Annotated in this window: 53 protein-coding genes, 4 tRNA genes and 1 pseudogene (2 of these 58 running past the window's edge); 35 read left to right on the top strand and 23 right to left on the bottom strand. The window is 66.5% G+C overall.

Annotated features, from left to right (window positions below; all coding sequences use genetic code 11):
• From ACW4E8_RS07130 to ACW4E8_RS07115, 4 genes are all read left to right on the top strand, one after another.
• Positions 1-687, top strand: partial view of an MFS transporter gene (locus ACW4E8_RS07130; protein WP_456803866.1) — the 3' portion only. It extends 1,212 nt beyond the left edge of the window; the window shows 687 of its 1,899 coding nt (coding positions 1,213-1,899); the start codon falls outside the window, past its left edge; the stop codon is at positions 685-687.
• Between the two features lie 27 nt (positions 688-714).
• Complete coding sequence (locus tag ACW4E8_RS07125) at positions 715-1,437, top strand: glutathione S-transferase C-terminal domain-containing protein (protein ID WP_456803865.1); 723 nt, start codon at positions 715-717, stop codon at positions 1,435-1,437.
• A gap of 85 nt (positions 1,438-1,522) precedes the next feature.
• The gene (gene aroC / locus ACW4E8_RS07120; RefSeq protein WP_456803864.1) at positions 1,523-2,632 is read left to right on the top strand and encodes a chorismate synthase; all 1,110 of its coding nucleotides are present in this window, start codon (positions 1,523-1,525) and stop codon (positions 2,630-2,632) included.
• Positions 2,633-2,644: 12 nt separating this feature from the next.
• Positions 2,645-3,919 (top strand): MFS transporter, encoded by a 1,275-nt coding sequence (locus ACW4E8_RS07115; protein ID WP_456803863.1) that lies wholly within the window; start codon positions 2,645-2,647, stop codon positions 3,917-3,919.
• Here the strand turns inward: ACW4E8_RS07115 and ACW4E8_RS07110 are convergent.
• Positions 3,841-4,947, bottom strand: a complete 1,107-nt coding sequence (locus tag ACW4E8_RS07110) for an NAD(P)/FAD-dependent oxidoreductase (protein ID WP_456803862.1) — start codon at positions 4,945-4,947, stop codon at positions 3,841-3,843. The two genes, ACW4E8_RS07115 and ACW4E8_RS07110, sit on opposite strands and share 79 nt — an antisense overlap.
• A 29-nt stretch (positions 4,948-4,976) precedes the next feature.
• On the bottom strand, positions 4,977-5,684 hold the full coding sequence (locus ACW4E8_RS07105; RefSeq protein ID WP_456803861.1) for a FadR/GntR family transcriptional regulator: 708 nt from the start codon (positions 5,682-5,684) through the stop codon (positions 4,977-4,979).
• A 242-nt stretch (positions 5,685-5,926) separates the two neighbouring features.
• Here ACW4E8_RS07105 and ACW4E8_RS07100 point away from each other — a divergent pair, with 242 nt between their 5' ends.
• Entirely contained in the window at positions 5,927-6,811 is an 885-nt protein-coding gene (locus tag ACW4E8_RS07100) for a flagellar brake protein (protein WP_456804103.1), read from the top strand.
• 252 nt (positions 6,812-7,063) lie between these two features.
• On the opposite strand, the gene ACW4E8_RS07095 is transcribed toward ACW4E8_RS07100, so the two are convergent.
• Positions 7,064-8,752 carry an electron transfer flavoprotein-ubiquinone oxidoreductase gene (locus tag ACW4E8_RS07095; RefSeq protein WP_456803860.1) on the bottom strand — a complete coding sequence of 563 codons (1,689 nt, stop codon included), beginning with the start codon at positions 8,750-8,752 and terminating at the stop codon, positions 7,064-7,066.
• Between the two features lie 311 nt (positions 8,753-9,063).
• Here ACW4E8_RS07095 and ACW4E8_RS07090 point away from each other — a divergent pair, with 311 nt between their 5' ends.
• The 5 genes from ACW4E8_RS07090 to ACW4E8_RS07070 all read left to right on the top strand — a co-directional run bounded on the left by ACW4E8_RS07090 (position 9,064) and on the right by ACW4E8_RS07070 (position 13,554).
• Positions 9,064-9,849, top strand: coding sequence for an SDR family oxidoreductase (locus ACW4E8_RS07090; protein WP_018310306.1), 786 nt, complete (start codon positions 9,064-9,066; stop codon positions 9,847-9,849).
• Positions 9,850-10,116: 267 nt separating this feature from the next.
• The gene (locus ACW4E8_RS07085) at positions 10,117-10,719 is read left to right on the top strand and encodes a TRAP transporter small permease (protein WP_456803859.1); all 603 of its coding nucleotides are present in this window, start codon (positions 10,117-10,119) and stop codon (positions 10,717-10,719) included.
• Positions 10,716-12,020, top strand: coding sequence for a TRAP transporter large permease (locus tag ACW4E8_RS07080; protein WP_456803858.1), 1,305 nt, complete (start codon positions 10,716-10,718; stop codon positions 12,018-12,020). Before ACW4E8_RS07085 ends, ACW4E8_RS07080 begins: the two co-directional genes overlap by 4 nt.
• Before the next feature lie 51 nt (positions 12,021-12,071).
• Entirely contained in the window at positions 12,072-13,100 is a 1,029-nt protein-coding gene (locus tag ACW4E8_RS07075) for a DctP family TRAP transporter solute-binding subunit (RefSeq protein WP_456803857.1), read from the top strand.
• 52 nt (positions 13,101-13,152) lie between these two features.
• Positions 13,153-13,554: an acyl-CoA thioesterase gene (locus tag ACW4E8_RS07070; RefSeq protein WP_340529975.1), complete on the top strand. Its 402-nt coding sequence runs from the start codon at positions 13,153-13,155 to the stop codon at positions 13,552-13,554.
• Between the two features lie 15 nt (positions 13,555-13,569).
• Here the strand turns inward: ACW4E8_RS07070 and ACW4E8_RS07065 are convergent, their stop codons facing one another.
• Entirely contained in the window at positions 13,570-14,115 is a 546-nt protein-coding gene (locus tag ACW4E8_RS07065) for a PAS and helix-turn-helix domain-containing protein (protein ID WP_010813111.1), read from the bottom strand.
• Positions 14,116-14,297: 182 nt separating this feature from the next.
• Between ACW4E8_RS07065 and ACW4E8_RS07060 the strand changes: the two genes are divergently transcribed.
• The 3 genes from ACW4E8_RS07060 to ACW4E8_RS07050 all read left to right on the top strand — a co-directional run bounded on the left by ACW4E8_RS07060 (position 14,298) and on the right by ACW4E8_RS07050 (position 16,258).
• The gene (locus tag ACW4E8_RS07060) at positions 14,298-14,999 is read left to right on the top strand and encodes a CoA transferase subunit A (protein WP_456803856.1); all 702 of its coding nucleotides are present in this window, start codon (positions 14,298-14,300) and stop codon (positions 14,997-14,999) included.
• 11 nt (positions 15,000-15,010) lie between these two features.
• Complete coding sequence (locus ACW4E8_RS07055) at positions 15,011-15,649, top strand: CoA transferase subunit B (RefSeq protein WP_456803855.1); 639 nt, start codon at positions 15,011-15,013, stop codon at positions 15,647-15,649.
• Between the two features lie 225 nt (positions 15,650-15,874).
• Positions 15,875-16,258, top strand: coding sequence for a putative zinc-binding protein (locus ACW4E8_RS07050; protein ID WP_456803854.1), 384 nt, complete (start codon positions 15,875-15,877; stop codon positions 16,256-16,258).
• 37 nt (positions 16,259-16,295) lie between these two features.
• On the opposite strand, the gene ACW4E8_RS07045 is transcribed toward ACW4E8_RS07050, so the two are convergent.
• Positions 16,296-16,778: a DUF411 domain-containing protein gene (locus tag ACW4E8_RS07045; RefSeq protein WP_010813108.1), complete on the bottom strand. Its 483-nt coding sequence runs from the start codon at positions 16,776-16,778 to the stop codon at positions 16,296-16,298.
• A gap of 10 nt (positions 16,779-16,788) precedes the next feature.
• The gene (locus tag ACW4E8_RS07040; RefSeq protein ID WP_456803853.1) at positions 16,789-17,565 is read right to left on the bottom strand and encodes a 3-hydroxybutyrate dehydrogenase; all 777 of its coding nucleotides are present in this window, start codon (positions 17,563-17,565) and stop codon (positions 16,789-16,791) included.
• A gap of 205 nt (positions 17,566-17,770) precedes the next feature.
• Here ACW4E8_RS07040 and ACW4E8_RS07035 point away from each other — a divergent pair, with 205 nt between their 5' ends.
• The 13 genes from ACW4E8_RS07035 (at position 17,771) to ACW4E8_RS06975 (ending at position 29,956) form a co-directional block, all read left to right on the top strand.
• Complete coding sequence (locus ACW4E8_RS07035; protein ID WP_456803852.1) at positions 17,771-18,652, top strand: alpha/beta fold hydrolase; 882 nt, start codon at positions 17,771-17,773, stop codon at positions 18,650-18,652.
• Positions 18,653-18,701: 49 nt separating this feature from the next.
• On the top strand, positions 18,702-19,064 hold the full coding sequence (locus tag ACW4E8_RS07030) for a RidA family protein (protein ID WP_010813105.1): 363 nt from the start codon (positions 18,702-18,704) through the stop codon (positions 19,062-19,064).
• Positions 19,065-19,079: 15 nt separating this feature from the next.
• Positions 19,080-21,308, top strand: a complete 2,229-nt coding sequence (locus tag ACW4E8_RS07025; protein WP_456803851.1) for a RelA/SpoT family protein — start codon at positions 19,080-19,082, stop codon at positions 21,306-21,308.
• Positions 21,309-21,329: 21 nt separating this feature from the next.
• Positions 21,330-21,406, top strand: a tRNA-Val gene (locus ACW4E8_RS07020).
• Between the two features lie 360 nt (positions 21,407-21,766).
• Positions 21,767-23,674: a threonine--tRNA ligase gene (thrS, locus tag ACW4E8_RS07015; protein ID WP_456803850.1), complete on the top strand. Its 1,908-nt coding sequence runs from the start codon at positions 21,767-21,769 to the stop codon at positions 23,672-23,674.
• A gap of 48 nt (positions 23,675-23,722) precedes the next feature.
• On the top strand, positions 23,723-24,244 hold the full coding sequence (gene infC / locus ACW4E8_RS07010) for a translation initiation factor IF-3 (RefSeq protein WP_078195944.1): 522 nt from the start codon (positions 23,723-23,725) through the stop codon (positions 24,242-24,244).
• A 167-nt stretch (positions 24,245-24,411) separates the two neighbouring features.
• Positions 24,412-24,609 (top strand): 50S ribosomal protein L35, encoded by a 198-nt coding sequence (rpmI, locus tag ACW4E8_RS07005; protein WP_006575466.1) that lies wholly within the window; start codon positions 24,412-24,414, stop codon positions 24,607-24,609.
• Between the two features lie 28 nt (positions 24,610-24,637).
• Complete coding sequence (rplT, locus tag ACW4E8_RS07000) at positions 24,638-24,994, top strand: 50S ribosomal protein L20 (protein ID WP_008650487.1); 357 nt, start codon at positions 24,638-24,640, stop codon at positions 24,992-24,994.
• A gap of 238 nt (positions 24,995-25,232) precedes the next feature.
• On the top strand, positions 25,233-26,264 hold the full coding sequence (gene pheS / locus ACW4E8_RS06995; protein ID WP_013956328.1) for a phenylalanine--tRNA ligase subunit alpha: 1,032 nt from the start codon (positions 25,233-25,235) through the stop codon (positions 26,262-26,264).
• Positions 26,265-26,322: 58 nt separating this feature from the next.
• Positions 26,323-28,770, top strand: coding sequence for a phenylalanine--tRNA ligase subunit beta (gene pheT / locus ACW4E8_RS06990; RefSeq protein ID WP_456803849.1), 2,448 nt, complete (start codon positions 26,323-26,325; stop codon positions 28,768-28,770).
• 101 nt (positions 28,771-28,871) lie between these two features.
• Positions 28,872-29,282, top strand: a complete 411-nt coding sequence (locus ACW4E8_RS06985) for an integration host factor subunit alpha (protein WP_456803848.1) — start codon at positions 28,872-28,874, stop codon at positions 29,280-29,282.
• A 116-nt stretch (positions 29,283-29,398) separates the two neighbouring features.
• Entirely contained in the window at positions 29,399-29,824 is a 426-nt protein-coding gene (locus ACW4E8_RS06980; protein WP_456803847.1) for a MerR family transcriptional regulator, read from the top strand.
• A gap of 55 nt (positions 29,825-29,879) precedes the next feature.
• Positions 29,880-29,956: transfer RNA gene (locus ACW4E8_RS06975), tRNA-Pro, on the top strand.
• Between the two features lie 389 nt (positions 29,957-30,345).
• Here ACW4E8_RS06975 and ACW4E8_RS06970 read toward each other — a convergent pair.
• The 4 genes and pseudogenes from ACW4E8_RS06970 to ACW4E8_RS06955 all read right to left on the bottom strand — a co-directional run.
• Positions 30,346-30,603, bottom strand: a pseudogene (locus ACW4E8_RS06970) (BrnA antitoxin family protein); the annotation flags it as partial.
• Positions 30,587-30,856 (bottom strand): BrnT family toxin, encoded by a 270-nt coding sequence (locus ACW4E8_RS06965; protein ID WP_456803846.1) that lies wholly within the window; start codon positions 30,854-30,856, stop codon positions 30,587-30,589. The gene ACW4E8_RS06965 and the pseudogene ACW4E8_RS06970, both read right to left, overlap by 17 nt.
• A gap of 241 nt (positions 30,857-31,097) precedes the next feature.
• On the bottom strand, positions 31,098-31,604 hold the full coding sequence (locus ACW4E8_RS06960) for a cupin domain-containing protein (protein WP_456803845.1): 507 nt from the start codon (positions 31,602-31,604) through the stop codon (positions 31,098-31,100).
• A gap of 43 nt (positions 31,605-31,647) precedes the next feature.
• A complete protein-coding gene (locus ACW4E8_RS06955) occupies positions 31,648-31,908 on the bottom strand; it encodes a hypothetical protein (RefSeq protein ID WP_035817461.1) in 261 nt (86 codons plus the stop codon).
• Positions 31,909-32,177: 269 nt separating this feature from the next.
• Here ACW4E8_RS06955 and ACW4E8_RS06950 point away from each other — a divergent pair, with 269 nt between their 5' ends.
• The 4 genes from ACW4E8_RS06950 to ACW4E8_RS06935 all read left to right on the top strand — a co-directional run bounded on the left by ACW4E8_RS06950 (position 32,178) and on the right by ACW4E8_RS06935 (position 33,537).
• Positions 32,178-32,522, top strand: coding sequence for a hypothetical protein (locus ACW4E8_RS06950; RefSeq protein ID WP_456804102.1), 345 nt, complete (start codon positions 32,178-32,180; stop codon positions 32,520-32,522).
• 40 nt (positions 32,523-32,562) lie between these two features.
• Positions 32,563-32,796, top strand: coding sequence for a hypothetical protein (locus ACW4E8_RS06945; RefSeq protein ID WP_456803844.1), 234 nt, complete (start codon positions 32,563-32,565; stop codon positions 32,794-32,796).
• A gap of 91 nt (positions 32,797-32,887) precedes the next feature.
• Positions 32,888-33,076: a hypothetical protein gene (locus tag ACW4E8_RS06940; protein ID WP_018310329.1), complete on the top strand. Its 189-nt coding sequence runs from the start codon at positions 32,888-32,890 to the stop codon at positions 33,074-33,076.
• 101 nt (positions 33,077-33,177) lie between these two features.
• On the top strand, positions 33,178-33,537 hold the full coding sequence (locus ACW4E8_RS06935; RefSeq protein WP_456803843.1) for a hypothetical protein: 360 nt from the start codon (positions 33,178-33,180) through the stop codon (positions 33,535-33,537).
• A gap of 22 nt (positions 33,538-33,559) precedes the next feature.
• On the opposite strand, the gene ACW4E8_RS06930 is transcribed toward ACW4E8_RS06935, so the two are convergent.
• Together ACW4E8_RS06930 and ACW4E8_RS06925 are read right to left on the bottom strand one after the other, a co-directional pair.
• Positions 33,560-38,416, bottom strand: a complete 4,857-nt coding sequence (locus ACW4E8_RS06930) for an NAD-glutamate dehydrogenase (RefSeq protein WP_456803842.1) — start codon at positions 38,414-38,416, stop codon at positions 33,560-33,562.
• Positions 38,417-38,585: 169 nt separating this feature from the next.
• Positions 38,586-39,140: a MarR family transcriptional regulator gene (locus ACW4E8_RS06925; protein WP_456803841.1), complete on the bottom strand. Its 555-nt coding sequence runs from the start codon at positions 39,138-39,140 to the stop codon at positions 38,586-38,588.
• A gap of 394 nt (positions 39,141-39,534) precedes the next feature.
• Here ACW4E8_RS06925 and ACW4E8_RS06920 point away from each other — a divergent pair, with 394 nt between their 5' ends.
• On the top strand, positions 39,535-41,052 hold the full coding sequence (locus ACW4E8_RS06920) for an acetyl-CoA hydrolase/transferase family protein (protein ID WP_456803840.1): 1,518 nt from the start codon (positions 39,535-39,537) through the stop codon (positions 41,050-41,052).
• Positions 41,053-41,133: 81 nt separating this feature from the next.
• On the opposite strand, the gene ACW4E8_RS06915 is transcribed toward ACW4E8_RS06920, so the two are convergent.
• The 3 genes from ACW4E8_RS06915 to ACW4E8_RS06905 all read right to left on the bottom strand — a co-directional run bounded on the left by ACW4E8_RS06915 (position 41,134) and on the right by ACW4E8_RS06905 (position 43,208).
• Positions 41,134-41,493, bottom strand: coding sequence for a hypothetical protein (locus ACW4E8_RS06915; protein WP_456803839.1), 360 nt, complete (start codon positions 41,491-41,493; stop codon positions 41,134-41,136).
• A 319-nt stretch (positions 41,494-41,812) separates the two neighbouring features.
• Positions 41,813-42,793: a tripartite tricarboxylate transporter substrate binding protein BugE gene (locus ACW4E8_RS06910; RefSeq protein ID WP_456803838.1), complete on the bottom strand. Its 981-nt coding sequence runs from the start codon at positions 42,791-42,793 to the stop codon at positions 41,813-41,815.
• Positions 42,794-43,132: 339 nt separating this feature from the next.
• Positions 43,133-43,208 (bottom strand) — tRNA-Lys (locus tag ACW4E8_RS06905).
• 147 nt (positions 43,209-43,355) lie between these two features.
• Between ACW4E8_RS06905 and ACW4E8_RS06900 the strand changes: the two genes are divergently transcribed.
• Positions 43,356-44,264, top strand: coding sequence for a LysR substrate-binding domain-containing protein (locus tag ACW4E8_RS06900; protein WP_456803837.1), 909 nt, complete (start codon positions 43,356-43,358; stop codon positions 44,262-44,264).
• Positions 44,265-44,401: 137 nt separating this feature from the next.
• Complete coding sequence (locus tag ACW4E8_RS06895) at positions 44,402-45,790, top strand: 8-oxoguanine deaminase (RefSeq protein ID WP_456803836.1); 1,389 nt, start codon at positions 44,402-44,404, stop codon at positions 45,788-45,790.
• Between the two features lie 109 nt (positions 45,791-45,899).
• Here the strand turns inward: ACW4E8_RS06895 and ACW4E8_RS06890 are convergent.
• Positions 45,900-45,975: transfer RNA gene (locus ACW4E8_RS06890), tRNA-Lys, on the bottom strand.
• Positions 45,976-46,201: 226 nt separating this feature from the next.
• Between ACW4E8_RS06890 and ACW4E8_RS06885 the strand changes: the two genes are divergently transcribed.
• Complete coding sequence (locus ACW4E8_RS06885; RefSeq protein ID WP_010813081.1) at positions 46,202-46,465, top strand: DUF1488 family protein; 264 nt, start codon at positions 46,202-46,204, stop codon at positions 46,463-46,465.
• Positions 46,466-46,684: 219 nt separating this feature from the next.
• Here ACW4E8_RS06885 and ACW4E8_RS06880 read toward each other — a convergent pair whose 3' ends face one another.
• The 5 genes from ACW4E8_RS06880 to folD form a co-directional block, all read right to left on the bottom strand.
• Positions 46,685-48,475 carry a SulP family inorganic anion transporter gene (locus ACW4E8_RS06880; protein ID WP_456803835.1) on the bottom strand — a complete coding sequence of 597 codons (1,791 nt, stop codon included), beginning with the start codon at positions 48,473-48,475 and terminating at the stop codon, positions 46,685-46,687.
• 19 nt (positions 48,476-48,494) lie between these two features.
• Positions 48,495-49,013 (bottom strand): homoprotocatechuate degradation operon regulator HpaR, encoded by a 519-nt coding sequence (gene hpaR / locus ACW4E8_RS06875; protein WP_456803834.1) that lies wholly within the window; start codon positions 49,011-49,013, stop codon positions 48,495-48,497.
• 86 nt (positions 49,014-49,099) lie between these two features.
• Positions 49,100-49,930 (bottom strand): exodeoxyribonuclease III, encoded by an 831-nt coding sequence (xth, locus tag ACW4E8_RS06870; RefSeq protein WP_456803833.1) that lies wholly within the window; start codon positions 49,928-49,930, stop codon positions 49,100-49,102.
• Positions 49,927-52,011 carry a M3 family metallopeptidase gene (locus ACW4E8_RS06865; RefSeq protein WP_456803832.1) on the bottom strand — a complete coding sequence of 695 codons (2,085 nt, stop codon included), beginning with the start codon at positions 52,009-52,011 and terminating at the stop codon, positions 49,927-49,929. The genes xth and ACW4E8_RS06865 overlap by 4 nt, the downstream gene beginning before the upstream one ends.
• A 103-nt stretch (positions 52,012-52,114) precedes the next feature.
• Positions 52,115-52,966, bottom strand: a complete 852-nt coding sequence (folD, locus tag ACW4E8_RS06860) for a bifunctional methylenetetrahydrofolate dehydrogenase/methenyltetrahydrofolate cyclohydrolase FolD (protein ID WP_456803831.1) — start codon at positions 52,964-52,966, stop codon at positions 52,115-52,117.
• 160 nt (positions 52,967-53,126) lie between these two features.
• On the opposite strand from folD, the gene ACW4E8_RS06855 reads away from it, so the two are divergent.
• On the top strand, positions 53,127-53,807 hold the full coding sequence (locus ACW4E8_RS06855) for a hypothetical protein (RefSeq protein ID WP_456803830.1): 681 nt from the start codon (positions 53,127-53,129) through the stop codon (positions 53,805-53,807).
• 102 nt (positions 53,808-53,909) lie between these two features.
• On the opposite strand, the gene ACW4E8_RS06850 is transcribed toward ACW4E8_RS06855, so the two are convergent.
• Together ACW4E8_RS06850 and ACW4E8_RS06845 are read right to left on the bottom strand one after the other, a co-directional pair.
• Positions 53,910-54,542 carry a response regulator transcription factor gene (locus tag ACW4E8_RS06850; RefSeq protein WP_010813074.1) on the bottom strand — a complete coding sequence of 211 codons (633 nt, stop codon included), beginning with the start codon at positions 54,540-54,542 and terminating at the stop codon, positions 53,910-53,912.
• Between the two features lie 170 nt (positions 54,543-54,712).
• Positions 54,713-55,471: the 3' end of a PAS domain S-box protein gene (locus ACW4E8_RS06845; protein ID WP_456803829.1), read on the bottom strand. 1,827 nt of this gene lie beyond the right edge of the window; the window shows 759 of its 2,586 coding nt (coding positions 1,828-2,586); its start codon lies beyond the right edge, outside the window — the gene reads right to left on this strand; the stop codon is at positions 54,713-54,715.

Raw genomic sequence — 55,471 nt, 5'->3', positions numbered from 1 at the left:
AGCATCCCGCAGCTGTTCCTGGTGGTGGGGCTGCTCAATGCCGTGGTGGCGGTCTACATCTACTCGCTGGTGCCGGAATTCCTGCTGCGCTTTATCGCGTGGATCCTGGTCCATACCCTCTACCGGCTGCGCCGCGTCAATGCCGAGCGCATTCCCGCCGACGGCCCGGCCGTGCTGGTCTGCAACCACGTCAGCTTTGCCGACGCGGTGGTGCTGATGGCCTGCAGCCCACGCCCGGTGCGCTTCCTGATGGACCACAACATCTTCAAGGTGCCGCTGCTGTCGTGGTTCTTCCGCCAGGCCCGCGCGATCCCGATCGCGCCAGCGCACGAGAATCCGGACATGCTCAAGCGCGCCTATGACAGCGTGGCGCAGGCGCTGGGCGAGGGGGATCTGGTCTGCATCTTCCCGGAAGGCAAGATCACCGCCACCGGCGACATCAACCCGTTCAAGCAGGGCGTGCAGCAGATCATCCAGCGCACGCCGGTGCCGGTGGTGCCGATGGCGCTGCGCGGGCTGTGGGGCAGCTTCTTCTCGCGCAAGGGGGCACCGGCGATGTCGCGGCCGTTCCGGCGCGGCATCCTGAACCGGCTGGAACTGGTGGTGGGCGAGCCCGTGCCGCCCGAGGCCGCCACCCCGGAAGGGCTGCAGCAGATGGTGCAGGCCCTGCGCGGCGACTGGCGTTAAATCCGTTGTGCGGAACCCGAAACCACGATGATCACGCTCTACACCTTTGGCCCCGCCTTCGGGCTGCCCGACGCCAGCCCCTTCGTCACCAAGGCCGAGATGCTGCTCAAGCTGGCCGGCCTGCCTTACCAGGCCCGCCGCGGCAGCCTGCGGCGCGCGCCCAAGGGCAAGCTGCCCTACCTGGACGACATGGGCCGGATCGTGGCGGATTCCACCATGATCCGCTGGCATATCGAGAAGACCTACCACATCGACTTCGACGCCGGCCTGAGCGCGGCCGAGCGCGGCATCGCCTGGGCCGCCGAGAAGTTGATGGAAGACCACCTTTACTGGGCGGTGGCGCGGGTGCGCTGGCTGGACCAGGCCAACTTCGACAAGGGGCCGGCCCAGTTCTTCCGCGGCGTGCCGGCGCCGGTGCGCGGCCTGGCCGAGCGGCTGGTGCGCTACAAGGTGCGCAAGACGCTGTGGGGGCAGGGCCTGGGCCGGCATAGCGAAGAAGACCTGGTGGCGCTGGCCAGCAAGGGCGTGACCTCGATTGCCGACATCCTGGGCGACAAGCCCTACCTGATGGGCAACCTGCCATGCGGGGCCGACGCCACGCTGTTTGCGTTTGCCGGCAGCCTGCTGTGCCCCGTATTCGACACTCCGATCCGCACCGCGGCCGAGGGGCATGCCAACCTGGTGGCCTATATGGAGCGGATGCGCGCCGAGTTCTACCCCGAACTGGCGCCGGAAACCGCCGCCGCCTGAGCCTGCCGGGTCGCCCTGCGGCCGCCCGAGGCCCGCCATTGGCCTTACAATGGAGGCCTTCCCCAATTCCTGTGCGGTTTCCACCATGTCCGGCAACACCCTTGGCCTGCTTTTCACTGTTACCACCTTCGGCGAATCGCACGGGCCCGCCATCGGCGCGGTGGTGGACGGCTGCCCGCCGGGCATGGCGCTGACCGAGGCCGACATCCAGGGCGACCTGGACCGCCGCCGGCCCGGCACCTCGCGCCACGTCACGCAACGCCAGGAAGCCGATCAGGTCGAGATCCTGTCCGGCGTGTTCGAGGGCAAGACCACCGGCACCCCGATCTGCCTGCTGATCCGCAATACCGACCAGCGCAGCAAGGACTACGGCAATATCGTCGAGACCTTCCGCCCGGGCCATGCCGACTACACCTACTGGCAGAAGTACGGCATCCGTGACCACCGCGGCGGCGGCCGCTCGTCGGCGCGCCTGACCGCGCCGGTGGTGGCGGCCGGGGCGGTGGCCAAGAAATGGCTGCGCGAGCAGTACGGCACCGAGATCCGGGGCTATATGTCGCAGCTGGGCGAGATCGCCGTGCCGTTCACGGACTGGTCGCATGTGCCGCAGAACCCGTTCTTCGCGGCCAATGCCGACGTCATCCCTGAACTGGAAACCTATATGGACGCGCTGCGCCGCGACGGCGACTCCGTCGGCGCGCGCATCGAGGTGGTGGCCAGCAACGTGCCGGTGGGCCTGGGCGAACCGCTGTTCGACAGGCTCGACGCCGACATCGCCCACGCCATGATGGGCATCAACGCGGTCAAGGGCGTGGAGATCGGCGCCGGCTTCGACAGCGTGGCCCAGCGCGGCAGCGTGCATGGCGACGAGCTGACCGCCGAGGGCTTCCGCACCAACAATTCCGGCGGCGTGCTGGGCGGCATCTCCACCGGCCAGGACGTCACCGTGTCGCTGGCGATCAAGCCGACGTCTTCCATCCGCACCCCGCGCGAATCGATCGACAAGGCCGGCCATGCCGCCACCGTCGAGACCTTCGGCCGCCACGACCCGTGCGTGGGCATCCGCGCCACGCCGATCGCCGAGGCCATGCTGGCGCTGGTGCTGATCGACCACGCCCTGCGCCACCGCGCCCAGTGCGGCGACGTCAAGGTCGATACGCCGCGCATTCCCGCGCAGGCCGGCCAGACCCCTTGAGTTGACCTCGCGTTGGCCACGTCTTTTGCGGGCGGGGGCGCCACCGGCGCCGGCCGCCCCGACTACGCCCGTTTTGGGCTCTTCTACCTTGGCTACTATGGCTACGTCGGCCTGATTTCGCCGTACGTCAGCCTGTATTTCGCCGACCGCGGTTTCAACCCGGTGCAGATCGGCGTGCTGATGGCGAGCTTCCAGGTCAGCCGCATCGTCGGGCCCTACCTGTGGGGCTGGCTGTCCGACGTGATGCACACGCGCGTGCGCATCCTGCGCGTGAGCGCGTTCACCTCGTTGCTGGCCTTCCTGATGCTGCCGGGTGTCGGCAGCTACGGCGGCATGATGGCGATGATGCTGACGCTGAGCCTGCTCACCAGCGCGATGTCGCCGCTGGGCGATGCCCTGACCATTTCCACGCTGCGCCGCTACGGCGCCTTCGACCATAGCTACGGCCGCATCCGCATGTTCGGCTCGGTCGGCTTTATCGGCGCGGTGCTGGCCGGCGGGGCGCTGTTCGAGGCGGTCGGCATGCGCGCCTTCCCGTGGGTGGCCAGCACGCTGCTGGCGATCCTGGCTGGGGTGGTGCTGACCATGCGCGACGCCGCCGACGACGGCCCGCGCACGGCGCCGCCGCGCGCCTTGCCGCTGCTGCGCCGCCCGGACGTGGCCTGGTTCCTGGCGTCAGCCTTCCTGATGATGTTCGCGCACGCCGCGCTCTATGTGTTCTATTCGCTGTGGCTGGCACAGCTGGGCTACAGCAAGTTCGCCATTGGCGTGATGTGGACCATCGGCGTGGTGGCCGAGATCGTTTTCTTCTACTACCAGGGCCTGCTGTTCGCGCGCTATGCGCTGCGCACGATACTGGCCGGCACCTTTGTGCTGGCGGCGCTGCGCTTCGGCCTGACCGGCTACTTTGCCCAGCTTGCCTGGCTCATGGTGCTGGTGCAGGTGCTGCACGCGGCCACCTTTGCCGCGCACCACAGCGCCAGCCTGAAGCGGTTGCAGGCGTGGTTTGCCGGGCCGCTGCAGGGGCGCGGGCAGGCGCTGTACACGGGCATTTCCTACGGCGTCGGCGGCACGCTGGGCGGGCTGGCGATGGGCTGGACCTGGAACGCGCTGGCGCCCGAGCATACCTTCGGGCTGGCCGCCATCGCCGCGGCGGCCGGCGCGTTCTGTGCCGTGATGAGCTTCCGCGCGGAAGGGGACGGCGCGGTTCAGGCCAGCGCCGCGCAGACCCGCTCGGCGATGGCCAGCGACGAGGTCAGCCCCGGCGACTCGATGCCGAACAGGTGAACCAGCCCCGGCACGCCGTGGACGGCCGGGCCGTCGATGCGGAAGTCCGCCGCAACCTCGTGCGGCCCGCTGATCTTCGGGCGGATGCCGGCATAGCCGGGTTGCAGCGCGCCGTCGGCCAGTCCGGGCCAGTAGCGGCGAACTTCCTCATAGAAACCATTGGCATCGGCGGGGTCGACGCTGTATTCGATGTCGTCGATCCAGCGCACGTTGGGGCCGAAGCGCGCCTGTCCGCCCAGGTCGATGGTCAGGTGCACGCCTAGCCCGGCCGCTTCCGGCACGGGGTACACCAGCCGCGAGAACGGTGCGCGCCCGGCCAGCGTGAAGTAGCAGCCCTTGGCGTAGTACTGGGGCGGGATATGTGCCTCGGGCATGCCGTCGATGCGGCGCGCCAGTTCCGGCGCCGTCAGGCCCGCGGAATTCACCACCGTCTTCGCAAGCAGCGTGGTGCTGCCGCCATCCTCATTGCCAACCTCCAGCCGGATGCCGTCAGGCGTCACCGCGCCATTCAGCACCGGGGACTGCACCGCCAGCATGGCGCCGGCGTTCTCGGCGTCGCCCAGCAGGGCGGTCATCAGTCCGTGGCTGTCTACGATGCCGGTCGATGGCGAGAGCAGGGCGGCGTGGCACTGGAGATTCGGCTCGAGCGCCCGGGCTTCGGCGCGGGTCAGGAATTGCAGGTCATCGACACCGTTGGCAGCCGCCTTGGCGCGAATGCCGTCGAGCGTGGCCACCTGCGCCGCGCTGGTCGCCACGATCAGCTTGCCGCAGCGCTGGTGGGCGATGTGGTGCGACGCGCAGTAGTCGTACAGCTTCGCCTTGCCGCGCACGCACAGTTCCGCCTTGAGCGAGCCGGCCGGGTAGTAGATGCCCGCGTGGATGACTTCGCTGTTGCGTGCGCTGGTGATGGTGCCGAAGGCGTTCTCGGCCTCCAGGATGATGACTTCGCGGCCCTGCAGGGCCAGCTCCCGCGCCACCGCCAGTCCGACCACGCCGGCGCCGATGACCACGCAATCCACGTTCTCCATAACCTCTTCTTCCTCTGGTTGATGTTGGTTCAGGCCAGCGCGAGGCCCATGCGCGCAGCCGCGGCTGCAAGATGGCTTCGCGCGGCCTCGCGCGCCGCAGCGGCATCGCCGGCGGCGATGGCTTCCACCAGGGTTGCATGCTCGGTGTCGGCCGCACGCGGGGTGCTGCTGGCCGCCGAGAGTCGCGCGGAGTTCTCCCAGGCACGCTGCCGTGCCGCCAGCAGTTGCTGGCCGACGAAATCCGTGAGTCCGGTAAAGCAGGGGTTGTGTGCCGCCTGCGCGATGGCATGGTGGAACGCGATGTCCGCCGCTGCCGCGCTGGCAAAGTCCTGGGCTTGCTGCTGCATGGCCGTCAGCGTCGCCCGGATGGCTTGCAGGTCGGCCTCGGTCCGGCGCATGGCCGCCATTTCGGCACAGGCGCTCTCGACCACCATGCGCAACTCGAACAGCTGCGCCAGGCTTGGCCCGCCGTCTGGGGCGCTGGCAACGCGCCAGGCTTGCCCGCCGGGCGTTTCCGAGACGAAGGCGCCCGAGCCCTTGCGCGTGATCACCACGCCGTCGGCCTTCAGCTGGGCAATCGCTTCGCGCACGATCGGGCGGCTCACGCCAAACGAGTCGGCCAGGCTTGCCTCGGCGGGCAGACGTGCGCCAGCGGCATAGCGGCCGGCGATGATGTGCTCATGCAATGCCTGGGCAATGCGGCTGGCGAGCGAGGCGGGACGAGATAGGGGATTCATATGGGTATATATGTCAAGCTGTCAGACAGCTTTGGCGCATTCTGGCTGTTGAGTTGCGGTTCGTCAAGATGCCAGCAAGGGCTGCGTGCTATACATCGCGATCACATTCCATCGGTTTTTGCTCAATTTCCGCGCAAGCCAGCCGATAAGAACCGAATGCAGGTGGCGGATACTCCTCGCCAGCTCGTCGTGAGCTTGCCACGGCCGCCTGGTTGCCACGCCGAGGTCCTATGCAAACAGCCATGATCCAGCTCAATCCCAACGATCTTCCTGTGGGGCACCCGCTGCCCTGGTCGCTGCTCGACGGCGACGGCAACCTGATGCTCGGCAGCGGCAATGTCATTCCCGACGCGCGGGACCTGGCACTGGTGTTCCATCATGGTGCTGTCTGCCGGGAAGATGACGGCGTGGATGCCTCCGACGACCCGTGCGCGCCTGCCGGGCCAGTTGGCCTGCAGGTCGGCACCCTGCTGCATATCAAGCACCAGGGCGATGCGTCGCGTGCTGCCGCCAGCCGCCTGATCGGCTTTGTCGAGCACGGGATGTTCGTCACGTGGCCGCAGCTTGCCGGCCGCGACCTGCCCATACAGGCCGGCGATACGCTGCTGCTGCGCGGCTTTTCGGGGCAGGCCATTCACAGTTTCACGTCGACGATCACGGCGGTCTGCCGCAGTCCGTTCCGCTATCTGGTGCTGTCGGCTCCGGCGTCGCAGCAGCGCACGCCAGTGCGCAAGGCCGAGCGCGTGCAGACGCGGCTGGCGGCATACCTGACCCAGCCGGAGGCCGAGGTGGCGGCGGGCACCGAAGCGCAGGACGACGATACCGCCGTGGCCCGGCTGGCGCTGCTGTCCGATATCAGTACCGGTGGCGCGCTGGTGCAGACCACGGCGCCCGCGCCGGCCCCCGGCAGCCGCGTGCAGCTGCGCTTCAAAATGCGTACCGCATCGTTCGACAGCGAGGTCACCCTCGACGGTTGGGTGCGAGTCGCGCCCGGTGCCAACGGCCAGGAAGACGCCGATTTCCCCTCGTTTGGCGTGGCCTTCGATGTACTGGGCGAACGCGAACTGACACTGTTGCAGCTGTTCGTCTACGAGCAGTTGCTGTCGAACGCGCGGCTATCGGTGTAGCAGCCGCTGGCATGCTGCGGCTCCGGCAAAGCCGCCGCGCTGGATCGCCATACGCATCACCACCACATTGAGGACGCGGTCAGCGTCCGGACATCATCGTCGGACGCCCTTGCCCGATATCCCGCTGCCCTCGCGGGCTGGTCCTGCCCCAGCCCAAAGCTGGCAAGCCATTGAGCGGCGGGCGGTTGCCCCAAGAAAAACGGCACCGGAAATCCGGTGCCGTTTTTCTTGCCAACTGCTGGCTGTCAGCGCTTACATGCCCACATAGTTCGGGCCGCCGCCACCTTCCGGCGTGACCCACACGATGTTCTGGGTCGGATCCTTAATGTCGCAGGTCTTGCAGTGCACGCAGTTCTGCGCGTTGATCTGCAGACGCTCCTTGCCCGACGTCTCGTCCTGCACGAACTCATACACACCTGCCGGGCAGTAGCGCGACTCGGGGCCGGCGTACTTGTCCCAGTTGATGTTGACCGGCACGCTGGCGTCCTTGAGCGTCAGGTGCGCCGGCTGGTTCTCTTCGTGGTTGGTGTTGCTGATGAACACCGAGCTGAGGCGGTCGAAGGTCAGCTTGCCGTCCGGCTTCGGGTACTCGATCTTCTGGCACTCGGCCGCGGGCTTCAGGTACACATGGTCCGGCTTTACTCGGTGGATGGTCCACGGCGGGTTGCGGATGCCCAGCTTGGGCAGCAGCCATTGCTCGATGCCGGTCATCAGTGTGGCGGTGGTGCGGCCCTTCTTGAACCACTGCTTGAAGTTCTTGGCCTGCAGCAGTTCCTTGTGCAGCCAGCTCTGCTCGAACGCGGCCGGGTAGGCGGTCAGCTCGTCGTGCTGGCGGCCGCCCTGCAGCGCGTCATAGGCGGCCTCGGCGGCCATCATGCCGGTCTTGATGGCGGCGTGGCTGCCCTTGATGCGCGAGGCGTTCAGGTAGCCGGCGTCGCAGCCAACCAGGGCGCCGCCCGGGAACACGGTCTTGGGCAGCGACAGCAGGCCGCCGGCGGTGATGGCACGGGCGCCGTAGCTCAGGCGCTTGCCGCCTTCGAAGATCTGGCGGATTTCCGGATGCGTCTTGAAGCGCTGGAATTCCTCGAACGGCGACAGCCACGGGTTGGTGTAGTCCAGGCCGACCACAAAGCCGACCGCGACCTTGTTGTCTTCCATGTGGTACAGGAACGAGCCGCCGTAGGTGGCCGGGTCCAGCGGCCAGCCGGCGGTGTGCACCACCAGGCCGGGCTTGTGCTTGGCCGGGTCGATCTCCCACAGTTCCTTCAGGCCGATGCCGTAGCTCTGCGGATCCTTGCCGGTGTCGAGGCCGAATTTCTCGATCAGCTGCTTGCCCAGGTGGCCGCGCGCGCCTTCGGCGAAGATGGTGTACTTGGCATGCAGCTCCATGCCAAGCTGGAAGTTCTCGGTGGGCTCGCCTTCCTTGTTGATGCCCATATTGCCGGTGGCCACGCCCTTGACCGAGCCGTCTTCGTTGTAGAGCACTTCGGCGGCGGGGAAGCCCGGGAAGATCTCAACGCCCAGCGCTTCGGCCTGCTGGCCCAGCCAGCGCACGAAGTTCGACAGGCTGATGATGTAGTTGCCTTCGTTGTGAAAGCACTCGGGCAGCAGGGCCGGCGGCGTGCCCTTGGAGCCGGACTCGTTCAGGAACAGGAACTTGTCTTCGGTGACCGCCTGGTTCAGCGGCGCGCCCAGTTCCTTCCAGTTCGGGATCAGCTCATTGAGGGCGCGCGGATCCATGATGGCGCCCGACAGGATGTGGGCGCCGGGCTCGGAGCCCTTTTCCAGCACGCACACGTTGACGTCGGCGCCTTTCTCCTGCGCGAGTTGCTTCAGGCGGATGGCGGTGGCCAGGCCGGCGGGGCCGCCGCCGACGACGACCACGTCGTATTCCATGGCTTCACGCGGGCCGAACTGCTCCAGGAGCTGTTGCTGATCCATTGTCTCTAACCCTCTATTTCTTTGCTGCTTGCTTGCAATTGTGGGAAATGCGGTGATCGTTTTGCCGAGAACCGGGCCAGCGCGCGGACGGGAACCGCGGGCGGGTGAGTTGGCAGCGATTTGGGGTCCAAAGACGCCCGGATCGCGCGTTTTCCCTCTTTCCCTTTGCTGGCCAAGTTCTTAGAATCTCCGGCATTGTCCGGGACTCGCCACCCACAGGCAAGGATTTTTTTGGAACGGTCGTTCTTTTTTTTGATATGCTGCCTTCTGCTCCCGCATAGGCCGGAGGAGCTCCCGCACTAGAGGTAATCATGGGTTTGTCGATCAATCTGGAAGGCAAGGTCGCGCTGGTCACCGGCGCTTCAAGCGGGCTGGGCTCGCGTTTCGCCACGGTGCTGGCCGCCGCCGGCGCCAAGGTGGTGCTGGCTTCGCGCCGCACCGAGCGGCTCAAGGAACTGCGCGCGGCGATCGAGGCCGAGGGCGGCAGCGCCCATGTGGTGCGCTTGGACGTCACCGACCCGGACAGCATCCGCGCCGCGGTGGCGCACGCCGAGACGGAAGCGGGGTCCATCGACATCCTGGTCAACAACTCCGGCGTGTCGACCACGCAGAAGCTGACCGATGTGACCGCCGATGACTTCGATTTCGTCTTTGACACCAATACCCGCGGTGCTTTCTTCGTCGCCCAGGAAGTGGCCAAGCGCATGATCGCGCGCGCCAAGGGCGCCGAGCGCAACGGCAGCCCGCTGCCGCAGGCGCGCATCGTCAATATCGCCTCGGTGGCCGGGCTCAAGGTGCTGTCGCAGATCGGCGTCTATTGCATGAGCAAGGCGGCCGTGGTGCACATGACCAAGGCCATGGCGCTGGAATGGGCGCGCCACGGCATCAATACCAACGCCATCTGCCCGGGCTATATCGACACCGATATCAACCACCATCACTGGGACTCGGACGCGGGGCAGAAACTGATCCAGATGCTGCCGCGCAAGCGCCTGGGCAAGCCTGAGGACCTCGACGGCCTGTTGCTGCTGCTGGCATCCGACCAGTCGCAATTCATCAACGGGGCTGTCATCACCGCCGACGACGGCATGGTCTGACCGCCTGATCGCTGACCGGGGGCGCAAGGCCCCCTGCATCCCGGCTGCGCGCCAAAAGCGCCGCGGGATGCCCAGATTGCACGCCCAGGGCTTATCCGGTCCCCTTGGGTGCGCCGTCATCAGCACACATCAATCATCAGAAAATTCGCGCGTGGCGGGCCAGTCTTGGCATAATCCGCCATGTCTGCAGATTAAGTCTTTACATACAAGTACAAGAACGCCGCGGTGGCCGCATGGCCCGAGCGGCCCGGACCGGAGGCCGGGGAGATGGAGCAACAAGAAGAGGCACGGCGCAACGCCGTGCCGCAACACGTCGTCGATTCCGCGGTGATCCCGCAGGCCGCCGACGAAGCGCAGGACGCTGAATTCCGGGTATCGCCCCGCCTCGAGGACTGGATTGGCGTGATCGTGATGGTGCTGCTGGTCGGCATCACTTTCGCCAACGTGGTGGTCCGCTATTTCACCGATGAGTCGTTTGCCTGGACCGAGGAGTTCTCGGTCTTCCTCATGATCGTGCTGGCGCTGGTCGCCGGCAGCGCCGCGGTGGCGCGCGACCGCAATATCCGCATCGAATTCTTCTTCGAGCGCGGCAGCGCGGCCCGTCAGCGGCGCCTGGCGATCCTGTCGGCGCTGGCCGTGGCGGTGATGTTCATCGCGCTGGCAGTGCTGGGGGCGCGCATCACCTGGGACGAATACGCCTTTGGCGAGACCTCGCCGGGCATCGGCGTGCCGAGCTGGTGGTACTCGATCTGGCTGCCGGTGCTGTCGGCCGGCATCGCGCTGCGCGCGCTGGGGCTGGTGCTGCGCAACGTGCGCGCGCTCAAGGCGCTGCATGCAGCCAGGGCAGGCACGACGGAGCAGGCGCCATGACTCTCGTTGCCATCATCCTGTTCGTGGTCTTTATCGGCCTGATGCTGCTGGGCGTGCCCATCGGCGTGTCGCTGGGCCTGGGCGGCCTGGTTGCCATCGGCCTGTCCAATCTCGACACCCAGATGTTCGGCCTGCTGGCCGTGCCGCAGAACTTCTATGCGGGGCTGGCCAAGTATCCGCTGCTGGCAATCCCGATGTTCGTGCTGGTGGGGTCGATCTTCGACCGCTCCGGCGTGGCGCAGCGGCTGGTGACCTTTGCCATCGCCATCGTTGGCCGCGGCCCGGGCATGCTGCCGCTGGTGGCGATCCTGGTGGCGATGTTCCTCGGCGGCATCTCAGGCTCCGGCCCGGCCAACGCGGCCGCCGTGGGGGGCGTGATGATCGCGGCGATGTCGCGCGCCGGTTATCCGGGCTCGTACAGCGCCGCGGTGGTCGGCGCGGCAGCCGCGACCGACATCCTGATCCCGCCGTCGGTGGCCCTCATCATCTACAGCGTGCTGGTGCCCGGTGCATCGGTGCCGGCCTTGTTCGCCGCGGGCATGATCCCCGGCATCCTGGCCGGCGTGGCGCTGATCGTTCCGGCCGTGTGGCTGGCACGCAAGCACAACATGGGCGCGATCGAAGCCGCGCTGCCGCGCCCGCCGTTCTGGAAGAGCCTGCGCGAGGCCGCGTGGGGGCTGGTGGCGCCGTTCCTGATCCTGGGCGGCATGCGCGCCGGCTGGTTCACGCCGACCGAAGCTGCCGTGGTGGCGGTGGTCTACGGCCTCTTCGTCGGCATGGTGGTGTACCGCAGCATCGGCATGCGCGACCTGTTCACCATCTTCCAGGAAGCGGCCGAGACCTCGGCGGTGATCCTGCTGGTGGTGGCGCTGGCCGGCATCTTCGCCTATGCGCTGTCGACGCTGGGCGTGATCGACCCGCTGGCGCACGCCATCGCCAATTCCGGGCTGGGCGAGTACGGCGTGCTGGCGCTGATCGTGCTGCTGCTGATGACGGTCGGCATGTTCCTGGACGGCATCTCGATCTTCCTGATCTTCGTGCCGCTGCTGCTGCCCATTGTCAATGCCTTCCAGTGGAACCCGGTGTGGTTCGGCGTGGTGCTGACGCTGAAGGTGGCGCTGGGCCAGTTCACGCCGCCGCTGGCCGTGAACCTGATGGTGTCGTGCCGGATTGCCCGCGTGCGCATGGAAGAGACCGTGCCCTGGGTGATCTGGATGCTGCTGGCGATGTTTATCGCCATGCTGATGGTGCTGGCCTATCCGCCGCTGGCGACCTGGCTGCCTGAGTACCTCGGCTACTGATGTTCCGCATTCACAAACAAGAAATCCACGCTTTTCCCGAGAGGAGATGAAATGAAACGTCGTGCCCTGATGCTCGCAACGGCTGCCGCCATTGCCGCTTCCGCCTTCGCCCCCGCCGGCGCAATGGCCCAGACCTACAAGTCCGAGTACAAGATGTCGCTGGTGCTCGGCCCGGCCTTCCCGTGGGGCAAGGGCGGCGAGATCTGGGCCGACCTGGTCAAGCAACGCACCAACGGCCGCATCAATATCAAGCTGTACCCGGGCACCTCGCTGGTGGCCGGCGACCAGACCCGCGAGTTCTCGGCGATCCGCCAGGGCGTGATCGACATGGCGGTGGGCTCGACCATCAACTGGTCGCCGCAGGTCAGGGAACTGAACCTGTTCTCGCTGCCGTTCCTGATGCCCGACTACAAGGCGCTCGACGCGCTCACGCAGGGCGAAGTCGGCAAGTCGCTCTTCACCACGCTGGAAAAGGCCGGCGTGGTGCCGCTGGCCTGGGGCGAGAATGGCTTCCGCGAGGTGTCCAACTCCAAGCGCGAAATCCGCAAGCCGGAAGACCTCAAGGGCATGAAGCTGCGCGTGGTCGGTTCGCCGCTGTACATCGAGACCTTCAACGCGCTGGGCGCCAACCCGACCCAGATGAGCTGGGCCGATGCGCAGCCGGCGATGGCCTCGGGTGCGGTCGACGGGCAGGAGAACCCGCAGTCGGTGTTCGCCGCCGCCAAGCTGTACACGGTTGGCCAGAAGTTCGTCACCACCTGGGGCTATGTGGCTGACCCGCTGATCTTCGTGGTCAACAAGCAGATCTGGGAAAGCTGGACCCCGGCCGACCGCGAGATCGTCAGGCAGGCCGCCATCGACGCCGGCAAGCAGGAGATCGCGCTGGCCCGCAAGGGCCTGGCCGAGCCGGGCGCGCCGGCCTGGAAGGACATGGAGGCGCACGGCGTCAAGGTCACGCACCTGTCGCCGGTTGAGCATGACGCCTTCCGCAAGGCTACTGCCAAGGTCTACGACAAGTGGAAGAAGCAGATCGGCACCGACCTGGTGACCAAGGCCGAAGGCGCGATCGCCAAGCGCTAAGCCACGCAGAGGGCCCGCCAGACTCGGCGGGCCTGTTCTTTTGGAGACTGTGATGAAGCACGTCTATACGGTGGTCATGCCGATCCGCTGGGGCGACATGGATGCCATGGGCCATGTCAACAACACCGTCTATTTCCAGTACCTGGAACAGGCGCGCATCGAGTGGTTCGCGTCGCTGGGCCGTGGCGGCAAGGATGCAGGCGGGCAGGGGCCGGTCATCATCAATGCGCACATGACTTTCCTGAAGCAGCTGCGCTACCCGGGCGACATCGAATGCCGCGTCTACGCCGGCCAGCTCGGCCGCACCAGCTTCGAGACCCGCATGGAAATCCGCCGCACCGACCTGCCCGACGTGGTCTGGGCCGAGGGCGGGGCCAAGGTGGTGTGGTGCGATTACACGCAGGAGAAGTCGGTGCCGGTGCCGGCCGAGATCCGCGCGATCATCGAGGGCTGATGCCCGCCACGGGGCTCAGTGGTTGACCAGCCGCTGCACCAGGTCCACCGAGGTACTGGCCCCGTACTTCTTCATCAGCCGCGCCCGGTAGATGTCCACGGTGCGCGGGCTGATCGCCAGCAACTTGCCGATCTGCTTGCTGGTTTTCCCCTCCACCAGCTGCGCCGCGATCTCGCGTTCGCGCGCGGTCAGCTCGGCCGTAACCTGGCGCTTCTGCGACAGGTCCTCGAAAGTCCAGATCCCGGCGCCCAGCGGTTGCGTGCGGTCCAGCGCGCGCCCGGTGACATGGCACCAGAACAATTCCCCGCCGGCGCGCTTCATGATGCGCTCGTCCGAGTACATGCCGCGCTTGCCCATGATCGGCGCGATGCGCGCGCCGGTGCGCTCGAATTCGTCGGCGGTGGGGTAAAGCACCTGGAACGACTGGCCCAGCAGCGCCTCGCGCGTGGTGCCGAAAATGCGGCAGACCTCCTCGTTGCAGTCCTCGATCACGCGTTCGCGTGACAGCACCAGGCCCACGGGGGCGAGCTGGAAGGCGGTCTGGTAGTCGATTGCGGGCATCTGCTTATGTATTTTTACGTAATGGCGTAGCCGGCTGCGCTTGCGTATGCTGTCGGTCGGACGAGTTGCGGCGACTGTCGCCCGCCTGTTGCCGATTGTACCGTTACAATTTCCCTGCGTCGCCCGCCGCACAACCCGGTGGCGGGAAGAGCGACAGGGAACTACCGAGGAAGGAGCGAAGCATGAACAAGGTCTACGCCAGCGCCGCAGAAGCGCTTGCAGGCGTCGTCCGCGACGGCCAGACGATCGCCGTTGGCGGTTTCGGCCTGTGCGGCATCCCCGAGGCGCTGATTGCCGCGCTGCGCGACAGCGGCGCCAAGCAGCTGACCTGCATCTCCAACAACGCCGGCGTCGATGGCTTCGGCCTGGGCCTGCTGCTGGCCACGCACCAGATCAGGAAGATGATCTCGTCCTACGTGGGCGAGAACAAGGAGTTCGAGCGCCAGTACCTGGCGGGCGAACTGGAGCTGGAATTCACGCCGCAAGGCACGCTGGCCGAGAAGCTGCGCGCCGGCGGCTCGGGCATCCCGGCTTTTTTCACCAAGACCGGTGTCGGCACCATCGTCGCCGAAGGCAAGGAAATCCGCGAATTCGACGGCGAGCAGTACGTGATGGAGCGTTCGCTGACCGCCGACGTGGCGCTGGTCAAGGCATACAAGGCCGACAAGGCCGGCAACCTGGTGTTCCGCCGCACCGCGCGCAACTTCAACCCGATGTGCGCCATGGCGGGCAAGGTCACCATCGCCGAGGTCGAGCATATCGTCGAGACCGGCGAGCTGGACCCGGATGAAATCCACCTGGCCGGCATCTTCGTGAAGCGCCTGGTGCTGAACACCACCCCCGAGAAACGCATCGAGCAGCGCACCGTGCGCGCGGCCAGCTGAGGAGACCCATCATGGCATGGACACGTGACGAAATGGCCGCGCGCGCCGCGACCGAGCTGCAGGACGGTTTCTACGTCAACCTGGGGATCGGCCTGCCGACGCTGGTGGCCAACTGGGTGCCGGAAGGCATGGAAGTGTGGCTGCAGTCCGAGAACGGCCTGCTGGGCATCGGCCCGTTCCCGACCGAGGACGAAGTCGACGCCGACATGATCAACGCCGGCAAGCAGACCGTGACGACGCTGCCAGGCTCGTCGATCTTCTCTTCGGCCGACTCGTTCGGGATGATCCGCGGCGGCCACATCAACCTGGCGATCCTGGGTGCGATGCAGGTCAGCGAGAAGGGCGACCTGGCCAACTGGATGATCCCGGGCAAGATGGTCAAGGGCATGGGCGGCGCGATGGACCTGGTGGCTGGCGTCGGCCGCGTGGTGGTGCTGATGGAACACACCGCCAAGAAGAAGGATGGCAGCGAGGACATCAAGATCCTGAAGGACTGCAACCTGCCGCTGACTGGCGTGGGCGTGGTCAACCGCATCATTACGGACCTGGGCGTGATCGACGTGACCGAGGCCGGCCTGAAGCTGGTGGAAACCGCCCCGGGCGTCAGCCGGGAGGAAATCCAGGCCAAGACCGGCGCACCGCTGCTGTAAGCGGGCTGAGCTCCGAAGCCTGACAGGGCCCCTGCGGTGCGATGCGCCGCAGGGGCTTTTTTGTCGGGTCGCTCCGCTTTGGAACTGCCCGGCCGGGCTACGCCAGCCGGCTGCACTCCCTAGCTCTTCCGGCGAATAGCCCGGCAGCATCGCTGCGCACTAAGCTGGCTGCTCTCCGGCAAGGCGCAGACCCTGCCGCGGTCGAACCCTCACTGAAGGTGCGCCATGCCGGCTTCCCCGAACCAATCCTTGCCACTGGTCTACGCCTGCTCCGGCTGCTCCAGCGTCGCGCAACTGGCCAATGCCTGCGCGGTGCGGCTCGACCGCAGCGGCCGTGCGGAAATGTCCTGCATCAGCGGCGTGGGCGGCGGCGTGCCGGCGCTGACGCGCGTGGCGCGCTCGGGGCGGCCGATCCTGGCGCTGGATGGCTGCCCGCTGGCCTGTGTCAAGGCCTGCCTGGCCAGCGCGGGCGTGGCGGCGGACCGGCACCTGGTGCTGAACCGGCTCGGCGCGACCAAGCGCCAGCACGGCGCATCCACCGAGGCCGAAGAACAAGCGATCTGGGGAGAGGTAGAGGCGGCACTGGCGAGCCTGGCCGCCGCAGGTTGAAGTCCGGACGCGCCGTGGCGCGCCCGGAAGCGGCAGGTCAGCCGGCCTGCTTGTTGTAGCTGGCGAACACCGAAGCGGCGCCGTCCGCTTTTACGATCAGCACGTCGAACGGGTCCTTGCGCGGGCCCTGTTCCATGCCGGGCGAGCCGACCGGCATGCCCGGCACGGCCAGGCCGACGGCCTTGGGTTTTGCGGCCAGCAGCTTGCGGATATCCGCTGCCGGCACATGGCCCTCGATGGCGTAGCCGCCGATATACCCGGTGTGGCAGGAGCCAAAGCGTTCCGGCATGCCGAAGCGCTTGCGGTACACGCCGGTGTCCTCGACGTCATGCACCGTCACGGTGAAGCCGTTGCTGCGCAGGTGCTTGACCCAATCTTCGCAGCAGCCGCACAGCGGGCTCTTGTAGACGTCGATGGCAAGCGGCTTGGCGGCTTGCGCCAGCGCGCCCGCCACCGGTGCCAGCGCCCCGGCCGAGACCGCGCCCAGCGCCAGCGCGCGCAGGAAACTGCGTCGTTGCATCGCTTCCTCCTTACTGCGCCACCCAGCCGCCATCCATGTTCCAGATCGCGCCGCGGACCTGGCGAGCCGCTTCGGACGACAGGAACACGGCCAGCGCGCCCAGCTCATCGGGCGTGACAAACTGGCCCGAGGGCTGTTTCTCCAGCACCAGCTCGCGCTTGGCCTGTTCCACCGGAATGCCTTCCTTCTGCGCGCGGGCTTCGACCTGTTTCTGCACCAGTGGCGTCAGCACCCAGCCCGGGCAGATCGCGTTGGCGGTGACGCCGGTCTGCGCGGTTTCCAGCGCGGTCACCTTGGTGAAACCGACGATGCCGTGCTTGGCGGCCACGTAGGCGGACTTCTGCGCCGAGGCCACCAGGCCGTGGGTGGAGGCAACGTTGATGATGCGGCCCCAGTCTTTCTGCTTCATGCCGGGCAGCGCCAGGCGGGTGGTGTGGAAGGCCGAGGTCAGGTTGATGGCGATGATCGCGTCCCAGCGCTCAGGCGGGAAATCCTCGATGCTGGCCACGTGCTGGATGCCGGCGTTGTTGACCAGGATGTCGACGCCGCCGAAGTCGGACTGCGCGTAGCGCATCATGTCCTCGATCTCGGCCGCCTTGCTCATGTCGGCGCCGTGGTAGCCGACCCGAATTCCCTGGCCGGCCTGCGCGATCTCTGCCTTTGCGGCGTCCGCGTCACCAAAGCCGTTGACGATGATGTTGGCGCCCTGGGCCGCCAGCGCTTTCGCGATGCCGAGCCCGATGCCGCTGGTCGAGCCAGTCACCAGTGCGGTCTTGCCGTTGAGCATGTAAGCCTCCGTCGAGAGAAAGGGATGCCACAGAAGGAATGCCACAGGGTTGGCGGAGCGCGCCGTGGCGGTGCGCGGCCGCGCATGCGGGGCGCTGTCACTGTGCTGTGGCATTGTACCCGCTGCGGCGTACAATCCAGCTTTGCTCAACCTCCGGCAGCGCCGTCTTTTTGCGGTCCGCGGTCCGGTTCGTCAGGGAGTCCAGATGTCTGCCAGTCCGCGTCTCGGTTTTGTCCAGTGCATCAGTCCGGCGGGCCTGCACCGCATGGCCTACCACGAGTGGGGCGACCCCGCCAATCCGCGCGTGCTGGTGTGCGCGCATGGGCTGACGCGCACCGGCCGCGACTTCGACGCCGTCGCCAGCGCGCTGTGCGGCGACTACCGCGTGGTCTGCCCCGATGTGGCCGGGCGCGGCCGCTCGGAATGGCTGGCCGATGCCAACGGCTACGTGGTGCCGCAGTACGTGTCCGACATGGTCACGCTGATTGCGCGGCTCAATGTGGAGAAGGTGGACTGGTTCGGCACCTCGATGGGCGGGCTGATCGGCATGGGCCTGGCCGGGCTGCCGAAGTCGCCGGTGCGCAAGCTGCTGCTCAACGACGTGGGCCCGAAGCTGGCGCCCTCGGCGGTGGAACGGATCGGCGCCTACCTGGGGCTGCCGGTGCGCTTCAAGACCTTCGAGGAAGGCCTGGCCTACCTGCAGACCATCAGCGCATCGTTCGGGCGCCATACGCCCGAGCAGTGGCGCGAGCTCAACGCCGCCATCCTGAAGCCGGTGCAGGGCACCGACGGCCTGGAATGGGGCCTGCATTACGATCCGCAGCTGGCGGTGCCGTTCCGCAAGTCCACGCCCGAGGCCATTGCTGCCGGCGAGGCCGCCATCTGGCGCAGCTTCGAGGCCATCGAAGGCCCGGTGCTGGTGGTGCGCGGCGCGCAGTCGGACCTGCTGCTGCGCGAGACCGTGGCCGAAATGGTGGCGCGCGGCAAGCATGTGAGCTCGGTGGAAGTGCCCGACGTGGGCCATGCCCCGACCTTTGTCGATCCGGCGCAGATTGCGATCGTCCGGCAGTTCTTTACCGGGGCCTGATTGCATCGCATGCCGGCCTTGTTTTTATCAGTCAACGCATTGCATTGTCATGAGTAACCTTGAACTGAAGCGTGCCCACGTGGGCAAGCGGTTGTCCGAATACGCGGTCTATAACGGCGTGGTGTATCTCGCCGGTCAGGTGCCAGAGGTCGATCCCAAGGCCGATATCCGCGGCCAGACGCGCGAGGTCCTCGGCCATATCGACCGCCTGCTGGCCGAGGCCGGCAGCGACAAGACCCGCATCCTGTCGTGCCAGATCTTCCTGACCAATGTCGACCAGATCGGCGAGATGAACGAGGTCTGGGACGCCTGGGTGCCGCAAGGCAACACGCCCCCGCGCGCCACCGTCGAAGCCCGCCTGGCCAATCCCGATTACCTGATCGAAGTGGTGGTGACCGCTGCGCTCAACTGATGCAGGCGTTGTGACATGGTGACGTCCACCGACCTGACCGGTCGGGTCGCGGGCATTCCGGATGCCGAACTGGTCGAACGCGCACTGGCCTACGTGCGCGAGCATGGTGCCGAGGTCGCGCTGCCCACCGGCGAGACCGTGCTGTCGCACGCGCAGGGCATGCTGCGCATCCTCGACGGCCTGCGCGTCGACGACGCCACGCGCGCCGCCGCCTGCCTGTTCGGGCTGGTGGCCTTCGTGCCCGGCACCGAGGCCGAGATCGCGCCGCGCTTTGGCGACGAGGTGGCGCGGCTGGTCGACGGCGTGCGGCAGCTGCTGCGCATCGGCGCTATCGCCGGGAGTCGCACCGAGGCCGAGCCGGCCGCGCCGTCCAAGAACGAAGCGCAGGCGCGCCACGAGCAGGTCGAGGCGCTGCGCAAGATGCTGCTGGCGTTTGCGCAGGATATCCGCGTGGTGCTGGTGCGCCTGGCCTCGCGGCTGCAGACCCTGCGCTGGCTGGCCGAGACCAAGCAGGCGCCGCTGCCCGGCGTGGCGCGCGAAACGCTGGACATCTACGCGCCACTGGCGAACCGGCTCGGCATCTGGCAGATGAAGTGGGAGCTGGAGGATCTGGCGTTCCGCTTCGAGCAGCCCGATACCTACAAGCGCATCGCCAGGCTGCTGGATGAAAAGCGCATCGAGCGCGAAGGCTATATCGCCAGCGCTATCGAACGGCTGCAGTCCGAGCTGGCGACCGCCGGCATCCCTGCCGAGGTCAGCGGGCGGCCCAAGCATATCTACAGCATCTGGAAGAAGATGCGCGGCAAGGAGCTGGATTTTGCCGACCTGTACGATGTGCGCGCCTTCCGCGTGATCGTCGACGATATCAAGGACTGCTACACGGTGCTGGGTATCGTCCATCATATCTGGCAGCCGATCCCGCGCGAGTTCGACGACTACATCTCGCGGCCCAAGGCCAATGGCTACAAGTCGCTGCATACGGTGGTGATCGGCGATGACGGGCGCGCCTTCGAGGTGCAGATCCGCACCCACGAGATGCACCACTTTGCCGAATACGGCGTGGCCGCGCACTGGCGCTACAAGGAGGCGGGCAGCCGCGGCTATGTCGGGCAGTTTTCCGCCAGCGAGCGCTATGACGAGAAGATAGCCTGGCTGCGCCAGCTGCTCGCGTGGAAGGACGATGCCGACCACAGCGTGGCGCACGACGAATCGTGGGAGCAGATCAAGCACGCCGCGATCGACGACCACATCTACGTGCTGACGCCGCAAGCGCGCGTGGTGGCGCTGCCGCAGGGCGCCACCGCGGTGGACTTTGCCTACTACCTGCACAGCGACCTCGGCCACCGCTGCCGCGGTGCGCGCGTGGACGGCACCATGGTGCCGCTGAACACGCCGCTGAAGAACGGCCAGACCGTGGAGATCATCGCGGTCAAGCAGGGCGGCCCGTCGCGCGACTGGCTCAACGCGGACCTGGGTTATCTGGCCAGCAGCCGCGCGCGGGCCAAGGTGCGGGCCTGGTTCAATGCGCTCGATTCGCAGGAGACCATCGCCCAGGGGCGCGTGCTGATCGACAAGACGCTGCAGCGCGAAGGCAAGACCGCGGTCAAGCTGGAAGACCTGGCCACGCGGCTGGGCTTCAAGACGCCGGAGGACCTGTTTGCGGCAGTGGCCAAGGATGAGTTCAGCCTGCGCCACGTGGAGCACGCGCTGCGACACCCGGAGGGCGAGGTCCAGGCGCCGCTGAGCGAGGAAGACGCTGTCACCAAGAAGAGCCGCGCCACCAGCGTGGCGCGCGGCGCCAAGAGCGGCGTGCTGGTGGTGGGGGTGGATTCGCTGATGACGCAGATGTCGCGCTGCTGCAAGCCGGCGCCGCCGGATGACATCGTTGGCTTTGTCACGCGGGGGCGCGGGGTGTCGATCCATCGGCGCAACTGCCACACCTTCCAGCAACTGGCCGGGCGCGCGCCGGAGCGGGTGATCCAGACCGAGTGGGGCCAGAAGAGCCACGCCGCGGTCTACCCGGTCGATATCCATGTCGAGGCGATCGATCGCCAGGGGCTGCTGCGCGATATCTCCGAAGTGCTGTCGCGCGAGAAGATCAACGTCACCGGCGTCAAGACGCTCTCCAGCAAGGGCGTGGCGCGCATGCAGTTCACTGCCGAAGTGTCCGAGGCTACGCAGCTGCAGCGCGCGCTGCAGTTGATCGAAGACGTCCAGGGGGTGTTGCAGGCGAAAAGAAAGTGATGCTATACTTGCCGCTTCGCTAGGCTCGTAGCTCAGCTGGTTAGAGCACCACCTTGACATGGTGGGGGTCGTTGGTTCGAGTCCAATCGAGCCTACCAACGAATTGCAGTAAAGCAGTAAAAGAAGTACGGCAAGTCCGATTCAACCCCATACGGAACGGAAGGGCATCATGGTTATGACACCGCGAACTACTACCGCTGGCAAGCGACAGTAGTCGAGGTGCGCCTTCGACCCGGTTGGATCGGGTTTGACAAAGAGAAACGCGGCCTTGGCCGCGTTTTTTTTCGTCTGTCGCCTGCCGGCGCCCTGATAAGCTGCCGCCTTTCCGGTGCGGCAGAGCAGGGCAGTAAAGAATAAATCGCCAGTCCCGCAGGCATGCAGGGGCCGGTGCCACAAGATGCAGTTTGATCCGCTCAGGCGATGCGCAAGGCGCGGCCGGCGGAACCTGGAGAGTCGAAATGATCGCAATCACGCTGCCGGATGGGTCCCGCCGCGAGTTTCCCGGCCCGGTGACGGTTGCCGAAGTGGCGCAGGGCATCGGCGCCGGCCTGGCCAAGGCCGCGCTGGCCGGCAAGGTGGACGGCCAACTGGTCGACACGAGCTACAAGATCGACCGCGATGCCGAGCTGGCCATCGTCACGGACAAGGACGCCGATGGCGTCGATGTGATCCGCCACTCCACGGCGCACTTGCTGGCCTATGCCGTCAAGGAGCTCTATCCGGAAGCACAGGTGACGATCGGGCCGGTGATCGAAAACGGCTTCTACTATGACTTTGCCTACAAGCGTCCCTTCACGCCCGAAGACCTGGCCGCCATCGAGAAGAAGATGACGGAACTCGCCCGCAAGGACGAGAAGGTGGTGCGCGAAGTGTGGAGCCGCGACGAAGCGGTGGCGCTGTTCGAGTCGATGGGCGAGAAGTACAAGGCGGAGATCATCGCCTCGATCCCCGCCGACCAGGAAATCGGCCTGTACCGCGAAGGCAGCTTCGTCGACCTGTGCCGTGGCCCGCACGTGCCGTCCACGGGCAAGCTGAAGGTCTTCAAGCTGATGAAGGTGGCCGGCGCCTACTGGCGCGGCGATGCCAACAACGAGATGCTTCAGCGCATCTACGGCACGGCGTGGGCCAGGAAGGAAGACCAGGAAGCCTACCTGCACATGCTGGAAGAGGCCGAGAAGCGCGATCACCGCAAGCTGGGCAAGACGCTCGACCTGTTCCACCTGCAGGAAGAGGCGCCCGGCATGGTGTTCTGGCATCCGAAGGGCTGGCAGGTGTGGCAGGCCGTCGAGCAATACATGCGCGGCCGCCTGACGGACGCCGGCTACGATGAAGTCCGTACGCCGCAGGTGATGGATCGTTCGCTTTGGGAAAAGTCCGGCCACTGGCAGAACTACAAGGAGAACATGTTCGTCACGGAGTCGGAGAAGCGCGACTACGCGATCAAGCCGATGAACTGCCCGGGCCATGTGCAGATCTTCAACCACGGCCTGCGTTCGTACCGCGACCTGCCGCTGCGCCTGGCCGAGTTCGGCGCCTGCCACCGCAACGAGCCGTCGGGCGCGCTGCACGGGCTGATGCGCGTGCGCGGCTTTGTGCAGGATGATGCGCACATCTTCTGCACGGAAGAGCAGATCGTGGCGGAGGCCAAGGCCTTCAACGAACTGGCGTTCTCGGTCTACGACGACTTTGGCTTCAAGGATGTGAAGGTCAAGCTGTCGCTGCGCCCGGACCAGCGTGCCGGCTCGGACGAGGTCTGGGACCACGCCGAAGAGGGCCTGCGCCTGGCGCTGCGCGCCTGCGGCGTGGATTGGGAAGAGCTGCCGGGCGAGGGCGCATTCTATGGCCCCAAGGTCGAGTACCACATCAAGGACGCGATCGGCCGCTCGTGGCAGTGCGGCACGGTGCAGCTTGACCTAGTGCTGCCGGAGCGCCTGGATGCCGAATACGTCTCCGAGGACAATTCGCGCAAGCGCCCGGTGATGCTGCACCGCGCCATCCTGGGTTCGTTCGAGCGTTTCCTGGGCATCCTGCTGGAAAACCACGCCGGTGCGCTGCCGGCCTGGCTGGCCCCGGAGCAGGTGGTGGTCATGAATATTGCGGATTCGCAGGCGGAATACGCCGAAAGCGTCGTGCAATTGCTGCAAAAACAAGGGTTTAGGGCCAAGGCCGATTTGCGTAATGAGAAAATTACGTATAAAATCCGCGAGCATTCGCTTCAAAAGGTTCCCTACCTGCTGGTAGTGGGCGACAAGGAGCGGGATGCCAGTCAAGTGGCCGTGCGTGCCCGTGGCAACGTGGATCTGGGTGTGATGCCCGTCTCCGCGTTTGTTGAGCGTCTGCAGAACGACGTCGCCAGCAAAGCCTGATGGGTGGTGAGCACGGCTTGTTTTTTTGTCTTCTTGAGGTAACGCAACATCGCTACGGACAAAGGTCATCGCATCAACCGGGAAATCAGCGCGCCTGAGCTGCGCCTGGTAGGGGTTGATAACGAACAGCTCGGCATCGTCAAGTTCATGGACGCGCTCCGGCTGGCTGAAGATAAGGACTTGGACCTGGTCGAGATCGCGCCGAACGCGGTTCCGCCCGTCGCCCGGATCATGGATTACGGGAAGTTCAAGTACGAGGAAGCCAAGCGCGCCCACGAGGCGAAGCTGAAGCAGAAAATCATCCAGGTCAAGGAAGTCAAGTTCCGGCCGGGTACGGATGATGGCGACTACAACGTCAAGCTGCGCAACCTGAAGCGCTTCCTGGAAGATGGCGACAAGACCAAGATCACGCTGCGGTTCCGTGGTCGCGAGATGGCGCACCAGGAAATCGGCGCGCGCATGCTCGAACGCCTGAAGGCGGACCTGGAAGAAATCGGCCAGGTCGAGCAGATGCCGAAGATGGAAGGGCGCCAGATGGTGATGGTGCTCGCCCCCAAGAAGAAGAAGTAATTCCTGCGCGATGCAGCGGCCGGGATGCCAGGTATCCCGGCGTTGCTTCGTGCGGAAGTCGCGCGCGGCCCGCAAGGGCCGCTGTGCAACAACAAGTGGATGCGGGTCTTGCAAGCGTCGGCGTGAGCCGTCCACCTGCATGCATGTCATATGAGCTGGAGTTTTTCATGCCGAAGATGAAGACGAAGAAAAGCGCCTCCAAGCGCTTTACTGCACGTCCGAACGGTTCGTTCAAGCGTGGCCAGGCCTTCAAGCGTCACATCCTGACCAAGAAGACCACCAAGAACAAGCGTCAACTGCGCGGTACTCAGGACGTCCATGAGACGAACCTGAAGTCGGTGCGCGCGATGATGCCGTACGCATAACCCCTAACGAAAACGAAAGGAGAATTACATGCCTCGAGTAAAGCGTGGGGTCACTGCACGGGCCCGTCACAAGAAAGTCATCGACGCTGCCAAGGGTTACCGCGGCCGTCGCAATAACGTCTACCGCATCGCCAAGCAGGCGGTCATGCGTGCTGGCCAGTACGCATACCGCGATCGCCGCAACAAGAAGCGCGTGTTCCGTGCGCTGTGGATTGCGCGTATCAATGCCGCGACGCGTGAGCATGGCATGACCTACAGCGTGTTCATGAACGGTCTGAAGAAGGCCTCGATTGAACTGGACCGCAAGGTGCTGTCGGACATGGCTATTCACGACAAGCCTGCCTTTGCCGCCATCGTCAACCAGGTGAAAGCCACCGTTGCCTGATGCCGGCTGCGGCCGCGCGCAAGCGTAGCCGGGCAAGCACCGACCGCAAGGTCGACCGCTGACCGCAAGGTCTGCTGAAACGGGGCTCCTCACCGAGCCCCGTTTTTATTTCGAATGCCGTTTCAGTTGCCGGTATCCGGTTGCCGAGACCGCATTCGAAACGAACACCGCACGTAGTGCCAACCCACGTCGGACCGGTGCGTACCGGCCCGACGCCAAAAATCCCACGACCGCCGCCATGTCTCAGGATCTGGATCAAATTGTCGCCGATGCCCAGGCCGCCTTCGCCGCTGCCAACGACAACGCCACGCTGGAAAACGAAAAGGCCCGCTTCCTGGGCAAGACCGGCGCGCTGACCGAACTGCTCAAGGGCCTCGGCAAGCTCGACCCGGAAACCCGCAAGACGGAAGGCGCCCGCATCAACCAGATCAAGCAGCAAGTTGAAGCCGCCCTGCAGGCACGCCGCCAGGCGCTGGCCGATGCGCTGATGAACGCGCGCCTGGCCGCGGAGGCCATCGACGTCACGCTGCCTGGCCGTGCGGTCAGCCGCGGCAGCCTGCACCCGGTGATGCGCACGTGGGAGCGCGTCGAGCAGATCTTCGGCTCGATCGGCTTCGATGTGGCCGACGGCCCCGAGATCGAGACTGACTGGATGAACTTCACCGCGCTGAACAACCCGGACAACCACCCGGCGCGTTCGATGCAGGACACCTTCTATGTCGACGGCCGCGACAGCGACGACAAGCTGCTGCTCCTGCGCACGCACACCAGCCCGATGCAGGTCCGCTACGCGAAGATGCATGTCGAGAAGTACGCCGGCAAGGCGATGCCGCCGATCAAGGTGATCTGCCCGGGCCGCACCTACCGTGTCGACAGCGACGCCACGCACTCGCCCATGTTCAACCAGGTCGAAGGGCTGTGGATCGGCGAGGACGTAAGCTTTGCCGACCTGAAGGGCGTGTACACCGATTTCCTGCGCAAGTTCTTCGAGCGCGATGACATCCAGGTGCGCTTCCGCCCGTCGTACTTCCCGTTCACTGAGCCGTCGGCAGAGATCGACATGGCCTTCGGCAATGGCAAGTGGCTGGAGATCTCCGGTTCGGGCCAGGTGCATCCGAACGTGCTGCGCAATATGGGCCTCGATCCCGAGCGCTATATCGGTTTTGCGTTCGGCTCCGGCCTGGAGCGCCTGACCATGCTGCGCTATGGCATCAACGACCTGCGCCTGTTCTTCGAGGGCGACGTGCGCTTCCTGCGCCAGTTCGCCTGACGCGCCGCCGTCTCACTCGTCACCGACTACATAGAATACTTACCGGATCAGAAGCGCCATGCAATTCTCGGAATCCTGGCTTCGCACCTTCGCCAACCCTGAAAAGATCTCCACCGACGCGCTGTCGCACACGCTGACCATGGCCGGCCTGGAAGTGGAAGAGGTGGGCCCGGTTGCGCCGCCGTTCGACAAGGTGGTGGTCGCGCGCGTGCTGTCGACCGAGCGCCATCCCAACGCCGACCGCCTCAATGTGTGCCAGGTCGATGCCGGCACCGGCGAGACCCTGCAGATCGTCTGCGGCGCGCCCAACGTCAAGCCGGGCATCCTGGTGCCGTGCGCACTGGTTGGCGCCGTGCTGCCCCCGTCCGAGGACGGCGGCCAGCCGTTCGAGATCAAGGTCGGCAAGCTGCGCGGCGTGGACAGCTACGGCATGCTGTGCTCGGCACGCGAACTGAAGCTGTCCGAAGAGCACGGTGGCCTGCTGGTGCTGCCGGAAGACGCGCCGGTCGGCCAGAACATCCGCGATTACCTCGACCTGGATGACCAGGTCTTTGTCATCAAGCTGACGCCGAACAAGGCCGACTGCCTGTCGATCCACGGCGTGGCGCGCGAAGTGTCGGCGCTGACCGGTGCCGCGCTGAACCTGCCGGAGATGAAGCCGGTGGCGGTGACGATCCAGGACAAGCTGCCGGTCAAGGTGTCGGCGCCGGACCTGTGCGGCCGCTTCTCCGGCCGCGTGATCCGCGGCGTCAACGCGCGCGCGGCCACGCCGGCATGGATGGTGCAGCGCCTGGAGCGCTCGGGCCAGCGCAGTGTTTCCGCGCTGGTCGATATCTCGAACTACGTGATGCTGGAACTGGGCCGTCCGTCGCACGTGTTCGACCTGAACAAGATCCACGGCGGCCTGGACGTGCGCTGGGGCCGCAAGGGCGAGCAGGTCAAGCTGCTCAACGGCAACACCATCGAGGTCGACGAACAGGTCGGCGTGATCGCCGATGACAAGGAGATCGAAAGCCTGGCCGGCATCATGGGCGGCGACAGCACCGCCGTGACGCTGGACACCACGGACATCTATCTCGAAGCCGCATTCTGGTGGCCCGCTGCGATCCAGGGCCGTGGCCGCAGGTACAACTTCTCCACCGACGCCGGACACCGCTTCGAGCGCGGCGTGGACTATGCCACCACGGTCGAGCATATCGAGCGCATCACCGCGCTGATCCTCGAGATCTGCGGCGGCCAGGCCGGCCCGGTGGACGACCACGTGGTCAACCTGCCGCAGCGCAAGCCGGTCAGCCTGCGCGTGGCGCGCGCCGAGCGCGTGCTGGGCATCGAGCTGTCGCCTGCGGCTATCGCCGATGTATTCCAGCGTCTGCAGCTGCCGTTTGCGCGCACCCAGGGCGCCGAGGGCGAGGTGTTTGAAGTCACGCCGCCGAGCTACCGCTTCGATATCGAGATCGAGGAAGACCTGATCGAGGAAGTGGCCCGCATCTATGGTTTCGAGCGCATCCCGGCCCGTCCGCCGATCGCCGAAAGCGAGATGCGCCCGACCAACGAGGCCCGCCGCTCCACCCACGTGGTGCGCCATGCCGTGGCCGCGCGCGACTACCAGGAAGTCATCAACTTCGCCTTCGTCGAAGAGAAGTGGGAGCGCGACTTCGCCGCCAACGACAACCCGATCCGCCTGCTGAACCCGATCGCCAGCCAGCTGGCGGTGATGCGCTCGACGCTGATCGGCGGCCTGGTCGACAAGGTGCGCTACAACCTGAACCGCAAGGCTGCGCGCGTGCGCCTGTTCGAGGTGGGCCGCGTGTTCCATCGTGACGCCAGCGTGAAGGACGGCGGCCTGACGGTGGCCGGCTATGAGCAGCCGATGATGGCCGCGGGCATCGCCTACGGCCCGGCGTTCGAAGAGCAGTGGGGCATCCCCACGCGCAACGTCGACTTCTTCGACATCAAGGGCGATGTCGAGGCACTGTTCCATCCGCGCGTGCCGCGTTTCGAGCCAGTGTCGCACCCCGCGCTGCACCCGGGCCGCGCCGCGCGCGTGCTGCTCGACGGCAAGCCCGTTGGCGTGGTCGGCGAGCTGCATCCGCGCTGGCTGCAGGAATACGAGCTGATGCACGCCCCGGTCGTGTTCGAGCTGGCGCTTGACGCGCTGTGCGACACCGGCCTGCCGGCGTACACCGAGATCTCCAAGTTCCCGGCCGCGGTGCGCGACCTGGCCGTGGTCGTGAAGCAATCGGTGCGCGTGCAGGATCTGCTCGACGCCATGCGCGCCGCACTGGAAAAGCAGGGCTACGGCCGCTACTGCCAGAGCCTGGTGCTGTTCGACGAGTTCCGTCCCAAGGGCGCTTCCGCTGCCATTGGCGCGGACGAGAAAAGCCTTGCGTTCCGGGTGACCTTGCAAGATACTGGGTCGACCCTCCAGGACGAAACCGTCGACAGCGCAGTGCGCTGCATGGTCGACGCGCTGACAGAGGCCTTCCAGGCCCGGCTGCGCGGCTAAGCCATCGTCAATACGCGACAAGTACGCGACGGACACACGATAAACAAGGGCGCCCGGGCTTGCCCCGGGCGGATCGCCAGACACACACTTGAGCGATCGACATGAATGATCGAGACGCGAATTCCATGACCGCTGCAGCACTGGGTGAGATGAGCGACCGGCAGGCTTCCTCCCTTGACGACGCGACGCCGGATAACCGCGCGACCGAAGTTCCCACGCTGACCAAGGCCGAACTCGCCGAGATGCTGTTCGACCAGGTGGGCCTGAACAAGCGCGAATCGAAGGACATGGTCGAAGCTTTCTTCGACGTCATCCGCGAAGCGCTGGAGCAGGGCGACAGCGTCAAGCTGTCCGGCTTCGGCAACTTCCAGTTGCGCGACAAGCCGCAGCGGCCCGGCCGCAATCCCAAGACCGGCGAAGTCATTCCAATTACCGCGCGCCGCGTGGTCACGTTCCACGCCAGCCAGAAGCTCAAGGGCCTGGTGGAAGAACGCGCAGGCATCGTCGGCTGACGCGTCACCCGAACGGCGGATTGCTTCCCGAAGCCGGCATCGGTATGCTTCTGGGCGCGCACCTGGTGCGCGCCAACCGCATGGCCGGCATGGCCTGACGCTCGTCTACACACCACATGTCGGACAAATCCAGCGATCGCATCGCGTTGCCGCCGATTCCGGCCAAGCGCTACTTCACCATCGGTGAGGTGAGCGAGCTTTGCGCCGTCAAGCCGCACGTCCTGCGCTATTGGGAGCAGGAGTTCACGCAACTCAAGCCCGTCAAGCGCCGCGGCAACCGCCGCTACTACCAGCACCATGAAGTCCTGCTGATCCGCCGCATCCGCGAACTGCTCTACGAACAGGGCTTCACCATCAACGGCGCGCGCAACCGCCTCGATGAAGGCCGTCATCACAGTGGGGCAGCGGCAGCGCCTGAGGCCGCAGAGGTTGGCGAAGAAAACGCGGCGGCATTGTCGATCGACATCAGCGGCCTGCGCAATGAACTGGTCGAAGTACAGCACCTGCTCGCGCAACTGCGGGAGATCGCGAAGCACGGATAATTTCGACGTCAGGAGCTAGTCATACGGGAAATGCTTCTGCTATAATCTTTTGCTTCGGGGCGTAGCGCAGCCTGGTAGCGTACCTGCATGGGGTGCAGGTGGTCGGAGGTTCAAATCCTCTCGCCCCGACCAGATAGAAACCCGCTTGGTGAATAGCCAAGCGGGTTTTTTATTTTGTGCTCCGGGCTAGCCCTCCAGGTTGTCTGATTGGAGGCATCCAATACTCAGGCATGGTGTGGCTCTGACATAGGCCAAAGGTCTTCTCGCAGGACGAGCGAATCGGCTTCGCTGTCGGTGAGGCTGTCACTCACAAAGAACTCGCGGCGTTCGACGTTGTTTCCAACGACACGCTCGAGGGTTACCCGACGATACGTTGCCTGATGCGCAGGGTCGTTCGCGAAAGCTGTTACCGGGCGATAGGTAAGAACGGATGACAAGGTGTTGGGGTGGTCACGGACTGTGGTTCCATGCAGTGGCCCCCCAACGTACGTAATGTCCATGGCCTGTTGAATCGCAACGTTCAGCGTTGCGTTCATCAACGTCTGCCAACCTTCCCCGCTGGCGCGGAATGCATCCAGTACATCGGCGTCATATCGAATGCTCACCAGTTCCTTGGTGCTGGCGAGCTTGGGCCGACCGCGGCCGCGCTTGCCGAGCGGTTTCATGGCCTGCATCTCTTTCGCCGACACCTCGTACGTGTCCGGATCCGCAGCGATGCCGCGGTTGATGGCGGCGTCCTCTTCGTCAGTAGGCATGACGATCTTAGGCTTGGTCGACATAGTTCCGTACCTCGCGTTTGTTGGCCTTGCGCAGGCTGATGATATGCATTGCATTCCCGCGCTGGGTGAACACCACGCAATAGAGGCGCTCATCAATGATGCCGAAGCCGATCTCGCGGAGTTCTCTGTAGTCGGCCCTGTCATCTATCCCTGCCAACAGGTTCGGCCAGTCGAACCTTGCCGCCAGCGCGAGTGAAACGCCGTGCTTGGCCCGGTTGCTGACATCCTTGACGGGATCGAAGGTGATGTCCATGCAGAATAATTGTAGCTGCAAATAATAGGCGAACCCAGGATTATTTGTAGCTGCAGAATATTGATCTGCATCCTGAGTGCCTGACGGGCTATACGCGCAGTCCGGCCGTTGCCAGAAAAAGCGGCGAGATACCCGGGTTCTCCCATCATGGCCCGCCGGCAGCCTGGCTTAGACTCGTGCCGCTGTACTCACCAGCCCGCCCGCACCCCGCCGCGGCGGGCTGTTTTTTTGGGGGGGAGGGCTAGCGCGCCAGCCTGCGCAACAGCGCGTCATGTCCGCTTGCCAGGCCGGCAAGCGCCGTTGCGTCGGCCAGTTCGAATTCGCTGAACTGGAAGGCTGGTGCCACGGTGCAGCCGACCAGGGCGAAGTCCACGCCATCGTCCAGATCCACGCGTTCGGCGGCAAACCATTGGCCGGCGGGCACCATTGCCTGGAAGGCCGCGCCGGGATGCCGCAGCGGGTCGCCCAGGCGCTGCGTGACGATGGTGCCGTCCACGATCCGGTGCACGTCCACGGGGGAGCCTGCGTGGTAGTGCCAGAGTTCGTCGGACCGGATGCGATGCCAGGCGGAATAGTCGTTGCCGCACAGCATGTAGTGGATCGCGGTGCAGGCTTCGCGTGTGCGCCCGTCCTGGCAGACGACCTGTTCTTCGCCACGATAGGTTTCGCGGTAGTAGCCGCCTTCCGGATGCGGCTGCAGGTCGAGCGAGCGGATCAGTTGGCTGGCGGTCGGGCTGAGGTCTGGCATGTGGGCAAGGGGCGTGGCGCATCGGGGATGCGGAAGCCGTAGCTTAAAGCAGCGCGAAGCGGGCCTGGCCGGGGCCGACGAGGGCGGGGCGGCTGACCGGGTAGCGGTGACGGGTGCCCTGGGCGTCGAAGGACAGGAAATCCGGCGTCCAGCGCAGGGCCTGCAGCTGGCGTGGCTCGATGCCGTCGACGAGGATGGCGCCGGCGCCCACGCAGACACTGCCGCAGGGCAGGCGCAGGGATTCGCTGTCGTCGCCGAAGTAGTAGGCCTCGAGCAGGATGGAATCGGACTGGTACAAGGGCATGGGGCAGTATCCGAATACTGTATGGATGTACAGTGTAACTCTGGCCGGCTGTTCGGTCATCCCCCACGATTCTCATTTTCGTGCGCCGGCACACCCTGCGGCGCTGTGCATTTGCCGCGTGGACGTTGGTGGCAAGCGGTGTCGGCCTGTATTGGTATAACCTGAAAACGATGCCGGTCGCACAGCGTGGTCGTGCCAGGGCCGGCAGGGTCGCTACGGGGGATGCCATGGCGAGGTGCGGGAGCAGGGCTTGCTGGTTTGGCTTGGGCGTGGTGCTGGGCGCGGCGGTGGGCGGTGCCTGCGCCATGCTGGTGCGCACGGCCGCGGAGCAGCGGGTGCTGCGCCAGCGCGATGCGCCGCTGGTGCCGTCCGATCCCGCGGCGGATCAGGCGCTGACCGATACCGCCACTGACGTGGTGGAGTACGGCGGCTTCGTGATCCACGTGTATTGCCACGCGCTGGGCATGGGGCGGTTCAAGGCCCTGTGCGATATCTGGGAGTCGGGAGCCGTGGTGCTGGAGGGCGGCGCGCCGCCGGCCACGCATGCGACGCCGGACGAGGCGCGGGCCGCGGCGATCTCGTGGGCGCGGCAATGGGTGCAGCACAATGGCTGAAGGCGCCGCTGCGCCATCATCGCCATGACCGGAGATGCCGATGCACGCCTGTGACCTGTGTCATCAGCTGGTGGGCGAACCGTCCAGCGTGCCGCCACACGAGAACCTGGCTGCCTCGGGCATTGCGGCCATGAGCAACCGGTGCAAGGTCGACAGGCGCTGGCGCTGCACCGGCTGCGGCGCCTGGATGTACCAGAGCACGGCATTGGGGGAGCCGCCGAATATGTGGCGAATGGGCCCGCGCCCGGCCGACTGGCCTGATAATCACGGCTGAGCAGGCACGGCTGCGCCGCCACCAGGCAGTGCTGCCGCGCCCCGTATCGCGCCCGGCTCAGGCTCTCGGGCGTTTGTTTCAAGGAGAATTCATGTTTGTTTGTGGGAACCAGGCTTGCGGTGCGCGCTGGGAGCCGAATGAGGTGCAGATCCGCAACGAAGGGCAGGGTCCCGTGTTCCGCTGCCCGCAATGCGGCGCACGCAATCACGTCCAGGCACGCACCGCGCGCGACGGCAGCACGGTCTACCGCCAGGTGGCGGCGAAGCCGGCGCCGCGCTAGTCCGGACCGGCGGGCGGCAAGCCATGTCACCCCACGCATGTGGGGTCAAATCCACATGGCTGCTGCCTTAAGCTTGCTCAGGCGGGACCGTTATACACATCATGGACTTTGCCGACCTTCCTCAAGACTCTGCTTCCAATGCTGAACGCATGGGCTGGGCGAACGCTTCGCCGGAAGTGATCGCCAAGGTATTGAATTCAGCACTGGCAGCGCAGGACCTCTCAGGGTTTGCCGCGCTGCTGTCGGATATCGCGCGCGACCGCGGCCTCAAGGGCGAGCGTGCCGCGCACCAGTCGATCTACGACATGCCGTACGCCAGCCTGCTGCCCAGGCAGAAGCACCTGCTTTGCGATGCCTTCGACCTGCTGGTCCTGCTCGGGCTGGAACTGCGCCCGCGTGGTGCCGACGCCGGCATCGGCGACGATGCGGACATCGACACGGACGCAGAAGCAGACGAATAACCCCCGGCTGGACAGCGGCGTGCTAGGCGCGTTCCAGCATGCCGATCTCGCGCACCGCGACCGACAGCATCGACAGCCCCGCAGCCCCCGAGGCGCGCTGGTCGGCCAGCATGCGCGTAAAGCGTTCAAGCGCGCCATGACGGCTGGACCGCCAGGCATCGATCATGGCTTCGGGCGTATCCAGTTCACCCGCCTGTGACAGCACGCTGACGGTAAGTGCGCGCTTGAGTCGCCCCAGGTCTTCCAGCGTGGTGGTGCGTGCCAGCAGGTCCCAGTGCGTGTCCGATGGCAGCGCCAGTGCGCGCTCGCGCAGCCAGCTGAAGCTCAGGTGGCTGTCCAGAGCGAAATAAACCCCCGCCACCAGGTCCAGGCTGCGTTCGCACGCCGTGGCCACTTCGGCGATATCGAGCGCGGCGGCGGAGATCTCGCTGCCGGCCACGCGCACGGCCAGCGCTTCGTCGACCCCCGCGTCCGTCAAGGCCCGGGTGCGCTCTGACAGCGCCGTCGCATCGGCCGGCGGCAGCAGCCGCGGCAGTTGCGGTGCCAGCCATTGCGCCGCCTGGGCAAAGCGCGCCAGGTCCTCGGCGGCCTTGCTGCCGCTACGCAGATAGCGGATGAACCACAGGCACGCGCGCTCCAGCAGCAGCGCCACGGCCCCGAACATGCGCGCTTGCTCGGCGTCTGCGACGCGGTTGTCCAGCGCATCGATCTCCTGCCACAGCATGGTCAGTCCGAAGACATCGCGTGCGATCAGGCAGGCGCGCACGATATCGGCCGGGCGTGCGTCAGTCTCTTCCATGATCCGGTGCACGAAGGTGGCGCCGATGCGGTTGACCAGCATATTGGTCAGGTGCGTCGACAGGATCTCGCGCCGCAGCGGGTGGCGCTGCATCGCGTCGGCGTAACGCTGGCGCAGCGGCACCGGGAAATAGTCCGACAGCAGTCCGGCAACCAGCGCGTCTTCCGGCACGTCGGAGGCCAGCAGTTCGTCGTACAGCCACATCTTGCTGTAGGCAAGCAGCACGGCACGCTCGGGCGATGCCAGGCCTTCATCGGCCAGCTTGCGCTCGGCGATTTCTTCGTCCGAAGGCAGGAACTCCAGCGGGCGGTTCAGCCGCCCGGCGCGCTCCAGCCAGCGCACCAGGCGCGCCTCGCCGTCGAGCAGCGCGGGGCTGCTGCGCCCGGCCACGGACAGTGCCTGGGTCTGGTAGTAGTTGTCCTGCAGCACCAGCAGGCCGACCTCGTCGGTCATCTCGGCCAGCAGCTTGTTGCGCTGCTTCTCGGTCATTTCGCCGTCGGCAACCACCAGCCCGAGCAGGATCTTGATATTGACCTCGTGGTCCGAGCAGTCCACCCCGGCCGAGTTGTCGATGGCATCGGTGTTGATGCGCCCGCCGTTGCGCGCGAACTCAATGCGGCCCAGCTGGGTGAAGCCGAGGTTGCCGCCTTCGCCGACCACCTTGCAGCGCAGGTCGTTGCCGTTGACACGCACCGCGTCGTTGGTGCGGTCGCCGGCCTGCAGGTGGGTTTCCTGGCTGGACTTGACGTAGGTGCCGATGCCGCCGTTGTAGAGCAGGTCGACCGGCGCCATCAGGATTGCGTGGATCAGCTCGGCCGGCGACAGCGTGGCTGCCGTGACCCCCAGCACCGCCTGCACCTGCGGCGACAGCGGGATGGTCTTGGCGCTGCGCGGATAGATACCGCCGCCGGCGGAGATCAGCGTAGCGTCGTAGTCGGCCCAGCTGGAGCGGGGCAGGCCGAACAGCCGCGTGCGTTCCTGCAGGCTCTTTGCCGTGTCCGGGTCGGGATCGAGGAAGATATGCCGGTGGTCGAAAGCCGCCACCAGCCGGATATGCGGCGACAGCAGCATGCCGTTGCCGAACACGTCGCCCGACATGTCGCCGATGCCGGCCACGGTGAAGTCCGTGGTCTGGATATCGACACCCATCTCGCGGAAATGCCGCTTGACCGATTCCCACGCACCGCGCGCGGTAATGCCCATCTTCTTGTGGTCATAGCCGACCGAGCCCCCGGACGCAAAGGCATCGCCCAGCCAGAAGCCGTATTCGGCCGAGATCGCGTTGGCGAAGTCGGAGAACGTCGCGGTGCCCTTGTCGGCGGCCACCACCAGGTAGGGGTCGTTGTCGTCGTGGCGCACCACCTCGGGTGGCGGCACCAGCTGGCCGCCGACGAGGTTGTCGGTCAGGTCCAGCAGCCCGCGCAGGAAGGTCTGGTAGCAGGCAATGCCCTCCTGCAGGAAAGCATCGCGGTCGGTGGGCGGGGGCGGGCGCTTGACCACGAAGCCGCCCTTGGAGCCCACCGGCACGATCACCGTGTTCTTGACCATCTGCGCCTTCATCAGGCCCAGCACTTCAGTGCGGAAGTCCTCGCGCCGGTCTGACCAGCGCAGTCCGCCGCGGGCCACGCGCCCGCCGCGCAGGTGCACGCCCTCAACGCGCGGCGAGTAGACCCAGATCTCGAACATCGGGCGCGGCTCGGGCAGGCCGGGGACCAGCGCGGGATTGAACTTGAACGACACATACGGGCGCGGCTGGCCTTCCTCGCCACGGTGGAAATAGTTGGTGCGCACGGTGGCGTTGATCACGCCCAGGAAGAGCCGCAGGATGCGGTCCTCGTCCAGGTTGGGCACCTTGTCCAGCGCCGCGCCGATATCGGCCAGCAGCTTGTCGCAGCGCGCCTGGCGGGCGGTGTCGGTGGCGACCTCGCTGAAGGTGTCGAAGCGCGCCACGAACAGGCCGACCAGCATGGCGGCAATGGCCGCGTTGCCGGTCAGCGCGCGCTCGATATAGGCGTCGCTGAAGGTCGAGCCCACCTGGCGCAGGTAGCGGGCATAGGCGCGCAGGATGGTGACGTCGCGCGCGGCCAGTTCGGCGCGCAGCACCAGGCGGTTGAAGTCGTCGTTCTCGATCTCGCCGTGCCAGGCGTGCGCGAAGGCATCCTCGAACAATGCCTTGACGCGCGCGATGTCGAATTCCGCCGCGCCGCCGCTATCGGCAATCTCCAGCCCGAAGTCGTGCACCCATACCGGCGTGCCGCTGTCGGGTTCGATCAGGTAGGGGCGCTCTTCATCCACGCGCACGCCCAGGTGTTCCAGCATGGGCAGGCTGTGCGACAGCGCGATCGGCTCGCCGGCACGGTACACCTTGAAGCGGAACACCCCCGGTGCGGCCTCGATCGGCCGGTACAGGTTCATCGCCATGCCGTTGCCGTGCAGCGCGTGCTCCATCAGCTCGATATCGCGCACTGCGGTGCGGGCCGGGTAGTCTTCACGGTAGCCGGCGGGGAACGAGCCGCCGTAGCGCTGCAGCAGCCGGTTGCCTTGCTCTTCGCCGTGGCTTTCATGCAAGGCTTCGGCGAGATCGTCCTGCCAGCGGCGGCTGGCGTGCACGATGCGCGCCTCCAGCTCACGCGTATCAACGTGCGGCATGGTGCCGGGCTCGCCGCGCACGGTCAGCTGGATGCGCGCCAGCGGCGACTCGGACAGCAGCGGCGTGAACTCGCAGCTGGTGCCGTGGAAGGCCGCGGTCAGCAGCTTCTGGATCTTCTGGCGCAGGTCGGTGTTGTACTTGTCGCGCGGCACGAACACCAGGCACGAGACAAAGCGGTCGAAGCGGTCGCGCCGTACAAAGAGCCGGGTGCGCTGGTGTTCCTGCAGCCGCAGGATGCCGGTGGTGATGTCGAACAGTTCATCCTCGGTGGCCTGGAACAGTTCATCGCGCGGGTATTGCTCAAGGATGGTCACCATCGACTTGTACAGGTGCCCCTTGGCCAGGAAGCCCGCGCGCGCCAGGATATTGGCGCACTTGAGCCGCACCAGCGGAATTTCCGCGATCGGCGCCATATAGGCAGTCGAGGTGTACAGGCCGACAAAGCGCCGCTCGCCGAACAGCTGTCCCTTTTCATCGAGCAGCTTGACGCCGACATAGTCGAGATAGCCCGGCCGGTGCACGGTGGCGCGCGAATTGGCCTTGGTCAGGAAGATCGGCGAGGCCCCTTCGATGATCGCGGTGGCCGCGGCGGGCAGCAGCGTGAGGTCTTCGGCATCAGGCTCGCGCAGGCTTTCGCGCAGGATGCCCGCGCCCGAGCCCGGCACGCCGCGCAGGAAGTAGCGGTCGTCCTGCGACACCAGCTGGTAGTCACGCTGGCCGAGGAAGGAGAAGTGGTCATCCATCATCCAGTCCAGGAAGGCGCGCGCTTCGGCGCTTTCCGGCGAGGCCGCGTCGGGCGCCTGCGCCATGGCGCCGATGGTGGCCTGGGTGATGTCGCACATCTTCGGCCAGTCTTCCACCGCCGCGCGCACGTCGACCAGCACCTGCGCAATGCCGCTGCGCAGCGCCTCCAGCCGCGCAGCCTCGCCGCTGCGGTCGATCTCGAAGTGGATAAAGGATTCCAGGTGCGAGCTGTCCCCGGCCTTGCCGGCGCCGCCCGGGGCGATCCGCTCGATGCCGCCGCGCGCGTCGCGCCAGACCCGGAACACGGGATGGATGGCCGAGTGCAGCGCCAGTCCCTGCCGGTTGATCTCCATCGTCACCGAGTCGACCAGGAAGGGCATGTCGTCATTGACGATCTCGACCACGGTGTGGTCAGAGTGCCAGCCGTGCTCTTCCAGGTTGGGGTTGTAGACGCGGATGCGCGCATTGCCGGGGGTGAATTTCTGTGCGGTCTGCCAGTGCGCCATCACGGCGCCGTAGAGATCGTCGACGTCGCGCTGGAGCAAGTCTTCGGCGTCGGCCTGGTCGTAGTAGTGCAGCAGGAAGGGCTCGACCACGGCGAACATCGCCGCCGGCAGCCGCTCGCGCGCGAAGCCGGCCAGTTCGTCCAGCAGGTGCGCGACCTTGTCTTCGTTCTCCTGCGGCATGATCCCTCCTCGCGGTGTCGATGGGCGGCCCGCGGCATGTGCCGGGGCATGCTCATACTTTAGGAAAAAACCGCATACCCGGCGCAAGAAAAGTGGCGGGGATGAGAATGGTGCGTGAAGAAAAGTGGATGGCTCCCGCTGCTGGCCGCGGGACCGGCTTGCGCGGCGCTCAGAGGCGCGTGGCGGCGAGGGTGGGGCAGGAGGTGGGGCGGTGCGCGACCGGCGGCAGGCCGGGGCAATGCGAGGGCGTAGCGGCTTTTTCCTGCCGGTCGGCTTCGGTGCCCGCGCGAACCTGGCGCGTGGTGTGGTCGCTCAGCGTGGTCTTCATCCGCTCCAGCAGGGTGCCCAGCGCAGCACGCTCTTGCGAACTGAACGCCGCCACTGACACGCTGTGCAGCGCGCTGAGGGCCTGCGCGGTGCGCTGCAGCCGGTTGGCTGCGCCTTCTGCAATGCGGGGCGCCTGGGTGCCGGCGTACTCGATCCAGCCGTCGCGCCGCAGTTCATCCAGCATCGTCTCGGAACGCGCGACATCGATCGGCATCGGGCCCGGCAAGGGCGAGCCGCGCTCGAAGGCATCCTGGCGGATGGCCCGCAGCAGCAGCCACTGGGCGTAGTTCAGGCCAGAGGCGCACAGCGTCTGTTCCAACGCACTTTGCCAGGCGGTTACGGCATCAACCAGGGCAAGGACAACCGGCTCGCTGGGTTCAAGGGGTCTTGGCTGCATGAATGGCGTCTCCTGTTTTGGTTTGCCGCCACTGCGATGCGCTGGCATCCGTCGCACGGGTACCAGGGGCCGGAGCATGGCCGGCCCGGGCGGCACGGACGCCGCAGCCTCTCTGGCGGGGCACGGTCGACCGATGGGGCAGACACTACCAGAATCCTTTGCCGGGATTGTGACAGGACGGAAATGCCCTGTGGCGCCACAGGGACATCGTGGCCCGCACGCCTCCCGGCATGACTTTAGCTATGAATATAGCGACTGGAGTCCATGACTTTAAATCACAGCCGGAATGTATGCGGCTGGCTACACTGCCTGCCGGAGACCCCGCCGACGAGCCTTCAGGCCAGCAGGGGCGCGCGGCGCGGGCACGGGCCTGGCCGCCAGACCGGAGATAAGGATGTACAAGGAACGCATTCGCCTGGCCAGGCTGCACGACAAGGTAGTCTCGGCCGACGAAGCCGCCGCGCTGATCCGCGACGGCATGACGGTAGGCATGAGCGGCTTCACGCGTGCGGGCGACTGCAAGGAAGTCCCGTTTGCGCTGGCGCGGCGGGCGGCAACCGAGCCGCTGCGCATCACCCTGATGACCGGCGCCTCGCTGGGCAACGATATCGACCGGGTACTGGCAGAGGCCGACGTGATTGCGCGCCGCCTGCCGTTCCAGTCCGACGCCGCGCTGCGCCGCAAGATCAACGCCGGCGAAGTGATGTTCATCGACCAGCACCTGTCCGAGACCGTGGAACAACTGCGCTCCGGCCAGATCGCACCGGTGGACGTTGCGGTGGTGGAAGCGGTGGCGATCACCGAGCAGGGCGGCATCATCCCCAGCACCTCGGTCGGCAACTCGGCCAGCTTCGCCATGCTGGCGCGCAAGGTGATCGTCGAGATCAACCTGAACATGCCGCCGGAGCTGGAAGGGCTGCACGATATCTACTTCCCGGTGCAGCGCCCGTACCGCCAGCCGATCCCGCTGATCGCGCCCGAGCAGCGCATTGGCCTGCCGTATATCCCCATCGATCCCGAGAAGATCGCGGCCATCGTCATCACCGCCAAGGACGACAGCCCGTCCAACGCGCTGCCGCCGGATGCCGATACGCGCAATATCGCCGGCCATCTCAACGATTTCCTGCTGCGCGAAGTCCGCGCCGGCAGGCTCTCGCCCTCGCTGCAGCCGCTGCAGGCGGGCATAGGCACCATCGCCAACGCGGTGTTGCACGGCATGGTCGATTCACCGTTCCGCGACCTGCAGATGTATTCCGAGGTGCTGCAGGACAGCACCATCGAACTTCTGGATGCGGGGCGCCTGGCGTTTGCCTCGGCCTCTTCGGTGACGCTGACGCGCGAGGTGTACCAGCGCTTCCTGTCGAACCTGGACCGCTATCGCTCGCGCCTGGTGCTGCGTCCGCAGGAGATCAGCAACCATCCGGAGATCCTGCGCCGGCTCGGGCTGATCACCATCAATACGGCGCTGGAGTGCGACATCTACGGCAACGTCAACTCCACGCATGTGGGGGGCACGCACATGATGAACGGCATCGGCGGTTCCGGGGATTTTGCGCGCAATGCGCACCTGTCGGTATTCGTGACCAAGTCGGTGGCCAAGGGCGGCGATATCTCCAGCATCGTGCCGATGGTGGCGCACGTGGACCATACCGAGCACGACGTCGACATCATCGTCACCGAGCACGGCCTGGCCGACCTGCGCGGCCTGGCGCCGCGCGAACGCGCGCGCACGGTCATCGCCAACTGTGCCGACCCGCAATACCGCGAGCTGCTGGGCGACTACTTCCGGCGCGCCAGCACCCATGGCGGCCAGACCCCGCACCTGCTGGAAGAGGCGCTGTCCTGGCATGTCGGCTTCCGCGACCGCGGCACCATGCGGCCCGCGCAGCCGGCCCAGGCGATGGCAGCCTGAGCGCGGTCTCCGCCAGAACGCAAAACAGCCCGCGCAAGCGGGCTGTTTGCCTTGGTGCCGCCGGTTGGCGGCGGGGCTGGCTTACTGCGCCTTGCTGCCCTGGCTGGCAGGCGCCTTGGCGCCGTCGGTGTACGGATCAGCCTTGCCGGCCTTGGCGCCGTCAGTGTACGGATCGAACTTGCCGGACTTGGCGCCATCCGTGTTCGGGTCGAACTTCTTGCCCGAGTTGGTCAGGTCCGACTTGGTCGATTGCTTGGCGCCATCGGTGTACGGGTCGAACTTGCCGGACTTGGCGGGGTTCTGGTTCGGGCTGGCCTTTTTGGTGTGGCTGCCACCGTAGAGATCGCCACCTTCGGTGTAGTTCTTCTGCGCATAGACCTGCGTCGCGCCCAGCGCGGCCAGTGCTGCAACGATCAGGGTCGAAACGGTCTTCTTCAGCATCTTGCTTATCCTCGCGATTGACGGTCGCGCAGCGCCTGCGCGAATCCGGTTTTGGGGCCGAGCTTGGCCGGTGACGGCCGGGCACATGTGGCGGAACACCCGGTTAATGTACCGAGTCAGCGCTTGTCCGCAAAGTGAAAGTTTCTTCTACAAGTATTGAACACCCATTGCGTTGCCTGCGTCCTGCGTCGGATCAAATGCAACGATCCTGGCATAGATGTGGGTGGCCCATGGCCCATTTTCAACCGCCAGCCATAAAAAAACCGGCTGCCAGGTGGCAGCCGGTCATGACCCCTCGCGGGACGGTTTCGCCGTCCGCTTATTCCAGTGTGATGTTCTGGTCGCGTGCGATCTTCTTGCGCAGGTCCAGCTCGCGCTTGATCTGGGCGGCGTACTGCGCCGGGGTGTTGCCGTCGGTGTAGGCACCGCTGTCGGCCAGGCGGCGCTTGACGTTCGGGTCCTGCAGCGCCTTGACCGCGGCATCGTGCACGCGCGTGATGATTGCCGCCGGCGTGCCGGCCGGGGCCACCAGGCCGTACCAGGCCATGTTGTTCATGTCCTTCATGCCGGCTTCGGCAAAGGTCGGCACGTCAGGCAGGCCCTCGACCCGCTTGGGCGCCGCCACTGCCAGCGCGCGCAGCTTGCCGGCCTGGATATGCGGCATCGACGACGGCAGGTTGTCGAACTGCGCGTTGACCTGGCCGGCCAGCGTGTCGTTCAGCGCAGGGCCCGATCCGCGGTAGGGGATATGGACCATGTCGGTCTTGGTGATGTCCTTGAACAGCTCGCCGTCGAGGTGCGAGATGCTGCCCTTGCCGGCCGAGGCGTAGCTGTACTTGCCGGGGTTGGCCTGCAGCATCGCGACGAATTCCTTCAGGGTCTTGGCCGGCACCTTCGGGTTGACCGTCAGCACGTTCGGCACGTTGACCAGGTTGGTGATCGGCGCGAAGTCCTTGAGCGGGTCGTACGGGTTCTTGGGGTTGGTGGCGGGGTTGGTCGCCATCGTGCTGACGGTGGCGATGCCCAGCGTGTAGCCGTCCGGGGCGGACTTGGCGAGCGCGTCGGCGCCGATCGCGCCGCCGCCGCCGCCGCGGTTTTCCACCACCACCGGCTGGCCCAGTTCGCGGCCGAGGCCGTCTGAGACCGCGCGCGCAACGATGTCGGTGGTGCCGCCGGCCGCGAACGGAACGATCAGGCGGATCGGCTTGTTGGGGTAGGACTGGGCCTGGGCCAGGCCGGCGTGGGCCAGGCCAAGGGCGGCGATGCAGGCGGCTGCGCCGGCGTTGATAACTGCTTTCAAGGAGTGCCTCCGTTCTTCTTTCACTGATTCGCCAGGCGGGCTGCAGGCGTTTCTTCGGACGCGACCATTCGTCTGCGCCCCGCGCTGTCACGGATCCCCGCGCTGGCATGACCAGGCCGTGCCGGGATGCGGCGACGGCCGGCACCTTGCGATAGTTCCGCGATACGGAACTATGTTCCACAATGTGCGCGGAAGCGATTCAACCGGGAAAGCGGGCGCAGGGGAATTGGTGAGAACCCGCGTATCAAGAAACTGGCAGCCATGCCGAGCGCGCGCAGAAGCAGGGCGGCGGAAATGAAAAAAGCCGGAAGCAAGGCTTCCGGCTTTTCCTGAATTCGCTGGTGGGGCGTGAGTGACTCGAACACTCGACCTACGGATTAAGAGTCCGCTGCTCTACCAACTGAGCTAACGCCCCAACGAAGAAAAAGATTGTAGCAAGGTATCGGATAAGGCGCAATAGCCTTCGCGCAATTTTTGCGAGCCAACCTGCACTGGCCGCTACAATGCCAGGCCACCGCGCGCATCCCGCGCGGTGGTTCCGATCCACCAGCTTGCCCAGCCCATGCACGCCAGAGTCCTACGCTATCTCGACGAGGTCGTCCGCCGCGGTTCGATCCGCAAGGCGGCCGAGCACCTGCATGTGGCGCCGACCGCGGTCAACCGCCAGATCCTGGACCTGGAGGCGGAACTGGGCGCGCCGCTGTTCGAGCGCATCAACAAGCGGCTGCGGCTGACGCCGCTGGGCGAGATGGTGCTGGCCCACGTGCGCCAGACGCTGCGCGAGCACGACGCGCTGCGCGAGCGCATCGAGGACTTCAAGGGCGCGCGCCGCGGCGAGGTCACCGTGGCGGTCACGGCCGGCCTGGCGGGCTCGCTGATGCCGTCGCTGGTGCATGACTTCCGCCAGCGCTATCCGGGCATCGTGGTGCGCGTCGCCGACCTGCCGGTTGCCGACATCATCGCGGCGGTGGAGCAGGGCGACGCCGACCTGGGCCTTGGCTATGACCTGCCTGAGCTGCCCGCCTTCCGGGCGCTGGCCACCAGCGACTGGCAGATCGGCGCGGTGGTGCCGCCGGGCCATGCGCTGGCGGCCCGGCAATCGGCGCTGCTGAGTGAGTGCGTCGGCTATCCGCTGATCCTGCCGGCGCCCTCCCTGTCGATCCGCGCCATCCTTGACGCGGCCTTTGCCCGCAATGCGATCGAGGTCTCGCCGGTGGCGGAGTCCACCTCAACCGCCCTGATCCGGCAACTGGTGATGCTCGGCACCGGCATCGCGCTGCTGAACCCGCTCGATGTGATGGAAGAGCGCGCCCGCCAGGCGCTGGTCTATGTGCCGCTGCGTGACCGCCACCTGCAGGGCCAGACCCTGACGCTGGTGGCGCGGGCCCGCGGCCCGCTCAGCGCCGCCGCCGGGCTGATGGCCGAGCGCATCGGCGACGCCCTGGCCGTATTGTTCGCGCAGGCGCGCTGATTGAGAGGTTGCTACGGATGGGTGTCCACTTTTTGTGGACAGGATGATCGGAATTCTGCGCTTGGGAGTTGGCACCTCGCCGCCGTAGACTGGCGGCCATCCAGTCCCCCAATTCGTTTTGCAGAAGGAATTCCGCCATGACCCTGATTGCCCTGAACGCCGACGTACTGGTCACCATGGACGCGCAGCGCCGCGAGATCCGCGACGGCGCCCTGGTTGCCGAAGGCCCCGCCGTGCAGTGGGTCGGCCCCACCTCGGAGCTGCCGCCGCAGTACCGGCGCATGGTCGACGACGGCAGCGCGCAGGTGCTCGACATGCGCGGCCGCGTGGTCACGCCCGGCCTTGTCAACACCCACCACCACATGTACCAGAGCCTGACGCGCGCGGTGCCAGCGGCGCAGGACGCCGAGCTGTTCTCGTGGCTGACCAATCTGTACATGCTGTGGTCGCACCTGACGCCGGAAATGATCGCGGTGTCGACCAAGACCGCGATGGCCGAGCTGATGCTGTCCGGGTGCACCACCACCAGCGACCACCTCTACCTGTTCCCGAACGGCTCGCGCCTGGATGACTCGATTGCCGCGGCGCAGGAGATGGGCATGCGCTTCCACGCCGCGCGCGGCTCGATGAGCGTGGGCCGCAGCAAGGGCGGCCTGCCGCCGGACGTGGTGGTGGAAGAGGAAGCCGCCATCCTGCGCGACAGCCAGCGGCTGGTGGAGCAGTACCACGACAGTGCGCGCCACGCGATGCTGCGCGTGGTGCTGGCACCGTGCTCGCCGTTTTCGGTGTCGCGCGACCTGATGCGCGAGTCGGCCAATATGGCGCGGCACTATGGCGTGTCGCTGCACACGCACCTGGCCGAGAACGACAACGACATTGCCTACTCGCGTGAGAAATTCGGCCTGACGCCGGCCCAGTATGCCGAGGACCTGGGCTGGGTCGGCCACGATGTGTGGCATGCGCACTGCGTCAAGCTGGACGACGAGGGCATCGCACTGTTTGCCCGCACCGGGACCGGCGTGGCGCATTGCCCGTGCTCGAACATGCGGCTGGCGTCCGGCATTGCGCCGGTGCGTGCCATGCGCGATGCGGGCGTGCCGGTGGGCCTGGGCGTGGACGGCAGCGCGTCGAACGACGGCGCGCATATGCTGGGCGAGGCGCGCCAGGCCATGCTGCTGCAGCGCGTTGGCTATGGGCCGGCCGCCATGAGCGCGCGCGAGGCGCTGGAGATTGCCACGCTGGGTGGCGCGCGCGTGCTCAACCGCGACGATATCGGCGCGCTGGCGCCGGGCATGTCGGCGGATTTTGTCGCCTTCGATATGTCGGAAGTCGGCTTTGCCGGCGCCGGCCATGACCCGGTGGCGGCGCTGGTGTTCTGCACGCCGGCCAATGTCGCGGCGAGCGTGATCAACGGCAGGGAAGTGGTGCGCGACGGTGCACTGCTGACGGCCGACCTGCCCAACGTGCTGCTGCGCCATCGCGCGCTGGCGCGTACGCTGTTCGAGCGGGCCAGCCAGGGCGCCTGATGCACGGACCGCTGTGGCGTGGGCATGTGCCGCAGCGGATAAGCCAATGAAGCAAGCGCACAAAGCAAAAGGCCGGAAGCATTGCTGCTTCCGGCCTTTCTGTATTCGGTGGTGGGGCGTGAGTGACTCGAACACTCGACCTACGGATTAAGAGTCCGCTGCTCTACCAACTGAGCTAACGCCCCAACGAAGAACGAGATTCTAGCATGATTTCCGGCGCTGTCAAATGTTTGATGCACTTGCCGGAACAACCCCCGTCGTTGTGACCGGGAGCCACACATGCAAGCGGATGGAACTCAAAGACGGCCGTGATGGTCTTCGCAATGAGCGCATTCGCATGGGCTCTATCCATACGATTTTGCCGGAGCCATGTTAGGATGTTTCTCCACTTGCATATGGAGGGCTGCACCGATGGAAATCAAATTCCAAGAGCAAGAGCGCTACGACATCAATAATGAAGGCTTGCTGTTCCAGGCACTTGTCAATGGCGAGAAGGTGACTTGCGTGGTGACACGCGAAGCACTGTGGGAAGGCTTCAGTGCCGACCAGGTACTGTCGCTGGAAGAGGCATTCCGTGCCGGTCGCGAAACCATCGAACGCGCCGCCGTGGTGCTGATCGAGCAGGGCGCGCCCCAGCCAATCGTCGTCAAGCGCGCCCACGTGGCGCCGATCTGATGCGGATGGATGCCCCGGCCAGGCCCCGGCATGCCGCGGGCGCCCATCTGTTGTCAGGTTCCCAGACGTAGGGCCGTCCGGCCTTGCGTGCCAAGCCGGCAACGCCGGCACAGGCAGTCTCCCGGTTTTCCCGTTTCAGTTTCTTAGTTTTCTGCAGCCGTATTGTTGCTGAACGCTGGTGCGCGGCCGCCGCTTATGCCGACGCGCCGGCGCTTCAGTTCATTGTGCTGCCGGGGCCGCGGCGCCAGGCCGTGACGCGCACTCTTCAAAGATCCGCACGGTGCATTGCGCGCAGATGTCCGGCGAGAGCTGGTCGACGATCGTGTGCAGCGCCTGCCGCTTGGTCGGGAAGATATGGTCGGCCCCGAGCTTGTCGGTAAAGCCGGTCTGCGCCCAGGTCTGCAGCACCTGCGTGCGCGGGCGGTGGAAGTACAGATCGCCGCCCAGCGCGCGCCGTTCGGCGAGCTCGTTTTCCCACATCTCGGCACCGGCCAGGTCGATGAAGTTCATGCTCTTGGTCATCGCCAGCAGGTGCGTCTGGCCGGCGTTGACCGTGCGCAGCCAGTGCAGGCGATCCGTCACGTACTGCACGGCGCCGAAGTAGATCGCGCCCTCCATGCGCAGCAGCTTCAGCTGCGGGCATTCCGGCTGCGGGCGGCGCAGCTCGTCCAGCGGCGTGAAGCGCCGGCCGGGATCGTCGGCGTCGGGCACCAGGCTGCGCACGGCCGGCCGCGACGTGCGGTACAGGTAGGCCACCAGCGACAGCACGGTGCCGAGCAGCACCGCCATTTCCAGCCGGATCACCAGCGTGGCCGCGAAGGTGCCGATGGCGATCGCGAATTCCGTGCGGCTGAGCGTGAAGATGCGGCGCAGCCGCGCGGTGTCGAGCAGGCCCCACGCCACCAGCAGCAGCATCGCGGCGATCGCCGCCATCGGGATCTGTGCCAGCAGCGGGGCGCTGACGGCCACCAGCGCCACCAGCCACAGCGCCGAGAACACGCTGGCCAGCGGCGTGCGCGCGCCGGCTTCGAAGTTCGGCACCGAGCGGTTGAGCGAGCCGCACGAGATATAGCCTGAGAAGAAGCCGCCCGCGATATTGGACAGGCCCTGGCCGATGAACTCGCGGTTGGCGTCGATATGCTGGCCGGAGCGCAGCGCCACCGCCTTGGCGATCGAGATCGACTGGCCCAGCGCGACGATGGTCAGCGCCGAGGCGATGCCCAGCAGGTCGGGCAGCTTGCGCCAGTCCATATCGGGGAGGTGGAAGCGCGGCAGCGCCGACGGGATCGGCCCGACCACGTTGACATGGTGGGCGCCGCCCGCGCCGGACTGGTTCAGCAGCAGCGCCACGCCGTAACCGGCCAGCAGGCCCAGCAGCATGAACGGCAGCCGCCGCCACAGCCGCTTGCACAGCAGCGTCACCACCAGCGTGACAGCGCCTACGGTGGCCGCGCCCCAGTTGATGGTGTCGATGTTCTCGAGCAGGTGGCGCAGCACGCCGAACGCACTGGTGCCGGTCGGCACCGCCAGCCCGAACAGGTCCTTGAGCGCATACAGGCCGATCAGCGTCGCGGCGCCGCAGGTGAAGCCGAGCAGCACCGACGGTGAAATAAAGTTGGCCAGCGTGCCAAGCCGCAACGTGCCCACGGCGAGCTGGATCACGCCCACCACGATGGTGACGGCCAGCGCCAGCCCGATATAGGCCGGGCTGCCGGCAAACGCAAGCGGGCTCAGCATCGCGAACAATGCCAGCGAATTGGCGTTGGTCGGCCCCGACATCACATGCCAGCTCGAACCGAACAGCGCCGCCACGATGCACGGCACCACCGCGCTGTAGATGCCGTATTGCGGCGGCAGGCCGGCCAGCGTGGCGAAGGCCACGCCCTGCGGCAGCACCAGCACGGCGCCAAGCAGGCCGGCCACCAGGTCGGCGCGCAGCGTGGTCTTGTCGACGCGCTGGCTCCATGGGAACAGGCGCGGCAGGAGTGATCCGGGATGGGACGCGGGCATCGGCAATGAAGGGGCAGGCTCAGCCGGCCTCGCCGCCGCGCCCAGGCGGTGGCGAGGCAACGGATTCGGGCCGGGTGGATTCGGGCAGGTTCGGCTGCGGCGCCAGGCCGGCCAGCATGGCGTCGAGCGCGCGGTAGACCTCGGTCAGCCGCTCGGGGCCGAGCCGCTGCGCCAGCTCCTGGTAGCGTGCATCGACCAGCGGCTCCATTTGCACGATGATGGCGCGCGCCGACGGCGTCAGGCTGACCAGCTGGCGGCGCTGGTCGGTGGCAGAGCGGGTCCGTTCGACCAGCCCGGCGTCTTCCATGCCGCCCAGCATGCGGGTCAGGCTGGGGCTCAGGATCAGGCAGGCTTCGGCCAGCTGGTTCGGCTCCATCGGCTCGCGCTCGTTGAGCGTGCGCATCACGCGCCATTGCTGCTCGGTGATGCCGAACTGCCGCAGGATCGGGCGAAAGCCGGCCAGCAATGTCTCGCGCGCTTGCAGCAGCAGGTGAGGAAGGTTGCGGTGGCGGAACATGGCCTGGCGGGTGTGGCTCATGCCCGCAGTGTAGCGGGCGCGGCGCCGCGCGGCGAGCGGGGCTTGTCCGGACTTGCCTGAACCTGCGCGCGGCGCCAGCGGCGCGTTCAGCCGCAGCTGAGTGTGGCGACCACCGGCGTGTGGTCCGACGGCTGCTCCCATGTGCGCGGCACGCGGTCGATCACGCAGGCGCTGCAGCCGCTGGTCAATGCCGGCGACAGCAGGATGTGGTCGATGCGCAGGCCCGCATTGCGGCGGAATGCCATCATGCGGTAGTCCCACCACGAGAAGGCCTTCTCGGGCTGCTCGAACTGGCGGAACGCATCCGCCAGGCCGAGTTCCACCAGCGCGGCAAATGCGGCGCGCTCCTGTGGCGAGACCAGGTTCTGGCCTTCCCATTTCTTGGGGTCGTGCACGTCGCGGTCTTCCGGCGCGATATTGAAGTCGCCCAGCAGCGCCAGCTTCGGGTAGCGCTTCATCTCTTCGCGCAGCCAGGCCGTCATCGCATCCAGCCACTTGAGCTTGTAGACGAACTTGTCCGAGTCCAGCGCCTGTCCGTTGGGAAAGTAGGCGCAGACCAGCCGCACGTCGCCGTAAGTGGCCGCGATCACGCGCTGCTGCGCGTCCTCGAAGCCGGGGATGTTGCGCACCACGTCGGCGGGGCCGGGCATGCTGGCGTCGCGGGCGAGGATGGCCACGCCGTTGTACGTCTTCTGCCCGGTGTAGACGCTGTGGAAGCCCGCGTTCTCCAGCTCGGCCAGCGGGTACTTGTCGTCCGGCAGCTTCAGTTCCTGCAGGCACAGCGCGTCGACCGGCGCGCCGGCCTGGTCCTGCTCGGCCAGCCATTGCAGCACCTGCGGCAGGCGCACCTTGAGCGAATTGACGTTCCAGCTGGCGATGCGAAGCAGGCCGCTGGCGGGCAGGGCGGCCGCGCTCATGCTGCCATCCCGCCGTGGCGCAGCAGCGCGTCGATCTGCGGCGCGCGGCCGCGGAATGCGACAAACGAGTCCATCGCCGGACGGCTGCCGCCCACCGACAGGATCTCGCGCTGGTAGCGCGCACCGGTCTCGCTGTCGAGCACGCTGCCCGACAACTGCGCGGCTTCTTCGAACGCCGCGTACACGTCGGCCGACAGCACCTCGGCCCACTTGTAGCTGTAGTAGCCCGCCGCATAGCCGCCGGCGAAGATATGGCTGAAGGTGTTCGGCCAGCGCGACAGCGGATGCTGCGGCACCACGTGCACGCGGTCGTTGATCTGGCGCGACAGGTCCAGCACCGAGGTGGCGCCGGCCGGGTCGAAGTCGGTGTGCAGGTCCATGTCGAACGACGAGAACACGATCTGCCGCAGCGTCATCATGCCGTTCTGGAAGTTCTTGGCGGCCAGCATGCGGTCGAACAGCGCGCGCGGCAGCGGCGCGCCGGTGTCGACGTGCTGCGTCATGCCGGTCAGCACCTCGTACTCCCAGCAGAAGTTCTCCATGAACTGCGACGGCAGCTCCACCGCATCCCATTCCACGCCGTTGATGCCCGACACGCCCAGCTCGCCCACCTGCGTCAGCATGTGGTGCAGGCCGTGGCCGAACTCATGGAACAGGGTGATCACTTCATCGTGCGTGAACAGCGCGGGCTTGCCGCCCACCGGCGCCGAAAAGTTGCAGGTCAGGTAGGCCACCGGCGTCTGCACGCCGCCTTGCTCCAGCACCTTGCGGCCGCGCGCGTCGTCCATCCAGGCGCCGCCGCGCTTGCCTTCGCGCGCGTACAGGTCGATGTAGAACTGGGCCAGCAGCGTGCCGTCGGCGGTGGTGACGCGGAAGAAGCGTGCGTCCGTGTGCCAGGTCTGCGCCTGCTCGGGCTCGATGCGCACCGCGAACAGCTTCTGCACCACGCCGAACAGGCCCTCGAGCACCTTCGCTTCCGGGAAGTACTGCTTGACCTCGTGCTCGGAGAACGCATAGCGCTGCTGGCGCAGCTTCTCCGAGGCATAGGCGACATCCCACGGCGCCAGTTCAGGCAGCCCCAGCTCTGCGGCGGCAAAGGCCTTCATTTCGGCCCAGTCCTGCTCGGCGTAGGGGCGCGCCTTGACGGCGAGCTCGTCGAGGAACTTCAGCACCTCGGCCGGCGATTCGGCCATCTTCGGCACCAGCGAGACTTCGCCGTAGCACTGGTAGCCCAGCATCTGCGCCTCTTCGCGGCGCAGGGCCAGCTGCTCGCGCATATTGGCGGTGTTGTCCCAGTCGGCCTGGCCCTGGCCATGCTGCGGACCCAGTTCCGAGGCGCGCGTGACATTGGCTTCGTACAGGGTCTGGCGCAGCGCGCGGTCGTCCGCGTACTGCAGCACCGGGAAGTAGGACGGGAAGTGCAGCGTGAATTTCCAGCCGGCCTTGCCATCCTTCTCGGCGGCATGGCGGGCGGCTTCCTTGGCGTCGTCGGGCAGGCCGGACAGGCGGGCCTCGTCCTCGACATGCAGCGCGTAGGCGTTGGTGGCATCCAGCACGTGGTCGGAGAAGGCCTTGGACAGCTGGGCCTGCTGCTCCTGGATCTCTGCGAAGCGCGGCTTCTTGTCTTCAGGCAGCTCGGCACCGCCCAGGCGGAAGCCGCGCAGTTCGTTTTCGATCAACTGGTGGCGCGCCGCGCTCATGCCGGCGAACTCTGGGCTGGCGGCCAGCGCCTTGTACTTGTCGTACAGCGCCAGGCTCTGGCCGAGCGAGGACCAGAACTCGGTCATGCGCGGCAGGTTCTCGGCGTGCGCGCGGCGCAGTTCGGGCGTATCGGCCACGGCGCTCAGGTGGCTGACTACGCCCCAGGCGCGGCCCAGCGGCTCGGTGGCCGCTTCCAGCGCCTGCACGGCGTTGGCCCAGTCGGCGGGCGTGGCCGGATCTTCGGCGCGGTCGACGGCCTGCTGTGCGCGTTCCAGCAGCACGTCCAGCGCCGGGCTGATGTGCTCGGGCCGGATCTCGGCAAAGCGGGGCAGGTCGGAAAAGTCCAGCAGAGGATTGGTAGCGTTGGCGGCTTGGTCCATGGCGTGTTCTCGGTTGGCTGGCCTCGATCGGGCAATATTCCCGCAGATGGGGCCGGGGCGCCGGATTTTCCAGAGCCCCGGGTGGCGTATCGTACGCGCGGCCTCAGCCGGCGGCGCGCTCGGCGGCTTCCAGCGTATTGACCAGCAGCATGGTGATGGTCATCGGCCCGACGCCGCCCGGCACCGGCGTGATGTAGCCGGCGACTTCACGCACGCCGGCAAAGTCGACGTCGCCGCAGAGCTTGCCGTTGTCGTCGCGGTTCATGCCCACGTCGATCACCACCGCGCCCGGCTTGACCATGTCGGCGGTGATCAGGTTGCGCTTGCCGACCGCGGCCACCACCACATCCGCGTCGCGGGTGTGGGCGCCGATGTCGCGCGTCTTGCTGTTGCAGATGGTGACGGTGGCGCCGGCCTGCAGCAGCAGCATCGCCATCGGCTTGCCGACGATATTGGAGGCGCCCACCACCACGGCGCGGGCGCCGCGCAGCGGGAACTGGATCGATTCCAGCATCTTCATGCTGCCGTAGGGCGTGCAGGGGCGGAACAGCGGGGCGCCGGTCATCAGCGCGCCGGCATTGGCCACGTGGAAGCCGTCGACATCCTTTTCCGGGGCGATGGCTTCAAGCACCTTGTGGCTGTCGATATGCTTGGGCAGGGGCAGCTGCACCAGGATGCCGTGGATGTTCGGGTCCTGGTTCAGTGCGTCGATGCGGGCCAGCAGTTCCGCCTCCGACAGGTCGGCCGGGTAGCGGTCGAGCGAGGAATGAAAGCCGTTGTCCTGGCAGGCCTTGACCTTGTTGCGTACGTATACCTGGCTGGCCGGGTCTTCGCCGACCAGGATCACGGCCAGGCCGGGCCGGTGACCACGCTCGGTCAGGCGGGCGGCGCGCAGGGCGGCTTCGGAGCGGATTTGTTTGGCAAGGGCGTTGCCGTCGATCAGTTGGGCAGGCATGGAGGCAGGGCGGGTTCGTGGCCGGGAGGTGGAGGCGCCACCGCGCGCCGGAGCGCGGGTTGGGCTAAAGGCGGAATTATAAGGGTTGCGTGGGGCTTGCCGCACGGAGCTTGACCGGGTGCAAGGGCCGGGCGGGGGCAGCGCTGGTAGCATCGGCCGCATGCACACCGCGCTGCCGTCCCTGCTGTCCCACCCGTTGCTGCTGTTGCTGTCCCTGGCGGGGCTGCTGTGGGCGCTGACGCGCCGGCCCTGGCAGCTGTTGCGGCGCAATGCGCTGCAGAACGCCTGGCTGGGTGCGATGGTGCTGGTGGCGCTGCTGTGGACGTTGCGAGCCACGCTGGTCGGCGGGCTGGTGATCCAGTTGCTCGGCGCCACGCTGATGGTGACGCTGTTCGGGCTGCCGCTGGCGCTGCTGTCGCTGTTCGTGGTGGACGTGGTGTCGCTGTTCGGGCTCGAATACCTGGCCGGGCATGGCTGGGCCCAGTTTGACTGGCCCTCGCTGTGGGTGCGCTACGTCTGGCTGGCGCTGCTGCCGGCGCTGATCTCCGCCGCGCTGCAGGCAATGATGCGGCGCCTGCTGCCGCGCCATCCGTTCGTCTTTATCCTGGGGCACGGCTATTTCACGGCCGGGCTGGCCGCGTTGGGCGCCAGCGCGGCGGAGGCCGGCTGGCGCCACCTGATGGCGCCGGGCCTGCCATGGAGCGTTGCCGATACCCTGACGGCAGCCGTCATCCTGGCCTTTGGCGAGGCTTTCCTGACCGGCATGCTGGTGGCGATCTTTGTGGTCTATCGACCACAATGGGTCGTCACGTTCCGGGGCGAGGAATACCTGGACCGCTGACGGGACTGAGGGGATGCAGAGGCGGCGCCGGACGGCGCGCGGAGAGGGCAACCGGTGCGGCCGCGGGCCGCACCGGGTCAGGCAGAGGCAGGCGCCGGCCGCTCAGCTGTTGCGCGACAGCGCCAGGCGCAGCAGGTCGGCGACGGTGTTGACGTTGAGCTTTTCCATGATGTTGGCGCGGTGCGCCTCCACGGTCTTGATGGAAATACCCAGGTCGTCGGCGATCTGCTTGTTCAGGCGGCCGGCCACGATGCGCTCCAGCACCTGCTGCTCGCGCGTGGTCAGCTTGCCCAGCAGGTCCTTGGCGGCGCGCTGCTCGCGTGCGGCGGAATGGTCGGTGCGGGCCTTGGTCAGCATGCGCTCGACCAGTGCGCGCAGCTCGGACTCATCGAAGGGCTTTTCGATGAAGTCGATGGCGCCGCGCTTCATCGTCGACACCGCCATCGGCACGTCGCCGTGGCCGGTGATAAAGACGATGGGAATGTCGATCTGCTCGGCCAGCATGCGCTCCTGCAGTTCCGGGCCGCTCATGCCGGGCATGCGCACGTCGAGGATCAGGCACGACACCTGGCTGGCATCGTAGGCGGCGAGGAACTGCTCGGCGCTGGTGAAGCTGCGCACCTGATAGCCATTGCCCTCCAGCAGCCAGGTCAGCGAGTCGCGCATGGCTTCATCGTCGTCGACGATGAACACGGTCTCGCCGCGGTGGGGCGTGGGGTTTGGCGTTGCGGTCATGTAGTCTCCTCGGGACAACAATTCATTGCTGCGAAGTGTAACCGGCAGCGGCCCTCTGTGGCGAGACAGGCCCCCCACATCCGTGGGGGAAACGGGGCGGGCCGGCCATTTTTGGAATTCTTGGGTATGCCCGGGCGCGAAGGCCCCGGCAACAGGGCCTGTGGTTCGGCTTAATGCTCGGCCAGTGCCGATTGCAGCGGCAGCATGATTTTAAATGTACATCCGATGCCGTCGGCATTGTTCTCCACCCACAGGCGGCCCTGGTGCGACTCGATGATCGAGCGGCAGATGTTCAGCCCCATGCCCATGCCGTCGGACTTGGTGCTGAAGAAGGGCTCGAACAGGCGCTCCTTGGTGGCTTCGTCCACGCCCGGGCCCTGGTCGATCACGTCGATATGGACGTTGTCGCCGATCTCGCCCGGCTCCACCCGCGCGTGCAGGCGCACCACGCCGCCGGCATGCAGCGCCGGCAGGCCGGCCATGGCTTCCACGGCGTTCTTGAGCAGGTTCACCAGCACCTGCTCGATCAGCACCGGGTCGACATAGACCGTCAGCGGCGGGGTCGGCAGGCGGGTCAGGATGGTGACGCGGCGGCGCGTGGCCTCCAGGTCGGCCAGGCCCACCGCGTCGGCGACGATGTCGTGCAGCGCGGCCTCGCGCCGCTGCGGCTGGCTGCGCTTCACGAAACCGCGGATGCGGCTGATGATGGTGCCCGCGCGCACCGCCTGGGCCGAGGTCTTTTCCAGCACCGGGATCAGGTCCTCGGGCGTGCTGCGGCCCGAGTGCAGCCGTGCCACCGCGCCCATGCAGTAGTTGTTGATGGCCGCCAGCGGCTGGTTCAGCTCATGCGCCAGCGACGAGGCCATCTCGCCCATGGTGGTCAGGCGGCTGGTGAACTGCAGGCGCTCTTCATGCTGGCGCGCCATTTC

It is taken from the genome of Cupriavidus sp. CP313 (assembly GCF_054072015.1).
This window is presented reverse-complemented; position numbering and strand designations above follow the sequence as displayed.

Coding starts and splice junctions, on each gene's coding strand:
- ACW4E8_RS07125 (WP_456803865.1), top strand. CDS start 715: ATGATCACGCTCTACACCTTTGGCCCCGCCTTCGGGCTGCCCGACGCC.
- aroC (WP_456803864.1), top strand. CDS start 1,523: ATGTCCGGCAACACCCTTGGCCTGCTTTTCACTGTTACCACCTTCGGC.
- ACW4E8_RS07110 (WP_456803862.1), bottom strand. CDS start 4,947: ATGGAGAACGTGGATTGCGTGGTCATCGGCGCCGGCGTGGTCGGACTG.
- ACW4E8_RS07105 (WP_456803861.1), bottom strand. CDS start 5,684: ATGAATCCCCTATCTCGTCCCGCCTCGCTCGCCAGCCGCATTGCCCAG.
- ACW4E8_RS07100 (WP_456804103.1), top strand. CDS start 5,927: ATGATCCAGCTCAATCCCAACGATCTTCCTGTGGGGCACCCGCTGCCC.
- ACW4E8_RS07095 (WP_456803860.1), bottom strand. CDS start 8,752: ATGGATCAGCAACAGCTCCTGGAGCAGTTCGGCCCGCGTGAAGCCATG.
- ACW4E8_RS07090 (WP_018310306.1), top strand. CDS start 9,064: ATGGGTTTGTCGATCAATCTGGAAGGCAAGGTCGCGCTGGTCACCGGC.
- ACW4E8_RS07085 (WP_456803859.1), top strand. CDS start 10,117: ATGGAGCAACAAGAAGAGGCACGGCGCAACGCCGTGCCGCAACACGTC.
- ACW4E8_RS07080 (WP_456803858.1), top strand. CDS start 10,716: ATGACTCTCGTTGCCATCATCCTGTTCGTGGTCTTTATCGGCCTGATG.
- ACW4E8_RS07075 (WP_456803857.1), top strand. CDS start 12,072: ATGAAACGTCGTGCCCTGATGCTCGCAACGGCTGCCGCCATTGCCGCT.
- ACW4E8_RS07070 (WP_340529975.1), top strand. CDS start 13,153: ATGAAGCACGTCTATACGGTGGTCATGCCGATCCGCTGGGGCGACATG.
- ACW4E8_RS07065 (WP_010813111.1), bottom strand. CDS start 14,115: ATGCCCGCAATCGACTACCAGACCGCCTTCCAGCTCGCCCCCGTGGGC.
- ACW4E8_RS07060 (WP_456803856.1), top strand. CDS start 14,298: ATGAACAAGGTCTACGCCAGCGCCGCAGAAGCGCTTGCAGGCGTCGTC.
- ACW4E8_RS07055 (WP_456803855.1), top strand. CDS start 15,011: ATGGCATGGACACGTGACGAAATGGCCGCGCGCGCCGCGACCGAGCTG.
- ACW4E8_RS07050 (WP_456803854.1), top strand. CDS start 15,875: ATGCCGGCTTCCCCGAACCAATCCTTGCCACTGGTCTACGCCTGCTCC.
- ACW4E8_RS07045 (WP_010813108.1), bottom strand. CDS start 16,778: ATGCAACGACGCAGTTTCCTGCGCGCGCTGGCGCTGGGCGCGGTCTCG.
- ACW4E8_RS07040 (WP_456803853.1), bottom strand. CDS start 17,565: ATGCTCAACGGCAAGACCGCACTGGTGACTGGCTCGACCAGCGGCATC.
- ACW4E8_RS07035 (WP_456803852.1), top strand. CDS start 17,771: ATGTCTGCCAGTCCGCGTCTCGGTTTTGTCCAGTGCATCAGTCCGGCG.
- ACW4E8_RS07030 (WP_010813105.1), top strand. CDS start 18,702: ATGAGTAACCTTGAACTGAAGCGTGCCCACGTGGGCAAGCGGTTGTCC.
- ACW4E8_RS07025 (WP_456803851.1), top strand. CDS start 19,080: ATGGTGACGTCCACCGACCTGACCGGTCGGGTCGCGGGCATTCCGGAT.
- thrS (WP_456803850.1), top strand. CDS start 21,767: ATGATCGCAATCACGCTGCCGGATGGGTCCCGCCGCGAGTTTCCCGGC.
- rpmI (WP_006575466.1), top strand. CDS start 24,412: ATGCCGAAGATGAAGACGAAGAAAAGCGCCTCCAAGCGCTTTACTGCA.
- rplT (WP_008650487.1), top strand. CDS start 24,638: ATGCCTCGAGTAAAGCGTGGGGTCACTGCACGGGCCCGTCACAAGAAA.
- pheS (WP_013956328.1), top strand. CDS start 25,233: ATGTCTCAGGATCTGGATCAAATTGTCGCCGATGCCCAGGCCGCCTTC.
- pheT (WP_456803849.1), top strand. CDS start 26,323: ATGCAATTCTCGGAATCCTGGCTTCGCACCTTCGCCAACCCTGAAAAG.
- ACW4E8_RS06985 (WP_456803848.1), top strand. CDS start 28,872: ATGAATGATCGAGACGCGAATTCCATGACCGCTGCAGCACTGGGTGAG.
- ACW4E8_RS06980 (WP_456803847.1), top strand. CDS start 29,399: ATGTCGGACAAATCCAGCGATCGCATCGCGTTGCCGCCGATTCCGGCC.
- ACW4E8_RS06965 (WP_456803846.1), bottom strand. CDS start 30,856: ATGGACATCACCTTCGATCCCGTCAAGGATGTCAGCAACCGGGCCAAG.
- ACW4E8_RS06960 (WP_456803845.1), bottom strand. CDS start 31,604: ATGCCAGACCTCAGCCCGACCGCCAGCCAACTGATCCGCTCGCTCGAC.
- ACW4E8_RS06955 (WP_035817461.1), bottom strand. CDS start 31,908: ATGCCCTTGTACCAGTCCGATTCCATCCTGCTCGAGGCCTACTACTTC.
- ACW4E8_RS06945 (WP_456803844.1), top strand. CDS start 32,563: ATGCACGCCTGTGACCTGTGTCATCAGCTGGTGGGCGAACCGTCCAGC.
- ACW4E8_RS06940 (WP_018310329.1), top strand. CDS start 32,888: ATGTTTGTTTGTGGGAACCAGGCTTGCGGTGCGCGCTGGGAGCCGAAT.
- ACW4E8_RS06935 (WP_456803843.1), top strand. CDS start 33,178: ATGGACTTTGCCGACCTTCCTCAAGACTCTGCTTCCAATGCTGAACGC.
- ACW4E8_RS06930 (WP_456803842.1), bottom strand. CDS start 38,416: ATGCCGCAGGAGAACGAAGACAAGGTCGCGCACCTGCTGGACGAACTG.
- ACW4E8_RS06925 (WP_456803841.1), bottom strand. CDS start 39,140: ATGCAGCCAAGACCCCTTGAACCCAGCGAGCCGGTTGTCCTTGCCCTG.
- ACW4E8_RS06920 (WP_456803840.1), top strand. CDS start 39,535: ATGTACAAGGAACGCATTCGCCTGGCCAGGCTGCACGACAAGGTAGTC.
- ACW4E8_RS06915 (WP_456803839.1), bottom strand. CDS start 41,493: ATGCTGAAGAAGACCGTTTCGACCCTGATCGTTGCAGCACTGGCCGCG.
- ACW4E8_RS06900 (WP_456803837.1), top strand. CDS start 43,356: ATGCACGCCAGAGTCCTACGCTATCTCGACGAGGTCGTCCGCCGCGGT.
- ACW4E8_RS06895 (WP_456803836.1), top strand. CDS start 44,402: ATGACCCTGATTGCCCTGAACGCCGACGTACTGGTCACCATGGACGCG.
- ACW4E8_RS06885 (WP_010813081.1), top strand. CDS start 46,202: ATGGAAATCAAATTCCAAGAGCAAGAGCGCTACGACATCAATAATGAA.
- ACW4E8_RS06880 (WP_456803835.1), bottom strand. CDS start 48,475: ATGCCCGCGTCCCATCCCGGATCACTCCTGCCGCGCCTGTTCCCATGG.
- hpaR (WP_456803834.1), bottom strand. CDS start 49,013: ATGAGCCACACCCGCCAGGCCATGTTCCGCCACCGCAACCTTCCTCAC.
- xth (WP_456803833.1), bottom strand. CDS start 49,930: ATGAGCGCGGCCGCCCTGCCCGCCAGCGGCCTGCTTCGCATCGCCAGC.
- ACW4E8_RS06865 (WP_456803832.1), bottom strand. CDS start 52,011: ATGGACCAAGCCGCCAACGCTACCAATCCTCTGCTGGACTTTTCCGAC.
- folD (WP_456803831.1), bottom strand. CDS start 52,966: ATGCCTGCCCAACTGATCGACGGCAACGCCCTTGCCAAACAAATCCGC.
- ACW4E8_RS06855 (WP_456803830.1), top strand. CDS start 53,127: ATGCACACCGCGCTGCCGTCCCTGCTGTCCCACCCGTTGCTGCTGTTG.
- ACW4E8_RS06850 (WP_010813074.1), bottom strand. CDS start 54,542: ATGACCGCAACGCCAAACCCCACGCCCCACCGCGGCGAGACCGTGTTC.